The 57,671-nt window shown below is 70.9% G+C and carries 49 protein-coding genes (1 of these 49 running past the window's edge); 18 read left to right on the plus strand and 31 right to left on the minus strand.

Features of this window, described 5'->3' with window-relative positions; translation table 11 throughout:
* Both ACZ5ON_RS28530 and ACZ5ON_RS28535 read right to left on the minus strand, forming a co-directional pair.
* Positions 1-706 (minus strand): NlpC/P60 family protein (locus ACZ5ON_RS28530; protein WP_465598709.1); only part of this gene is annotated, 706 nt, incomplete at its 3' end.
* 71 nt (positions 707-777) lie between these two features.
* Positions 778-1,623 carry a hypothetical protein gene (locus tag ACZ5ON_RS28535; RefSeq protein ID WP_465598711.1) on the minus strand — a complete coding sequence of 282 codons (846 nt, stop codon included), beginning with the start codon at positions 1,621-1,623 and terminating at the stop codon, positions 778-780.
* A gap of 442 nt (positions 1,624-2,065) precedes the next feature.
* Here ACZ5ON_RS28535 and ACZ5ON_RS28540 point away from each other — a divergent pair, with 442 nt between their 5' ends.
* From ACZ5ON_RS28540 to ACZ5ON_RS28550, 3 genes are all read left to right on the plus strand, one after another.
* Entirely contained in the window at positions 2,066-3,997 is a 1,932-nt protein-coding gene (locus ACZ5ON_RS28540; RefSeq protein WP_465598713.1) for an AfsR/SARP family transcriptional regulator, read from the plus strand.
* Positions 3,998-4,365: 368 nt separating this feature from the next.
* On the plus strand, positions 4,366-5,175 hold the full coding sequence (locus ACZ5ON_RS28545) for a helix-turn-helix domain-containing protein (protein WP_465598715.1): 810 nt from the start codon (positions 4,366-4,368) through the stop codon (positions 5,173-5,175).
* The gene (locus tag ACZ5ON_RS28550) at positions 5,172-5,363 is read left to right on the plus strand and encodes a DUF397 domain-containing protein (protein WP_465598717.1); all 192 of its coding nucleotides are present in this window, start codon (positions 5,172-5,174) and stop codon (positions 5,361-5,363) included. The genes ACZ5ON_RS28545 and ACZ5ON_RS28550 overlap by 4 nt, the downstream gene beginning before the upstream one ends.
* 104 nt (positions 5,364-5,467) lie before the next feature.
* Here ACZ5ON_RS28550 and ACZ5ON_RS28555 read toward each other — a convergent pair whose 3' ends face one another.
* Together ACZ5ON_RS28555 and ACZ5ON_RS28560 are read right to left on the minus strand one after the other, a co-directional pair.
* Positions 5,468-7,828 (minus strand): GH92 family glycosyl hydrolase, encoded by a 2,361-nt coding sequence (locus ACZ5ON_RS28555; RefSeq protein ID WP_465598719.1) that lies wholly within the window; start codon positions 7,826-7,828, stop codon positions 5,468-5,470.
* Between the two features lie 272 nt (positions 7,829-8,100).
* A complete protein-coding gene (locus ACZ5ON_RS28560; RefSeq protein WP_465598721.1) occupies positions 8,101-9,042 on the minus strand; it encodes an RNA polymerase sigma-70 factor in 942 nt (313 codons plus the stop codon).
* A gap of 192 nt (positions 9,043-9,234) precedes the next feature.
* On the opposite strand from ACZ5ON_RS28560, the gene ACZ5ON_RS28565 reads away from it, so the two are divergent.
* Positions 9,235-9,720, plus strand: a complete 486-nt coding sequence (locus tag ACZ5ON_RS28565; protein ID WP_465598723.1) for a carboxymuconolactone decarboxylase family protein — start codon at positions 9,235-9,237, stop codon at positions 9,718-9,720.
* A gap of 146 nt (positions 9,721-9,866) precedes the next feature.
* Here ACZ5ON_RS28565 and ACZ5ON_RS28570 read toward each other — a convergent pair whose 3' ends face one another.
* Complete coding sequence (locus tag ACZ5ON_RS28570) at positions 9,867-11,204, minus strand: cytochrome P450 (RefSeq protein ID WP_465598726.1); 1,338 nt, start codon at positions 11,202-11,204, stop codon at positions 9,867-9,869.
* 543 nt (positions 11,205-11,747) lie between these two features.
* Between ACZ5ON_RS28570 and ACZ5ON_RS28575 the strand changes: the two genes are divergently transcribed.
* Positions 11,748-12,302 carry a Uma2 family endonuclease gene (locus tag ACZ5ON_RS28575; protein ID WP_465598728.1) on the plus strand — a complete coding sequence of 185 codons (555 nt, stop codon included), beginning with the start codon at positions 11,748-11,750 and terminating at the stop codon, positions 12,300-12,302.
* Positions 12,303-12,394: 92 nt separating this feature from the next.
* On the opposite strand, the gene ACZ5ON_RS28580 is transcribed toward ACZ5ON_RS28575, so the two are convergent.
* Positions 12,395-13,324, minus strand: coding sequence for a proline dehydrogenase family protein (locus ACZ5ON_RS28580; protein WP_465598731.1), 930 nt, complete (start codon positions 13,322-13,324; stop codon positions 12,395-12,397).
* 171 nt (positions 13,325-13,495) lie between these two features.
* Positions 13,496-15,124 (minus strand): L-glutamate gamma-semialdehyde dehydrogenase, encoded by a 1,629-nt coding sequence (pruA, locus tag ACZ5ON_RS28585; protein WP_465598733.1) that lies wholly within the window; start codon positions 15,122-15,124, stop codon positions 13,496-13,498.
* Positions 15,125-15,276: 152 nt separating this feature from the next.
* Here pruA and ACZ5ON_RS28590 point away from each other — a divergent pair, with 152 nt between their 5' ends.
* Positions 15,277-16,929 (plus strand): PucR family transcriptional regulator, encoded by a 1,653-nt coding sequence (locus ACZ5ON_RS28590; protein WP_465598735.1) that lies wholly within the window; start codon positions 15,277-15,279, stop codon positions 16,927-16,929.
* A gap of 295 nt (positions 16,930-17,224) precedes the next feature.
* Here the strand turns inward: ACZ5ON_RS28590 and ACZ5ON_RS28595 are convergent, their stop codons facing one another.
* Positions 17,225-18,502, minus strand: a complete 1,278-nt coding sequence (locus tag ACZ5ON_RS28595; protein ID WP_465598737.1) for a hypothetical protein — start codon at positions 18,500-18,502, stop codon at positions 17,225-17,227.
* A gap of 203 nt (positions 18,503-18,705) precedes the next feature.
* On the opposite strand from ACZ5ON_RS28595, the gene ACZ5ON_RS28600 reads away from it, so the two are divergent.
* The gene (locus ACZ5ON_RS28600; RefSeq protein ID WP_465598739.1) at positions 18,706-19,149 is read left to right on the plus strand and encodes a VOC family protein; all 444 of its coding nucleotides are present in this window, start codon (positions 18,706-18,708) and stop codon (positions 19,147-19,149) included.
* Positions 19,150-19,173: 24 nt separating this feature from the next.
* On the plus strand, positions 19,174-19,620 hold the full coding sequence (locus tag ACZ5ON_RS28605) for an SRPBCC family protein (protein WP_465598741.1): 447 nt from the start codon (positions 19,174-19,176) through the stop codon (positions 19,618-19,620).
* Between the two features lie 163 nt (positions 19,621-19,783).
* Here ACZ5ON_RS28605 and ACZ5ON_RS28610 read toward each other — a convergent pair whose 3' ends face one another.
* A complete protein-coding gene (locus ACZ5ON_RS28610) occupies positions 19,784-21,445 on the minus strand; it encodes a hypothetical protein (RefSeq protein ID WP_465598743.1) in 1,662 nt (553 codons plus the stop codon).
* Between the two features lie 416 nt (positions 21,446-21,861).
* On the opposite strand from ACZ5ON_RS28610, the gene ACZ5ON_RS28615 reads away from it, so the two are divergent.
* Positions 21,862-23,184, plus strand: coding sequence for an MFS transporter (locus ACZ5ON_RS28615; RefSeq protein ID WP_465598745.1), 1,323 nt, complete (start codon positions 21,862-21,864; stop codon positions 23,182-23,184).
* Between the two features lie 270 nt (positions 23,185-23,454).
* Here ACZ5ON_RS28615 and ACZ5ON_RS28620 read toward each other — a convergent pair whose 3' ends face one another.
* Genes ACZ5ON_RS28620 through ACZ5ON_RS28655 form a run of 8 tightly spaced genes read right to left on the minus strand, consistent with a single transcriptional unit; the run spans position 23,455 to position 30,230 of the window.
* Complete coding sequence (locus ACZ5ON_RS28620) at positions 23,455-23,829, minus strand: metal-sulfur cluster assembly factor (RefSeq protein ID WP_465598747.1); 375 nt, start codon at positions 23,827-23,829, stop codon at positions 23,455-23,457.
* Positions 23,830-23,840: 11 nt separating this feature from the next.
* Positions 23,841-24,293 carry a Fe-S cluster assembly sulfur transfer protein SufU gene (gene sufU, locus ACZ5ON_RS28625; RefSeq protein ID WP_465598750.1) on the minus strand — a complete coding sequence of 151 codons (453 nt, stop codon included), beginning with the start codon at positions 24,291-24,293 and terminating at the stop codon, positions 23,841-23,843.
* Between the two features lie 17 nt (positions 24,294-24,310).
* Positions 24,311-25,558, minus strand: coding sequence for a cysteine desulfurase (locus ACZ5ON_RS28630; protein WP_465598855.1), 1,248 nt, complete (start codon positions 25,556-25,558; stop codon positions 24,311-24,313).
* A gap of 20 nt (positions 25,559-25,578) precedes the next feature.
* Positions 25,579-26,355, minus strand: a complete 777-nt coding sequence (sufC, locus tag ACZ5ON_RS28635) for a Fe-S cluster assembly ATPase SufC (RefSeq protein ID WP_465598752.1) — start codon at positions 26,353-26,355, stop codon at positions 25,579-25,581.
* 6 nt (positions 26,356-26,361) lie between these two features.
* Positions 26,362-26,679, minus strand: a complete 318-nt coding sequence (locus ACZ5ON_RS28640) for a bifunctional 3-phenylpropionate/cinnamic acid dioxygenase ferredoxin subunit (protein WP_465598754.1) — start codon at positions 26,677-26,679, stop codon at positions 26,362-26,364.
* Complete coding sequence (gene sufD, locus ACZ5ON_RS28645) at positions 26,676-27,911, minus strand: Fe-S cluster assembly protein SufD (RefSeq protein ID WP_465598756.1); 1,236 nt, start codon at positions 27,909-27,911, stop codon at positions 26,676-26,678. The genes ACZ5ON_RS28640 and sufD overlap by 4 nt, the downstream gene beginning before the upstream one ends.
* A gap of 58 nt (positions 27,912-27,969) precedes the next feature.
* Positions 27,970-29,385, minus strand: a complete 1,416-nt coding sequence (gene sufB / locus ACZ5ON_RS28650; protein ID WP_465598758.1) for a Fe-S cluster assembly protein SufB — start codon at positions 29,383-29,385, stop codon at positions 27,970-27,972.
* The gene (locus tag ACZ5ON_RS28655) at positions 29,382-30,230 is read right to left on the minus strand and encodes a helix-turn-helix transcriptional regulator (RefSeq protein ID WP_465598857.1); all 849 of its coding nucleotides are present in this window, start codon (positions 30,228-30,230) and stop codon (positions 29,382-29,384) included. Before ACZ5ON_RS28655 ends, sufB begins: the two co-directional genes overlap by 4 nt.
* A 347-nt stretch (positions 30,231-30,577) precedes the next feature.
* Here ACZ5ON_RS28655 and ACZ5ON_RS28660 point away from each other — a divergent pair, with 347 nt between their 5' ends.
* The 3 genes from ACZ5ON_RS28660 (at position 30,578) to ACZ5ON_RS28670 (ending at position 33,038) form a co-directional block, all read left to right on the plus strand.
* The gene (locus ACZ5ON_RS28660; protein WP_465598760.1) at positions 30,578-31,504 is read left to right on the plus strand and encodes an ABC transporter ATP-binding protein; all 927 of its coding nucleotides are present in this window, start codon (positions 30,578-30,580) and stop codon (positions 31,502-31,504) included.
* 44 nt (positions 31,505-31,548) lie between these two features.
* The gene (locus tag ACZ5ON_RS28665; protein WP_465598859.1) at positions 31,549-32,283 is read left to right on the plus strand and encodes an ABC transporter permease; all 735 of its coding nucleotides are present in this window, start codon (positions 31,549-31,551) and stop codon (positions 32,281-32,283) included.
* A 113-nt stretch (positions 32,284-32,396) separates the two neighbouring features.
* The gene (locus ACZ5ON_RS28670) at positions 32,397-33,038 is read left to right on the plus strand and encodes a DUF2461 domain-containing protein (RefSeq protein ID WP_465598762.1); all 642 of its coding nucleotides are present in this window, start codon (positions 32,397-32,399) and stop codon (positions 33,036-33,038) included.
* 8 nt (positions 33,039-33,046) lie between these two features.
* Here the strand turns inward: ACZ5ON_RS28670 and ACZ5ON_RS28675 are convergent, their stop codons facing one another.
* Positions 33,047-33,682, minus strand: a complete 636-nt coding sequence (locus ACZ5ON_RS28675; protein ID WP_465598764.1) for an LAETG motif-containing sortase-dependent surface protein — start codon at positions 33,680-33,682, stop codon at positions 33,047-33,049.
* Between the two features lie 691 nt (positions 33,683-34,373).
* On the opposite strand from ACZ5ON_RS28675, the gene ACZ5ON_RS28680 reads away from it, so the two are divergent.
* Complete coding sequence (locus tag ACZ5ON_RS28680; RefSeq protein ID WP_465598766.1) at positions 34,374-35,348, plus strand: COX15/CtaA family protein; 975 nt, start codon at positions 34,374-34,376, stop codon at positions 35,346-35,348.
* 63 nt (positions 35,349-35,411) lie between these two features.
* On the opposite strand, the gene ACZ5ON_RS28685 is transcribed toward ACZ5ON_RS28680, so the two are convergent.
* Together ACZ5ON_RS28685 and ACZ5ON_RS28690 are read right to left on the minus strand one after the other, a co-directional pair.
* Positions 35,412-35,750, minus strand: coding sequence for a hypothetical protein (locus ACZ5ON_RS28685; protein WP_465598768.1), 339 nt, complete (start codon positions 35,748-35,750; stop codon positions 35,412-35,414).
* Between the two features lie 125 nt (positions 35,751-35,875).
* Complete coding sequence (locus tag ACZ5ON_RS28690) at positions 35,876-36,820, minus strand: heme o synthase (protein ID WP_465598770.1); 945 nt, start codon at positions 36,818-36,820, stop codon at positions 35,876-35,878.
* Between the two features lie 457 nt (positions 36,821-37,277).
* Between ACZ5ON_RS28690 and tkt the strand changes: the two genes are divergently transcribed.
* The 5 genes from tkt (at position 37,278) to pgl (ending at position 44,201) form a co-directional block, all read left to right on the plus strand.
* Positions 37,278-39,377: a transketolase gene (gene tkt / locus ACZ5ON_RS28695; RefSeq protein WP_465598772.1), complete on the plus strand. Its 2,100-nt coding sequence runs from the start codon at positions 37,278-37,280 to the stop codon at positions 39,375-39,377.
* 197 nt (positions 39,378-39,574) lie between these two features.
* Positions 39,575-40,690, plus strand: coding sequence for a transaldolase (tal, locus tag ACZ5ON_RS28700; protein WP_465598774.1), 1,116 nt, complete (start codon positions 39,575-39,577; stop codon positions 40,688-40,690).
* A 39-nt stretch (positions 40,691-40,729) separates the two neighbouring features.
* Positions 40,730-42,295 (plus strand): glucose-6-phosphate dehydrogenase, encoded by a 1,566-nt coding sequence (gene zwf / locus ACZ5ON_RS28705; RefSeq protein WP_465598779.1) that lies wholly within the window; start codon positions 40,730-40,732, stop codon positions 42,293-42,295.
* The gene (opcA, locus tag ACZ5ON_RS28710) at positions 42,292-43,419 is read left to right on the plus strand and encodes a glucose-6-phosphate dehydrogenase assembly protein OpcA (RefSeq protein WP_465598791.1); all 1,128 of its coding nucleotides are present in this window, start codon (positions 42,292-42,294) and stop codon (positions 43,417-43,419) included. The genes zwf and opcA overlap by 4 nt, the downstream gene beginning before the upstream one ends.
* Before the next feature lie 47 nt (positions 43,420-43,466).
* Entirely contained in the window at positions 43,467-44,201 is a 735-nt protein-coding gene (gene pgl, locus ACZ5ON_RS28715) for a 6-phosphogluconolactonase (protein WP_465598861.1), read from the plus strand.
* A gap of 293 nt (positions 44,202-44,494) precedes the next feature.
* Here the strand turns inward: pgl and ACZ5ON_RS28720 are convergent, their stop codons facing one another.
* From ACZ5ON_RS28720 to uvrA, 11 genes are all read right to left on the minus strand, one after another.
* Positions 44,495-44,830 (minus strand): RNA polymerase-binding protein RbpA, encoded by a 336-nt coding sequence (locus tag ACZ5ON_RS28720; RefSeq protein WP_344635217.1) that lies wholly within the window; start codon positions 44,828-44,830, stop codon positions 44,495-44,497.
* Positions 44,831-45,001: 171 nt separating this feature from the next.
* Complete coding sequence (gene secG, locus ACZ5ON_RS28725) at positions 45,002-45,238, minus strand: preprotein translocase subunit SecG (RefSeq protein WP_465598793.1); 237 nt, start codon at positions 45,236-45,238, stop codon at positions 45,002-45,004.
* Positions 45,239-45,327: 89 nt separating this feature from the next.
* Positions 45,328-46,113, minus strand: a complete 786-nt coding sequence (gene tpiA, locus ACZ5ON_RS28730; RefSeq protein ID WP_465598795.1) for a triose-phosphate isomerase — start codon at positions 46,111-46,113, stop codon at positions 45,328-45,330.
* Positions 46,114-46,117: 4 nt separating this feature from the next.
* The gene (locus tag ACZ5ON_RS28735; protein WP_465598797.1) at positions 46,118-47,320 is read right to left on the minus strand and encodes a phosphoglycerate kinase; all 1,203 of its coding nucleotides are present in this window, start codon (positions 47,318-47,320) and stop codon (positions 46,118-46,120) included.
* A gap of 187 nt (positions 47,321-47,507) precedes the next feature.
* A complete protein-coding gene (gap, locus tag ACZ5ON_RS28740; protein ID WP_344635214.1) occupies positions 47,508-48,512 on the minus strand; it encodes a type I glyceraldehyde-3-phosphate dehydrogenase in 1,005 nt (334 codons plus the stop codon).
* A gap of 281 nt (positions 48,513-48,793) precedes the next feature.
* Positions 48,794-49,774, minus strand: a complete 981-nt coding sequence (gene whiA, locus ACZ5ON_RS28745) for a DNA-binding protein WhiA (protein ID WP_344635213.1) — start codon at positions 49,772-49,774, stop codon at positions 48,794-48,796.
* Positions 49,765-50,829 (minus strand): gluconeogenesis factor YvcK family protein, encoded by a 1,065-nt coding sequence (locus ACZ5ON_RS28750; RefSeq protein WP_465598799.1) that lies wholly within the window; start codon positions 50,827-50,829, stop codon positions 49,765-49,767. The genes whiA and ACZ5ON_RS28750 overlap by 10 nt, the downstream gene beginning before the upstream one ends.
* A gap of 70 nt (positions 50,830-50,899) precedes the next feature.
* The gene (gene rapZ, locus ACZ5ON_RS28755) at positions 50,900-51,835 is read right to left on the minus strand and encodes an RNase adapter RapZ (RefSeq protein WP_465598801.1); all 936 of its coding nucleotides are present in this window, start codon (positions 51,833-51,835) and stop codon (positions 50,900-50,902) included.
* Between the two features lie 124 nt (positions 51,836-51,959).
* On the minus strand, positions 51,960-53,990 hold the full coding sequence (gene uvrC, locus ACZ5ON_RS28760) for an excinuclease ABC subunit UvrC (RefSeq protein WP_465598803.1): 2,031 nt from the start codon (positions 53,988-53,990) through the stop codon (positions 51,960-51,962).
* An 86-nt stretch (positions 53,991-54,076) separates the two neighbouring features.
* Positions 54,077-54,571, minus strand: a complete 495-nt coding sequence (locus ACZ5ON_RS28765) for a Rieske (2Fe-2S) protein (protein ID WP_465598805.1) — start codon at positions 54,569-54,571, stop codon at positions 54,077-54,079.
* A gap of 237 nt (positions 54,572-54,808) precedes the next feature.
* Positions 54,809-57,671 carry the 3' portion of an excinuclease ABC subunit UvrA gene (gene uvrA / locus ACZ5ON_RS28770; RefSeq protein ID WP_465598807.1) on the minus strand. The gene runs 41 nt beyond the window's last position, so the window shows 2,863 of its 2,904 coding nt (coding positions 42-2,904); the start codon falls outside the window, past its right edge; it ends in the stop codon at positions 54,809-54,811.

The raw sequence follows: 57,671 nt of genomic DNA on the forward strand, positions 1-57,671 counted from the left end.
GGTGACCGTTGCTCTGGTTGATGCGGAAGACGTGAACGGTGCCGGCCTTGTCGGTGACAGCAGAACTGGTGAACAACGAGTAGTTCTCGGTGACCACGTCGTCGGCGATGTTCTGGTACCGGAGCCCGACGTAGTTGCCGGTCGGGTGGCCGGCGAGGATGCTGGAGTTGAAGTTGCCGGTCTCTTCCGTGGTCACCGTGCCCGTGTGGTGCTCGGCGTAGTAGTTGAACGTCCCGGCGGACTGGTCGATCCAATTCGCGAAGAGGATCACGTGTCCGTCGGTCCGGTTGTTCAACGCGTCACCGGGCTTCAGGTCGGAGATGCTGACCTGGCTGGCGACGCTGGGCAGCGAGTCCGTGTTGAGGCTTTCGGTGAGCTGCCAGGCCATGGATATCAGACCCGAGCAATCCTCGCGGTACCGTCCGCCGGTCGCCGAGTCGCTCCACCAGCCGTACGGCGCGTCGATTCCGTGGGGGCTGTACGGCACCTCGTTGTCCGCCCAGTCCTTGGCTCGGTTGACTGCTTGGCTGCGGGTCACCGTCCCACCGGGCGCGGCGTCTTGGCCGAGTGAACCGGTGCTCGTGACGGCCTGCCAGTTGGACACGACCGTGTCGGCGTGTGCCGGAGTGATGGCGACGACCGTCGAGGCCAGGCCGGCGGCGAGCAGGGCGGCAGAGCTGCGGGCCAGGGTCTTCTTGCTGATCAAGATGGCCTTCCTTGAAAAGAGGCACGGCAAAGCCGTACGGAGTGCGGTGTGCGATGTGTTCTGCGGGAGGTTCAGGTCCGCGCCGCGCGACCGGCCAGTTCGGCCAGCACCGCGGCGTCGTTACGGGTGTCGTACGGCTTGGCCCGGGACTCCCAGCTCAGTTCGTCGATGCGCATGAGGACGAGGTCGGATCCGTGCCGGAGCGCGTAGAGGTGATTGGTCTGGACGCCCTCGCTGGACATGCCTTCGACCGCGTTCCACTGCCGTGACCACGCGGTGCCGTCGGCGGTAGTGGCGGTGGTGTTGACCACCGCGTCCGGTGTCGTGTGTGACTTGCCCTGCAGCGAACGGGAGTTGTCCTGGCAGTGGCTCATCGCGGCGAGCAGGTCCTGGTACGCGGCCACGGCGGCCTCGGGCGTGTTGAAGACGAAGGTCTCCTGGATGCCCCGGGTCTGGTCCGACCCGATGAGGCCCTGCTGCTGCCAGGTGGTGGCGTGCTGCACGGTGGCGCACTCGTTGACGGCGATGCCGTGCCCGCTCGGTGAGCGGGTGGTCAGGGGACCGGCCGGCTGCCATGACCGTGCCGCCCAGCCGGGCATCGCAGCCGACGGCGGCTGGACGATCGCGGCCTGCTGTGCGTGCGCGGCCGACGTCTCGCTCGCCTTGGCCGCCGCGGACGCCGGCGAAGGCGCGGCGGGTACGGAGGGCTCGGCCGACGCGGTGGACGGCGCGGCCGTCGGGTTGGTCGAGGAGGAAGGTACGGCTGCGGAGGTGGACGGACGGGCGGCGGCGGTCTGCTGGTGAGCCTGTGTTGGGGCGCCACAGGCGGCAAGGCCGATGGCCGTCCCGAGGGCCAGCAGGCCGGTGACCGTGCCGCGAAGGCCACGAAGGCCGTGGGCAGAGGGACTACTGGGCATGGCATGGCTCCGTCCACATCAGGACGCGCACGATCGGCGCGAGGAGGCGAGGGTGAAGGGTGAAGGGTGTGAAAGGGGCCGGCCACCACCGGCTCGGCGCCGCCGGACCAAGGCCACAGCGATCCTGCCGATCACTGCGCACATTTCGGCAACACACCCTCAACGACCGCCGACACGACTGCCGGGCACCGGTCCGGGCGAGAATCGCAGCTGGTCAGAGCGGCTGTGCGAGCTTGGCCCCGGCCCGCCGCGTAAAGCGCGAAACCGACTTCACCGGAACCGTTCGTGAGCAGTAACATCCGATTAACTGATCGATAACGTGTGTCGGCGCTGAGATGGCCGACGGCTGGGGGGCCACGTGATGAGGTTCGGTCTGCTTGGGACCATAACGGTGCACGATGGTGAACGGGCACTAGAAATCCGCGGCGCCAAGAGCCGGGCGATGCTGGCCGCGCTGCTCTTCCAGGCCAACCGGCCGGTCTCACAGAGCAGTCTGAGGGACGCCCTGTGGGGTGAGGAGCAGCCGACCAGTGCGACCGCGTCGTTGCACAATCACGCGAGGCGACTCCGTCTGTCGTTGGGCGCGATGGGAGGAGAGCGGCTTCGCTCGGTGTCGAACGGGTTTGTGCTGCGGGTCAATGACGGTGAGTCCGATGTCCAGGACTTCACAGCGTTGCTGGCTCGTGCCCGGGTCGCCCGTGAGGAGGGGGATTGGCGGGCTGTAAGTCGGCATACGGCGGCTGCGGGAGAGCTGTGGCGTGGCAGGCCGCTGTCTGATCTGCCCGCGGCTTTCGGCCTGGAGCCGGAGGTGCGGCACCTTCTGCACACTCGTGTTCAGGCGTTGGAGTGGTGGTTCGAGGCTGAGCTGCGGCAGGGGCGGCACTCGGAGCTGGTGCCCGAACTCGCTCGCCGGGTCACTGAGTATCCGCTGCACGAGGCCTTCCACGTCCAGTTGATCACGGCACTCTACCAAAGCGGGCGTCAAGCTGATGCTCTGTCAGCCTTCGAACAGGTCCGAGTCCGGCTGGCCGATGAACTCGGCACCGACCCGGGACCAGCCCTGCGAACCGTCCACCATCAGGTACTGGTCTGCGACCCCGCACTGCTCTGGCAACCCGAACCCGTCTCCGCTGGTGTCGCCGAGACGGCGAACGGCACCGCCGCCGACGGCGCCCAGCCACCGATCCCGTCGACACCACCGGCTACGGCGGGATCCGCTCCCGCGCAGCTTCCTGCCGACACGAGCGACTTCACCGGCCGCGCACGCGAGTTGAAACACGTGATCGACCGACTGACGGCAGCCACGGCCTGCGGCCGTCCCTCCGTCGTGGCCGTCTCGGGCATGGGCGGCATCGGCAAGACCGCCCTCGCTGTCCACGCGGCCCATCAGGTGCGTCACCTGTTCCCCGACGGGCAACTGTACGTGGACCTGCGCGGCTTCGGCGCCGGCGAACCCCGAGACCCGCACGACGTACTGGCCACCTTCCTCACCGACCTCAACCAGACCGCCGACTCCGACGACCAGCGTCGACCGATTCCCGAACACGCCGACGAACGCGCCGCCCTGCTGCGTACCACCCTCGCCAGCCGCCGCGTGCTACTCGTTCTCGACAACGTTCGTGACGCCGCGCAGGCCATGCCGCTGCTGCCCGGCAGTGGACAGTGCGCGGTGGTCGTCACCAGCCGCACCGCACTCACCGACTTGCCCGGCGCCCTCCAGCTCCGCCTGGACCCCCTGAACGTCGAGGAGCAGCGGTCACTGCTCTCCGCCCTCTGCGGATCGGACCGAGTCCAGCAGGACCCGGACGGTGCCCTGCGGCTTCTGGCCACCTGTGCGGGTCTGCCCTTGGCGCTGCGAATCACCGGCGCGCGTCTTGCGGCCCGCCCGGCGTGGTCCCTGACCACGCTGGCACAGCGACTCGACTCCGGCGGCGGACGCCTGCAGGCGCTCTCGACCGGACACCTGGCCGTGCGCGCGACCTTCGCCTCCAGCTACCTCGCCATGCGTGACAGCGGCCGGCCATCGGATCGCGAGGCCGCGCGGGCATTCCGATTGCTGGGCCTGTGGCCTGCGCACCCTCTCTCGTTGCAAGCCGCGGCCGCGTTGCTCGGCGAGGGCGTCGAGGACACCGCCGACGTGTTGGACATCCTGGTCGACGCCCACCTGTTGCAGAACCCGAGCGCCGGCTCGTACCGCTTCCATGCCCTCCTGGGCGAGTTCGCAGCCCAGCAAGCCGTACGGGAGGTGGCCGAGGACGAGCGCAATCGGGCTTTGCTGCGACTGCTCACCTGGTGCTACGCCGCTGCTCACAAAACCAACGTTTCAGATGGACCGCAGTCGGAACTGACATCGCCCCATAGCGCAAGGCCGTGAAGTCAGGGGAGGCTGTACAAGGAACGGCCGACCGCCTTCGGCGTGACCCTGGCTTCAGGGCCAGTTGGTCAGGTGTAGAGCCCGGCCCGGTGCGTCAACACCCGGCCGGCTCGTCCCTTTCCGGCGGGGCGACCCGTTACGGCGGTCACGGTACACCCGGATGGACACGCTCAGCACTCGACTGACTACTCTTGGCGACATGTGCTATTGAGGGGTGGGTGGCACTCGATGCGCCATCAAGTGTCACTCGAACGAGTCGAATTCACCGATTCCCCCTCCTCGGCGCCCGCCGGACCCTAGCCTCGGGAAGCATGAGACGGGGATGGCTGCACCTGCGTCATGCCCGAACAGGCACCGGGGGTGCGGAGTTGACGAACGAGACGTCCCAGCCGCCGACGGCGTGGCGGTACTGCGGCAACCAGATCAAGCTCTGGCGCGAGCGCGCGGGCGTGACCCGCGAGGAACTGGGCAAGGAGTCCAACTACGAATACGAGACGATCAAGTCGATGGAGCAGGGGCGGCGGCGTCCCACGCTGCGACTGCTCGAAGTGGCCGACGAGTTGTGCGGTGCCCGCGGGTTGCTGATCGCTGCGACGGACTATCTGAAACCGGAGAAGTTCGTGCCCTTCGCCGTCGACTTCATGCAGTACGAGGCGGTGGCTACCATGATCAGTTCGTACGAGGGCCAGCTCATCCCGGGCCTGCTCCAGACAGAGGCGACGGCCAGGGCCCTCTTCAACGCCAACTGGCCGCCGCCGGACGACGAGACTCTCGAAGAGCGGGTCGCGACCAGACTGGCACGTCAGTCACTGCTGGAGACGCAGACGAAGTCGTTCTACTTCGTGATCAGCGAAGCCGCCCTGCGCCATCGGGTCAGCGACACGGAGACGCACGTCCAACAGCTCCGCCACCTGCTCGCGGTCGGGGAGCCTCGCCACATCACCATCCAGGTCACACCGGCCACCGGCACGCACCCGGGACTCAACGGTGCGTTCGTCCTCCTGCAGACCCCCGAACACGAGCTGTTCGCCTACGAGGAGGGCCAGGCGATGGGCAGGCTCTACACCGACGCAAAAAAGGTGAGCATGCTGGCTCAGCGCTATGCAATGATCCTGCGACGGGCCCTGAACCCCGAGGATTCCGCACAATTCATCAGCAAGTTGGCGGAGGAGCTATGAGCACCGAGCCGGTGTGGTTCAAGTCCAGCTACAGCGGTACCCAGAGCAGCAACTGCATCGAGGTAGCCGCCTGCCCCGGCACCGTCCACGTCCGCGACTCCAAGGACAAGGACGGCCCCCAACTGGCCTTCACCCCGGCCGCCTGGGCCGAGTTCGTCGCGTACGCCGCCCGGCAGAGCATCGAGTAGCCCCGACGTCCCGCCCGGGCGGGCCGAGTCGGCGGCCGACCACACCGCCGTCCAACTGTTCAACCAGGGAGCCCCGTTGGTACCCCTGTCCGCCGATGAGGCGGTCACCGCCTACCGGCGGACGTACCCGCCGACGGGCGGGGCGGCGGGGTCGTCGTGGCGGTCCAGGCCTGTGGCGCGGTGTTCATGACGAAGTCGAGTTCACCGCCGCCCGTCAGGTCCGTGTGGCTCAGGAAGGGCCTGGCGATGGTCCTGCCGTTCAGGCTGAGCGCCTGGACGTACGGGCTGGACGGCGCGTTCGGGGACGAGATGACCAGCGGGCGGCTGGTGCCGGGGAGGTCGAGGGTCACCTTGTCGAAGAAGGGGCTGCCCACCACGTACTGGCCGGAGGCCGGGTTCACCGGGTAGAAGCCCATCGCGGAGAACAGGTACCAGGCCGACATCTGGCCGCAGTCCTCGTTGCCGGAGAGGCCGTCGGGGGTGTTCTGGTAGTTGCTGTCGGCGATCTGCCGGACCAACTGCTGGGTCCGCCAAGGTCGGCCGGCGTAGTCGTACAGGTAGGGGACGTGGTGGCTGGGCTCGTTCGTCTGGTTGTTGTGTCCGCCGGCGAAGTAGCCGTCGAGCCAGTCGCTGTAGGAGGCGTCACCGCCCTTGAGGGCGATCAGGCCGGGGACGTCGTGCAGCACGTCGTTGGTGTAGACCCACTGGTCGCCCTCGGTCCAGGCGCCGTCGGCCCAGGAGCCGTCGAGGTTGCGGGCCTGCATGAAACCGGTCGCGGCGTTGTACTGCTTCCGGTAGTTCGCGCTGCGGTTCAAGAAGTACGTGGCGTCGGCGGTGTTTCCGGTGGCCTTGGCGACCTGTGCGACGGCCCAGTCCTCGTAGGAGTAGTCCATGGTGCGGGTGCCCGCCTCGGCGGTGTGGTCGGCGGCGACCCAGCCGTTCTTCAGGTAGGTCGTCAGGCCCGCCCGGGCCTCGACGGGGGTGCCCGGCTGCCGGTCGCCGTACCACAGGGTGGTGTCGTCGTCCGGGGGTGTCATCGCGTCCTTGCGGACGGCCTGGTAGGCGAGGTCGAGGTCGAAGCCGTGGAAACCCTTGGCGATGTCCTCGGCGATGATCGAGTCGGCGTTGGTGCCCTCCATGATGTTGGTCTCGGTGATGTTCTTCCACAACGGCAGCCAGCCGCCCTGCTGGTAGTCCTGCAGCATGGAGGTGGCCATGTCGTTGACGCGCTCGGGGGCGAACAGGGTCAGGAACGCGTTCTCGGCGCGGAAGGTGTCCCACAGCGAGTAGCCGGTGTAGCTGACGCCGTTGTGCACCTCGTCGTCGTAGGCGCTGTAGTAGCGGCCTTGCTCGGACATCTCGGACGGGTACTGCAGGGCGTGGAACATCGCGGTGTAGAAGATGGCGAGCTGGTCGGCCGTCGCCCCCTGGATGTGGACCCGGTCGAGCTTGTCCGCCCATGCCGCCCTGGTCCTGGCGGCGGTGGCGTCGAAGCCCCGCCCGTTCGGCACCTCGTCGTCGAGGTTGGCGCGCGCCTGGTCCACGGAGATGAACGAGGTCGCGATCCGCACGGTGACGGTCACCGTGCCGGCCGGGAAGCGCACGTAGCCGACGACGTCCTGGTCGGTGCGGTCGGCCTGGCCGTCGTACTGGGTGGCGCCGGCGGCGGTGCCGTAGCCGGCGAAGGCGGTGTCGAAGCGCGCGACGAAGTACCCCTTGAACCCGGGCGCCTTGAACGGTCCGAGGTTGCTGTCCTGACGGTCGGGGTTGTAGCCGCTGATCTCCTGCTCGGCGGGGTCGATGTGCACGTTCCCGGTGGTCCCGGAACGCGTCGCCTGGATCAGGAAGTTGGTCTCCGTCCTCTGCGGGTAGGTCAGCCGCAGAACACCGACCCGGGAGGTCGCCGTGAGCTCGGCGCGCACGGTCTGGCCCGGCGCGGGGTGCATGTCCACCGTGTACTTGTCGGGCGCGGCCCTCTCATCGCTGTGGCTGTACGGCAGGCCGCGGTCCGCCTCGGCCGTCTTGACGGGGCCGACCCCCGGCATGCCCACCACGTAGCCGGAGTCGCCCATCCAGATCGCGGGCTGATGGGTGCCGATGAAGCCCGTGATCTTCGGATCACCGAAGTGGTACGGCAGCCTGCCGACGTGGTTGTCCCGCGTCATCGGCGACCACCGCGTCATCGCGAAGGGCGGAGCCGTGCTCGGCAGCATGCCGCCGTACTCGGTGTCGCTGCTGCCCGTGGTGCCGATGAACGGGTTGACCAGGTCCACGTCGGACGCGGCGGAGGCGGCGGAGGAGGCCCGCGCGGCCGCGACCGACGGGCTCCCGGCGGCGAGCGGGGGGATGAGCACCGCGAGCAACGCGAGAAGGGCCAAGGTCACCCGGCCGCGCGGAGCGGACTGCAGCCCGCTCGGTCGCGGACCCGGTGCTCCGGACGCGCCGGGGCTCACGATGACGGGCATGGAGCTCTCCAGGGGGTGGCGGGAGAAGAGCGGCTCTGTGAAGGCTAATTGAACAGCGGTCAGCACGTGCTGACGGAAACCAGCGTCCAACCATTCGGTCTAACTCCGGCCTGTCACAGGCTTGATGATCCGGGTACGGATGTTCTCGGCGTTTTGAGATCGCACAGCGCCGACGAGCCCATCCCCCGACCACGTCGGAGGATTCCCGAAATCGGACGGCCAACCCGGCACGCCTGTTCCCCGCCCTCGCCCGTACTCCGAGGGCCCCGGACTCAGCGGCGCAGGGCGGTCTCCCGCTGCATGTGCGACAGCTTCTCGGGGTTGCGCACGGCGTAGAGCCCGGTGATGAGGCCGTCGTCGATGCGCAGCGCCACGACGCTGTCGATCGCGCCGTCGAGCCGGAAGACCAGCGCCGGGTAGCCGTTGACCTGGGCGGGCCGCAGCGACCATGCGGCGGTGATCCTGCCCAGCCCGGCGGCTAGCAGGCGGGCCACCTTGTCGGCCCCCACGATGGGCCGCGGGACGGCCTGCTTCACTCCGCCGCCGTCGCCCAGGAGGACGACGTCCGGCGCGAGGATGTCGAGCAGGCTCTGCAGGTCGCCTGTTTCGGTCGCCCGCTGGAACGCATCGATCACGCCTCGGGTCTCGGCCGGGGAAACGACCCCGCGCGGCCGGCGCGCCGCGACGTGCGCCCGTGCCCGGTGCGCGATCTGGCGGACCGCGGCCGGGCTCTTGTCGACGGCTTCGGCGATCTCGTCGTACCCGAGGTCGAACACCTCGCGCAGCACGAACACCGCCCGCTCGGTCGGCGTGAGCGTCTCCAGCACCAGCAGCATCGCCATCGAGACGCTTTCGGCCAGCTCGACGTCCTCGGCCACGTCGGGCGCGGTGAGCAGCGGCTCGGGCAACCAGGGGCCGACGTAGGACTCCCTGCGGCGGCCGAGCGTACGCAGCCGGATCAGTGCCTGGCGCGTGGTGATCCGGACCAGGTACGCACGCTGCTCCCGCACCGTGCCGAGATCGACGCCCGCCCACCGCAGCCAGGTCTCCTGCAGGACGTCCTCCGCGTCGGCGGCCGAGCCGAGCATCTCGTAGGCGACGGTGAACAGCAGGTTGCGGTGGGCGAGGAACGCCTCGGTGGCGCCTTCCGTGCGTTCGCCGCCGGCGAGCTGCCCGGTCGTGCCCTCTGTGCGCTCGCTGTGTTCGGTCTCCACCGGCTGCTCCTGCCTGTTCGCTCTCGACGGTGCCACGCGCACAGGACACCGGTCACCGCAGATCTGTGACACCCGTGAGCGATGGCGTACGTCACACGAACGCCGCGTCACAGGGGGCGGGTCGCCGGCATCTCGTGTTCGTCCAGTGCGACACCGCAAGTCCAGTGCAACACCACGAGTGAGGACGAAGTCATGGACGCCCGATTCAACATGTTCGAGAACGAGACCGCAGCCAAGTTCTTCAAGCGGTTCGCCAACGCCGCCATGGTGCTCCACCAGTCTCCGCTGCCGCGGTCCACCCAGGAGCTGGTGTCGCTGCGCGCCAGCCAGATCAACGGCTGCGGTTGGTGCGTCGACATGCACACCAAGGACGCCGCGGCCGCCGGTGAGAGCGCGGTCCGGCTCAACCTGGTCGCCGCCTGGCGCGAGTCCACGGTGTTCACCGAGGCCGAGCAGGCCGCGCTGGCACTCGCCGAGGAGGGCACCCGGCTCGCCGACGCCCACCACGGTGTGTCCGACGAGACCTGGGCCGAGGTGCGCAAGCACTACGACGACGACCAGATCGCCGCGCTGGTCTGCCTGGTCTCCGCGATCAACGCGGCCAACCGGCTCGCCGTGATCGTGCACCAGCGGGGAGGCTCCTACGAGCCCGGCATGTTCGCCGCCGCGTTCGGCTGACCGGCAGCCAGATCCGGCCCGGCCCGGGATCATCCGGTCCGGGCCGGGCCCGCGCACGGCCGGGCGGCCGCCTCCTCGTGGGACGGTGTTCTCGAAGCGCCTCGGAGCAGCGGCCCACGGTGGCGATGCCATGGGCTCCCGGGCACTCACCCGCGGCCGTCGGCGTCCCGCCGTGCGACGGTCATGCGCAGCGAGGAGGGTGCCAGCACGGTGCGCAGCACGGGGCGGACGGGGCGGGTGTCCGCGGGTCTGAGGTGCCAGCGGGCGGTGATCGTGGCCACCGCGATGGTGGCCTCGACCAGGCCGAACGTGTCACCGATGCACTTGCGCCGTCCGGCACCGAACGGGAGGAGGCCCTTGCGCTGGGCGGTGGTGACCCGCTCCGGCAGCCAGCGGTCCGGATCGAAGGCCTCCGGCTCGGCGAAGACCTCCGGGTCCCGGTGGAGCGAGTAGCTGCAGAAGAACACGTCACTGCCGGCCGGGATCGCCCTCCCGGCCAGCTCCACGTCCGTGGTGGTGACCCGCGACAGCAGTGCGCCCGGCGGGTAGAGGCGCATGCTCTCGGTCAACACGCGTCTGCAGTACGGGAGTTCGGCTAGATCCCGGTGGGTCGCGGTCCGGCCGTCCAGAACCTCCCGGACCTCGGCCACCAGCTTCTTCCGCACGTCGGGATGCCGGGAGAGCAGGTGGAAGGTCCAGGAGAGCAGGCTGGCGGTGGTCTCTATGCCCGCGAGCAGCACCGACATGATCTGGTCGTGGACCTCGGCGTCGCTCAGCCCGGACCCGTCCTCCTCGCTGCGGGCCGCCATCATCAGCGACAGCAGGTCCCCCTCCTGGTCCGCGCCGCTGCGCCGGTACTGGGCGATCACCTGGTCGACGGATTCGCGCAGGCCGGTCCGGAGCCGTTCGAAGCGCCGGTTCCCGGGCGTCGGCAGCCGGTGCACCCAGGTCACCGGTATCAGGACCCGCCGGTGTAGCGCGGGTAACAGCAGCGGCAGCGCGCGGGCCACCTCCGCCGCGGCCTGGGCGCCCTCCTCGGAAGTCACCAGGGTGCGGGTCGCCACCAGGGAGCTGATCCGCCGCATCTCCTCGTCGAGCGCCAGGGTGCCGCCCGCGCGCCACTGGCCGGTGACCTCCTCCACGCAGGCGCTCATCATCTCGGTGTAGCGCGGCAGCACGGACGGGTGGAACGCCGGCTGCATCAGGGGGCGTTGGCGTACGTGGTCCCGGGCCGGGCAGTTCGCCAGCCCGTTGCCGGTCAGGGACTGGACCGCGTCGAAGTACGAGCCGCCCTTGTCGAACTCCCGGTATCTGCCCACCAGCATGTCGCGGACCAGTTCCGGGGCGGTGACCAGGTACGCGGTACGGGGGCCGAGCCGGACCCCGACCACCGGTCCCAAGTCCCGCGCGGCGGTGAAGAACTCCATGGGGTCGCGCAGGATCCGCCCCAGATGACCGATCAGCGGCAGTGCTCCGCGGGCCATGACAGGTGGTGTGGACGGCACTCTGCCTCCTGAGCCGAGTCGGGAGTTGAGGGCCGCTCCGCAGCAGACCGGCCCACGGGATCAACCAATCTCAACCAGACGGGTCCTGGCCCACCGCGGCTGGACGAAGGGCCGCCCCAGCCCGGAGCCCGGGGCGCGGCAGCCGGCGCGCCGCTCCTCACCGGTGCCGCGCGTCCGGTCCCGCTCAACGTCAACGTAGCGCCAGAGCGCGCGCCTGTCCGGGCCTTCGAGGAGATCGCACAACTCTGTCACCTCCCCCTTCGCCCTCGGAAGCGGTCCTTCCCTTCCCGCGGACGCGCCCGTTCCCCGGCGGACTCCCCATCGCAGCACGCGTCCGGAACGATCGGTACCGCGCCTTCAGGGCGCGCGGAGGCATGCGAGCGCGGCCGCCGGCACACTCCCGTGATCCCCGCCGCCCGCTCCCGACCGCGCGGGAAAGGCTGCCCCGGTAACCTGCGAACCGGTAGCGTTGGAGCCCCGGGAAGCCATCGGGCCAGGTCAGGCGAAGGGATGGTCGGCACAGTGAGCGCGCAGCCCATCGCGTACGGCGACGTGGACCACGAAGCGGCTCTGAAGTACGCCGTACAGCTCATCGACCACCGGTGGGCCCAGGTCATCGAGGGGCGGATCGTCCTGGTGTCTCCGATGTGGGATCACGAGCGGATCGCGGCCAGGATCCGCCGCCAGCTGGATGCCCGGGTGGACGAGCTGGGCTGCATCACCGGCTCGGGCAACCTCGACCTGCCGGGTTCCCAGAACTGGTACCTGCCCGACCTCGCCGTCATCCCCGAGGAGCTGGCCGCCGGCGCCGGCGCCCTGGTACCCGATCAGACGCTCCTCGTGGTCGAGGTGACCTCCGAGTCCAACGGCGACACCGACCGTGTGATCAAGCGCAGGCGCTACGCCCAGTACGGCGCCCCGCTCTACCTCCTGGCCGACCGTCAGAACCGCGAGTGCACCCTGTTCTCCGAGCCGCACGACCTCGGCTACGCGTGCGTGGACGGCCCGCACCCGTTCGGCACGCCGGTCCGCCTGCCGGAGCCGTTCGGCCTCGCGCTGGACACCACGGGCTTCTGACGGCCGGACAGTGAGAAAACACCGAGGGCGGCCCCCTGCCATCGGGAGTGCCGCCCTCGGTCGTCCGGTGGTCCGGTGGTCCGGACCGTCCGTCAGCCGCGCGTGGCCATCGCGCGGAGGAAGAACGTCAGGTTGGCCGGGCGCTCGGCGAGACGCCGCATGAAGTACCCGTACCACTCCTGCCCGTACGGCAGGTAGACGCGCATGGTGTTGCCCGCCTCGGCGAGACGCAGCTGCTCCTCCGGGCGGATGCCGAAGAGCATCTGGTACTCGTAGCTGTCCCGGCTGCGGCCGTTCCACTCGGCCAGCTGGCCGGCGATCTTGATCATGTTGGGGTCGTGCGAGGCGATCATCGGGTAACCCTCGCCCGCCATCAGGACCTTGAGCGCGCGGACGTAGGCCAGGTCCACCTCGTGCTTGCCCTGGAAGGCGACCGACTCGGGCTCCTTGTAGGCGCCCTTGCAGATCCGCACCCGCGAGAGGGGGCCGGAGAAGTCGCGGCAGTCGGCCTCGGTGCGGCGCAGGTAGGCCTGCAGCACGATGCCCAGCCACGGGAAGTCCTCGCGCAGCTCGCGGGCGATCGACAGGGTCGAGTCGGTGGTGGTGTGGTCCTCCATGTCCAGGGTGACGGTGGTGCCCGCCTCCTTGGCCGCCTCGCAGATCCGCCGGGCGTTCTCCAGCGCGATCTTCTCGCCGTCCACCGGCAGGAACTGGCCGACCGCCGAGAGCTTGACCGAGACCTCGGCGTTGGCGGCGAGGCCGGTCTCCTTGAGGGCGGTGAGCAGGTGCTCGTACGCCTCCGCCGTGTCGGCCGCCTGGCTCGCGTCCTTGGTGTCCTCACCGAGGTGGTCGAGGGTGACCTTGCGGCCGGTGGCGACCAGCTCGTCGGTCGCGGCGACGGCCTGGTCCAACAGCTCACCGGCGACGAAGCGCTCGACTATCGCGTGGGTGGGCGGGAACTTCTCGACGACGGTGCGCACCTGCGGGGAGCGGGAGGCGGCGAGGAGGGCGGAGCGGAGCATCGGTACTCCTGGAGATGGTTCAGCAGGCAGGGGAGAGTTGCCGGGGACGGCGGCCACCAGAGGTGCCGCGCGCAGCGCGCCCCGAGAAGGGTGGCGGTGGGCGACGGGCGGGCGCCGTCCCCGGGGGCGGGCTCACCGGCTGATGGCCGGTGAGCCCGGGATCGGGCCGGATCAGCCCATGTGCGGGTAGCGGTAGTCCGTCGGCGGGACGAACGTCTCCTTGATGGAGCGGGTGGACGTCCAGCGGGCCAGGTTCTGCTTGGCGCCCGCCTTGTCGTTGGTGCCGGAGGCCCGGCCGCCGCCGAAGGGCTGCTGGCCGACCACGGCGCCGGTCGGCTTGTCGTTGATGTAGAAGTTGCCGGCCGCGTTGCGCAGCTTCAGCATGGTGCGCTGGACCGCCTCGCGGTCCTGGGCGATGACGGCGCCGGTCAGACCGTACGCGGAGACCGACTCCATCTGGGTCAGCATCTCGTCGTACTTGTCGTCCTCGTAGACGTGGATCGCGAGGATCGGGCCGAAGTACTCGTCCCGGAAGTACTCGCTCGCCGGGTCCTCGCAGACCAGGACGGTCGGGCGGACGAAGTAGCCGACCGAGTCGTCGTAGCTGCCGCCGGCCAGGACCTCGACCTTGGCGTCGGCCCGGGCACGGTCGATCGCGGCCTTGTTCTTTGCGAAGGAGCGGTCGTCGATGACGGCGCTCATGAAGTTCGACAGGTCGGTGACGTCGCCCATGGTCAGGCCCTCGACCTCGTCGCGGAACTCGTCCTTGAGCTCGGCCCAGATCGAGGCCGGGACGTAGGCGCGGGAGAGCGCCGAGCACTTCTGGCCCTGGAACTCGAAGGCGCCGCGGGTCATCGCGGTCTTCAGCACTGCCTTGTCGGCGGACGGGTGGGCGACCAGGAAGTCCTTGCCGCCGGTCTCGCCGACGATCCGCGGGTAGCTGCGGTAGCCGGCGATGTTGTTGCCGACCTCGCGCCACAGGTGCTGGAAGGTCGCGGTGGAGCCGGTGAAGTGGATGCCCGCGAGGGCCGGGTGCTTCAGTGCGACCTCGGAGACGGCCAGGCCGTCACCGGTCACCATGTTGATGACGCCCTTGGGCAGGCCGGCCTCCTCGAAGACCTGCATCAGCAGGTGCGCCGAGAACTGCTGGGTCGGGGACGGCTTCCACACCACCACGTTGCCCATCAGGGCCGGGGCGGTGGGCAGGTTGCCCGCGATGGCGGTGAAGTTGAAGGGCGTGATCGCGTAGACGAAGCCCTCCAGCGCGCGGTGGTCGCTGCGGTTCCACACGCCGGGCGAGGAGACCGGCTGCTCGGCCATGATCTGCCGGGCGAAGTGCACGTTGAAGCGCAGGAAGTCGACCAGCTCGCAGGGGGTGTCGATCTCGGCCTGCTGCGCGGTCTTGGACTGGCCCAGCATGGTCGCGGCGGCCAGCGTCTCGCGCCACGGACCGGCGATCAGGTCGGCGGCCCGCAGGAAGATCGCGGCGCGCGAGTCGAAGGAGAGCGCCTGCCAGGCCGGGGCAGCGGCCAGAGCAGCGTCGACGGCGTCCCGCGCGTCGTCCTGGGTGGCGTTGCGCAGGGTGCCGAGCCGAGCCGCGTGATTGTGCGGCTGGACGACGTGGATCTCGGCGCCGCCGCCCATCCGGCGCTCACCGTTGATCGTCATGGTCAGCTGGATCGGCTCCTGGCCGCCCAGCTCCTTCAGCTTGGCCTCCAGGCGAGCCCGTTCCGGGCTGCCGGGGGCGTAGCTGTGGACCGGCTCGTTCACCGGCGCGGGGACCTGGGTCACAGCATCCATGGCGCTCGCTCTCCTTCTCGTCATGGGTGCCGGCGAGGGTCGCACGCCGGCCATGGACGAACGGTATTCCCCGAGGCAGGAGCACATGATTGGCCGGGCGGCTAAAGTCATTCAGACAGGGTTGTCCGACCGGACGAAGGAGGGTCGAGCCGATGTCGACTTCGACGCCTCCGGCCCCGGGCACCTCCCCGGCCGCGGTGCACGGGCTGCCGCTGCGGCAGCTGCTGATGTCGCTCGGCGAGCCGCTGGTGGAGCTTCAGGCCGCCCCGGCGGGTCTGGACGTACCCGTACGGGACGTGGCCATCCTCGACCCGGAGGACCCGGCCACCGCCTCCCCCGGCGAGCTGGTGCTGGCGATCGGCGCCCGGGGCCGGGCCGCACTGCCCGCACTGCGCGCGGCCGGCCGGGCCGGCGCGGCGGCCGTCGCGGTCAAGCTGGACGCCCCCGGCCAGGCGGACGCGCTGCGCGAGGCGGCCACCGAGGCGGGCGTGGCCCTGCTCTCGGTCCGCCGGGAGACCCGCTGGGAGCACCTGGACTCCCTCGCCCGGGCGATCATCGCCGGCCCGGACGCCCCCGAGACCCCCGAGCACAACGCCGGTGACCTGTTCTCGCTCGCCCAGACCATCGCCGTACTGACCGGCGGCATCGTCTCCATCGAGGACACCTCCAGCCGGGTGCTGGCCTACTCGCGCTCCTCCGACTCCGACGAGGTCGACGACCTGCGCAGGCTCTCCATCCTCGGCTGGCAGGGCCCGGAGCCGTACCTGTCCAAGCTCCGCGAGTGGGGCATCTTCCAGCACCTGCGCAGCTCGGACAGCGTGATCGCGGTCGATCCGCACCCGGAGCTGGGCCTGCGCCGCCGGCTGGCGATCGGCATCCGCGCGGGCGCGCAGCCGCTCGGCACCATCTGGGTCCAGGAGGGCGCCCAGCCGCTCGCCCCGCTGGCCGAGCAGGCACTGGTCGGCGCGGCCCGGGTCGCGGCGGCCCAGCTGGTCCGCCGCCGGCGTGAACTGTCGGCGGACGTACGGCTGACCCAGACCCTGCTCATCGGGCTGCTGGAGGGCTCCACCGGGCCGCAGTCACTGGCCACCCACCTCGGGCTCGACCTGCGCCGCCCGGCCACCGTGCTGGCGTACGCCGCGGACTCCCCGGGCGAGGGCCGCGCCCTGGAACTCGCGATGGGCGAGGTCACCGGCCTGATCTCGGTGCACACCGCCGCCCGGCACCGCAGCGCGCTGCTCGCCCCGATCGACTCCCGGGTGTACGTCCTACTGCCGGAACTGCCCGCCGCGCTGCCGATGACCACCGTGCGCAGCTGGGCGCAGGAGGTGGTCGCGGCGGCCGGGGAGCACCTGGGCATCCGGTTGCGGGCGGCGATCGGCTCCACGGTGGACGGCCTGGCGGCGGTGCCCGAGTCGCGGGCGCAGGCCGACCGGATCCTGGACGCGATGGGCCGCGGCGGGGTCGACCTGGCCGTCGCCGCGCTGATCGACGTCCAGGCGGAGGTACTGGTCAGCGAGGTGCTCGCGCTGCTCCAGGACCGTCCGGGGCTGCGCGATCCCAGGCTGTCCGCACTGATGGAGTACGACCGCCGCCACGGCACCCGGCTCGCCGAGTCGGTGCTCGCCTGGCTGGACGCCCTCGGCGAGGTCCGGGTCGCGGCCGACTCGCTCCACATCCACCCCAACACCCTGCGCTACCGGGTCCGCCGGGCCGAGCAGTTGACCGGCATCGACCTCGCCCAACCGCAGCAGCGCCTGCTCGCGATGCTGCAGCTCCGCCTGCCCGCGGAGGGACCGGCGTAGCCGCGGGCCGCCCAGCTCCGGGGCCGCCCCCCGCCCCCGGGCGAGGCGACCTCCCCTGCATCCGGCGGACTCCGCGTCACCGGTGAACCCGGCACGGGTCCAACCACACCCCAGGGCGGGACTTTACCCACCGATTCCCCGCACATGACTATTGCTTTGCGAACTCCCCCCGGCGCATCATGAAACCGCCCCGGGCGCCCATCCGGACCGCCCTGAGCGCGGTGCTCCCGCACGCCCGCGCCGGCCGGCGTCCGCGCGCGCCCCGGGGTCCAACTCCACTACCCCACCGGCCCGTTCAGTGCCGGCCACGTTCCACCCGCCACCGCTCCCACGCCGTCAGCCACGCCTCCTCCGCACCGGAGGCGTTGCGCACCAGCCCCGACCACAGCTGCTCCCAGGCCCGCTGCGCCGGCAGGCTGGGCACCTCGCTCGCGAACACCGTGTACCGGATCACCTCCTCCACCGCGGCCCGGCCCTCGGGCGTGCCGACGGCCCAGTCCGCCTGCTGGGCCAGCCTGGTTAGGTGGTTGACCATGGTGGTGACCGCCTCGGCGGCCTCCTCCCTGGTCTCCGAGGCCAGCCTCATCTGCTGCCGCAGGGCGGCCTCCCAACGGACCGCCGCCGCCTCGCCGCGCGAACGCCTCGGCACCCGGGGCGGCCGGTCCTCACGGATCCGCGCGGCGATCGCCAGTGACTCGCGCACCGCGTGCTCCACCACCGCCCGGTGCGCCTCCATTCCTGCCACGGGCGGGAGTTCACGCTCCTCGAGGGCGGCTGGGTCGGCCTGTCGGGCGGCCAGCTTCCGCATCAGCTCGGTCCGGCCGAGGACGTAGCGCTCGAAGTCGTCGATCCGCTTCAGCTCGACGCCGCCCGGCGGCACCCCCCGCCCGGTCACCGTCACGGTGACGCCGCCCACCCGCAACCGCCCGGCCCAGACGGGCCCGCGCCGGCCCTCCTCCTCGCCCCGGGACGCCGCGCCCGCGCCGGACTCCACGCCGAGCACCGCCTCCGAGACCGCGTCGGCGAGCCGGCACTCCGGACTGCGGTGCCGATCCTCCTGCCTGGCCCGGTCCTCGTGGATCTGGACGGCCCTCGGCTCGCCCTCCACGGTGATCCACTCACGCACCGCCCGTACGCTGCCGGGCCCGTCACCCTCGTCGATGCCCAACTGCTCGAAGAGCCGGTCGCGTTCGTCCTCGACCACGTCCTCCAGCTCGGGCAGCTGCGCGACATCGACCCCGGGCCGGTAGGTGCGGACGGTGACGTACGGCCCCTCGACCGAACTCCAGTCGCCGGACCGCACCTCGACCCAGCGCAGCCGGCCGCCGCAGAACCCGTACTCGGCCAGGGCGTCACTGTCCTGGCAACTCTCCGCCGCCTCGGCACCGCGACCCGACGGCGTGTTCTCGCCGCCGCGAGCCGGGTCCGCGCGATGCACTCCCCCGCCCCTGGAGGCACGATCCACCCCGTAGACCGGGAAGTCCGCGTGCGCGAGCACCTGGCGGCTGTACCCCTCCTGGTCGGCGTGGAGGTCCTCGGGTTCCTGGGGCCTGCTCGCGCTCTGCCTCTTCATCTGCCGCACCCCCGCGTGTTTCACCCGACCGTCGAACCCGGCCGCCACCGCGCCGGGCCCGGCCCGGCACACCGGCGCCGCGTCTCCCCCACGATACGTGGGAAGGACCTGCCGAAGCATCAGCTTCCCTCGTACGGTGGGCAGATGACCGACCCGGCCGCACCGGGGCCGGATTGTCAGTAGCCTTGCCTACCCTGAGCGGCATGACAGCAGCCAAGAACATCCCGGCCAGAATCAGCATCATCACCCTCGGCGTCGCCGACCTGCGGCGCAGCACCGAGTTCTACGAGACCCTGGGCTGGCAGCGGTCCAGCGCCTCCAGCCCCGAGATCGTCTGGTTCCGCACCGCGGACTCCGCCCTCGGCCTCTTCCCCGCCGAGGCTCTCGCGGCCGACGCCGGTGTGCCGGTCTCGGACGAACCGTCCTTCCGCGGCGTCACCCTCGCGGTGAACCTCGAATCGCCCGAGCTGGTCGACGCCGCCCTCGCGACGGCCGTCGCGGCGGGCGCCACGGTGGTCAAGCCCCCGGCCGGCACCGAGTGGGGCGGCTACTCCGGCTACTTCGAGGACTTGGACGGCCACCTCTGGGAGCTCTGCCACAACCCCTTCTTCCCGTTCACCGAGAGCGGCAGTCTGGACTTGCCGTAGCAACCCGTCATCCCGGGGGCCACCTTGGATCCCAACCACTACCGCTTCAGCTCCGTCTGGCAGCTGCCCGCCGAGCCGGACCGGGTCTACCGGGCCCTGGAGGACGTCGCCTGCTACCCGCAGTGGTGGCCGCAGATCCGCTCGGTCCGGCAACTGGACGCGCACAGCGGCGAGTTGGCCATCCGCTCGATCCTGCCGTACGGGCTCCGCGTCACCGTGCGCGAGCAGTACCGGGACGCGGCGGCCGGCCTGCTCCAGGCCGAACTCGGCGGCGACCTCCGGGGCTGGTCCCGCTGGCGGGTCTGCCCGGCCGCCCGGGGCCCGGGCGCCCTGGTGCTCTTCGAAGAGGACGTCCGCCCCACCAAACCCCTGATGCGCCGCCTCGCCCCGATCGCCCGCCCGCTCTTCCTCGCCAACCACGCCGCCATGATGCGGGCCGGCCGGCGGGGCCTGGGCGCCCATCTGGCGTGATCCGTCCCGCGCAGGGCGGAGGGCCTCCGCACCGGACCCGATGGCCCAGGGCCCCGGGGTGCGTGGGGCAGTACGGACACCCCGGCCGGGAGTCAGGGCGCGGAGCACCGCCCGCACGGCACCGCCGCCGGACCGCACGGCACCCGCGCCCCTGCCCTCGCCGCTACCTGCCGCGCTGGGAGCGGGCCTTGAAGGCCGCCTTGCGGGCCTCCTTGGCGACCTTCCGGTCCTCGTGCAGTTCGCCGACCGCCTCCAGCACCTCCGCCGTGTACGGGTGCTCGACCCGCCACAGCTCGGCGAAGAACTCCACCACGTGCTCACCCACCGGAAGCCCGGCCACCAGCTCCCGCAGCGCCTCGTTCTCCCCCTCGCTCGTCAGCAGCTGCGCGGCGAAGGTGTCCACCAGGCTCCAGAGCACCACCCGGCGCTCGGGCGCCCCGATCTCCACGCCCTGTTCGAGCAGCCAGGCCCGGACCCCGCCGCCCAGCTGCGGGTCGTCCACCACCTCCTGCGCGGCGGCCTGTGCCCCGGCCCCGATCACCTCCAGCGCCGACAGGCAGAGCAGCCGCCGCACCGGGCCGTACGGGTCGTTCCCCCTGGCCGCCGCCAGCAGCTCGCGGGCCGCCTGCACCGGCTCGCGGCCGGCGAGCCAGACGGCCAGCTCCCGGTCGGGCAGCACATTGTCGTTCTCGGAGATGCCGCGCAGCAGCTCCTCCGCCGTGCCCTGGGCCAGCTCACCGACCAGCGGGGCCTCGAAGCCGTCCTCCAGCAGCCACTGCCGCACGCCGTACTGACCGAGCGGGGTGAGCCGGACCGTCCCGAACCGGGCGACCTCGGCATCGTCCAGCAGGCCCTCGTCCGCCGCCGACGCCTCCTCGTCCGACTCCTCCTCGAACAGCGCGGGATCGATCGGCTGGTGCTCCAGCATCCCGAGCTCGGCCAGGTCGGCGAGCATCGGGTCCAGCGTCACCATCACATCGGTGATGTCGCCGAGCATCTCCTCGTCCGGCTCCTCGCCCTCGGGGACCACCAGCAGCGCGGCCAGCACACCGAGCGGCACCGTCTCCTGCCCGGGCTCGGCGAAGGCCGTGGTCTCGTAGAGCACCTGGAGCGCCTCGTCCAACAGCTCGGCCGCCGCCTGCCGGGACTCCTCCAGCTCCGCCAGCTCGGCCTCGTCGGTCTCCTCGGCGGCCTCCGCCGACTCTTCCGCGCCCTCCGCGGCCCCGGCGCGCTCGCGCTTCTCCTCCGCCAGGGCCAGCGAGTCGGCCTCGGCGGCCAGCTCACGCACGATCCCGGCCGCGGTCAGCCACAGTTCGAGGACCGTCTCCGGGTCGCCCTGCTCGGCGTCCGCCAGGTCGGGCCCGGGGACCGCCACGTGCTCGCCCTCGGCGGTGGTGCCGATCTCCACCAGCTCCAGGTCGCAGGCGAGCGACCAGGCCCGCATCGCCTCGATCACGGCCTCCTCCGGCGCGCTCCCCTGCTCGGGTGCCAGGCCGAGCAGCCGCGCGGCGGGCGCCCGGTCCGGGCCGATGAGGTCGCCGAACTCGTCCACCGCGCGGTGCGGCTCGGCCCAGCGGGCGAGCTTCAGCGCGTGGTCGATCAGGGGTACCGCCAGCGCGGCTGCGGCCAGCTCCTCCTCCGGCGGCAACAGGACCGGCGGTACGAGCACCACGGCATCGTCCATGTCGTCCTCCTCGCGGCCGTGCGCCGCGAACGCCCCGTACAGATCGGCCAGCTCGTAGTCGGCGGGCAGCAGGCCCTCGTCCTTCGCTCCGGGCCCGTTCTCCGCCGGGTTCTCGGGCTTGGTGCGACGTCGTCCGGCCATCGTGCGCGTTCTCCCGTACTGACAATTGTCGTAGTGGTGGTGCTCACAGTGCTCACGCCCCGCCCGCCTCGACGAGCCGTCACTGCGCCACAGGACCGGGTGTGGGTACCGGTCCATCTACTCAGCGTAGCCGTCGGCGCGGCCGCGTGCCCGACCGACCGGTCCTCGCGCCGCTGACACCCGAACCGAACACGTATCCTTCGCTTGGCGCAGTGCACACCCCGCACGGCCACCGGGCAACGACGCCCACCCCACCCTCCACACCGGCGCCCTCCCCTGCCCGCCCACGGGACATCGGGAACCGCCCCGGCAGGAGGGCAGTACCACTCACCCGCGCCGCCGGCGACTCCGACTCAAGGCCACCACCCCAGGCCCTGCCCGGGCCCGGTTGCGCCTGGCCACAGGAGACCCCTGCCATGGCGGACCTCTCCACCGCCGGCCCCGGACTGCCCACGGCGCAGAACCCGGTACGCCGGCTCTCGGAGGCCCTGCTCCCCCTGGAGCTCGCACCACGTACGCAACTCCAGCTCTCCGCGATCAGCCGTTGGAACGCGGTGCGCGGCATACGCGTCGGCCTGGTCGCCGCCGCCCTGCTGTTCCTGCTGATCGGTGCCAACCTGGCGACGCCGATCTACCCGGTGCTCCAGCAGCGCCTCGGGCTCACCGCGCTCGACACCACCATCCTCTTCACCATCTACGTCTTCGCCCTGGTCCCGGTGCTGGCAGCGGTCGGCCACTGGTCCGACCACCTCGGCCGGCGGGCGATGATCCTGCCCGCCGTCGCGCTGGCCGCCGGCGGTGACGCGCTCTTCGCCACCGCGGGCAGCTTCGGTCAGCTCGCCGCCGGACGGGCCGTCCAGGGCATCGCGGTGGGCCTGTCCACCGGGGCCGCCGGCGCCGCCCTCGGCGACCTGCTGCCGGAGCACCAGACCCTGGCCGCCAAACTCACCCTGGCCTGCTCGGCCGGCGGTGTCGCACTCGGCCCGGTCGTCGGAGCGCTGCTGGCTGGCGGCAACAACCCGCTGCTGACGCCGTTCCTGGTGCACGCCCTGGCCCTGCTGGCGCTCTGCGTCCCGCTCGCGCTGGTCCACCCCCGGATGCCCGGTGGGCTGCGCCCCGAGTCCTCCCCGCCGCGCATCACCACCCCGGCCCATCTGCGGCCCAAGCGGCTCGCCCTGCCCGCACGGGGCCGCCGCGAGTTCCTGCTCGCCGCCGGGGCCGGCTTCGTCTCCTACGCGGTCTTCGGTGTCTACCTCAGCCTGGCACCCGCCTTCTCCGCCAAGGTGCTGCACACCTCCTCGCACCTGACCGGCGCGGTGGTCGCCGCCCTGCTGCTCGGCTCCTCGGCCGCCGCCCAGCTGCTCGTCCCGCCGACCGCCGACCGCCTGGTGATCGCCCTCGGCATGACAGGCCTGGCCGCCGGACTCGGCATGGTGGTCGCCGCCGGCTACACCGGCACCGCTGCACTGCTCTTCATCGGCAGCGTGCTCGGCGGCGCCTGCCAGGGCGTGGCCTTCCGCTCCCTGTTCACCACCGCGGTCGCCGCCATGGACCCCGAGCGCCGCGGCAGCGAACTCTCCACCCTCTGGGTGATCATCTACCTGGGCAGCTCCCTGCCGATCGTCGGCGTGGGCGCCCTGGTCCGCTCCTACGGCCTGCTGCCGTCCGTCAGCGGCTTCGTCGGCCTCGCGGCCGCGGCCTGCCTGGGCCTGGCGGGGGCGGTGGTCAGGCGGCGCTAGTCCGACCAGGGACGCCAGGATTCGGTGCGGATCTCGACACCGAACGGCTCGGGCGACCGGACGAGATCGCCGAAATTCCAGGTCTCGGCGGTCTCGTACCTCCCGGACGCGGAGTCCGGCTCACTGAACAGGGGTGACGCCGGACTGCCGCGGATCCAATCGCGGCCACCACGCGCCCAGCATGGCCGTCCGCACGCAGATACACCACCGCCCCGTGGACCGTTACCTCGAAAGGGGGATCCACGGGGCGGTGGCGGAAAGCTCGGGCGATCAGACGTTGAAGCCGAGGGCGCGGAGCTGATCGCGGCCGTCGTCGGTGATCTTGTCGGGGCCCCACGGCGGCATCCAGACCCAGTTGATCCGCAGGTCCTTCACCAGACCGTCGGTGGCGGTCTTGGCCTGGTCCTCGATGACGTCGGTCAGCGGGCAGGCCGCCGAGGTGAGCGTCATGTCGATGGTGGCCACGTCGTCCTCGTCGATGTGGACGCCGTAGATCAGGCCCAGGTTGACGACGTCGATGCCCAGCTCGGGGTCGACGACGTCCATCAGGGCCTCGGTCAGGTCCTCGACGGACACGGTTCCGGCGCTGGTGCCCACCGGCCCGTCGGGGCTGCTCTCGGCAACCGTGCTCTCGGTCTCGCTCATTGATACGTCCTTCAGTCGTTGATGGCGGGCTGCTCGGCGAGGGCCTTCGCGGTGGCGTCCTTCCAGGCCATCCAGCTCAGCAGCGCGCACTTGACCCGGGCGGGGTACTTGGAGACACCGGCGAACGCGACCGCGTCCTCCAGCACCTCCTCGTCGCCCTCGGCCTGGCCCTTGCTCTGCATCAGCTCCAGGAAGGCCTCCTGGATGGCCCGGCCCTCGCCGACGGTCTTGCCGACCACCAGGTCGTTCAGCACCGAGGCGCTGGCCTGGCTGATCGAGCAGCCCTGCGACTCGTAGGAGATGTCCGCCACCACCGAGCCGTCGAGCTTGACCCGCAGGGTGATCTCGTCCCCGCAGGTCGGGTTGACGTGGTGCACCTCGGCGTCGCCGTCCCGCAGCCCCTTGCCGTGGGGGTTGCGGTAGTGGTCCAGGATGATCTCCTGGTACATCGAGTCGAGCTTCATGTCGGTGAACCCAGCCCTCAGCCGAAGAAGTTGCGGACGTGGTGCAGACCGGCGATCAGTGCGTCGACCTCGGCCGGCGTGGAGTACAGGTAGAACGACGCCCTGGTGGTCGCCGGAATTCCGTACCGCAGGCAGACCGGCCGCGCGCAGTGGTGGCCGACCCGCACGGCGATGCCCTGCTCGTCCAGCACCTGGCCCACGTCGTGCGGGTGGATGTCACCGAGGGTGAAGGAGATCGCGGCACCGCGGTCGACGGCCGTGCGGGGGCCGATGATCCGCAGCTCCGGGACCTCCAGCAGGCGCTCGACCGCGTACTCGGTGATCGCGTGCTCGTGAGCGGCGATCTTCTCCATGCCGATGTTCGACAGGTAGTCGATGGCCGCGCCGAGGCCGACCGCCTGGGCGATCGGCGGAGTGCCCGCCTCGAACTTGTGCGGCGCCGGGGCGTAGGTGGACGAGCCCATGGTGACGGTCTCGATCATCTCGCCGCCACCGAGGAACGGAGGCAGGTCCTCCAGCAGCTCCTGGCGGCCCCAGAGCACGCCGATGCCGGTCGGGGCCAGCATCTTGTGGCCGGTGAAGGCGACGAAGTCGGCCTCCAGCGCCTGGACGTCCAGCACCATGTGCGGCGCGGCCTGCGAGGCGTCGATCACCACCAGGGCACCGACCGACTGGGCCTTGCGGACGATGGTCTCGACCGGGTTGATGGTGCCCAGCAGGTTGGAGACCAGGGTGAAGGAGACCACCTTGGTCTTCTCGGTGATCAGCTCGTCGATGTCGGAGAGGTCCAGCCGGCCCTCGTCGGTCAGCCCGAACCACTTCAGCTTCGCGCCGGTGCGCTGCGAGAGCAGCTGCCACGGAACGATGTTGGAGTGGTGCTCCATCTCCGTGATGACGATCTCGGAGTCCGCGTCCACCCGGTACGGCTCGTCGGCCCAACCCAGCATGTTGGCAACCAGGTTGAGGGACTCGGAGGCGTTCTTGGTGAAGATCACCTCGTCCCGACTCGGCGCGTTGATGAAGGCCGCGACCTTGTCGCGGGCGCCCTCGTACAGCGCCGTGGCCTCCTCGGCCAGCACGTGCACACCGCGGTGCACGTTGGCGTTGTGCCGCTCGTAGTACGCGTTGAGGGCCTCCAGCACCTGCCGGGGCTTCTGCGAGGTCGCCGCGTTGTCCAGGTAGACCAGGGGCTTGCCGTCGTGCAGCAGACGCTGCAGGACCGGGAAGTCCTTGCGGATCGCCTCGGTGTCGAGCAGCCCGGTCAGCGCCGAGCCAGGATGGGTTGTCACTCGGAAGCGCCGCCCTTCACGTAGGCCTCGTAGCCCTCTTCCTCCAGCTTGTCGGCGAGCTCGGCACCGCCGGACTCGACGATGCGGCCGCCCGCGAAGACGTGGACGTAGTCGGGCTGGATGTACCGCAGGATGCGGGTGTAGTGGGTGACCAGCAGGGTGCCGACCTCGCCGGTGGCGCGGACCCGGTTGATGCCCTCGGAGACGACACGCAGCGCGTCGACGTCCAGGCCGGAGTCGGTCTCGTCCAGGATCGCGATCTTCGGCTTGAGCAGCTCCAGCTGCAGGATCTCGTGGCGCTTCTTCTCACCACCGGAGAAGCCCTCGTTGACGTTGCGCTCGGCGAAGGCCGGGTCCATCTGGAGGGCGGCCATCGTCTCCTTGACCTCCTTCACCCAGGTGCGCAGCTTCGGGGCCTCGCCGCGCACGGCGGTGGCGGCGGTGCGCAGGAAGTTGGAGACCGAGACGCCGGGGACCTCGACCGGGTACTGCATGGCCAGGAAGACACCGGCGCGGGCACGCTCGTCGACCGACATCGCCAGCACGTCCTCGCCGTCCAGCAGCACCGAGCCGCTGGTGACGGTGTACTTGGGGTGGCCGGCCAGCGAGTAGGCCAGGGTGGACTTGCCGGAGCCGTTGGGGCCCATGATCGCGTGGGTCTCGCCCTGCTTCACGGTCAGGTCGACGCCGCGCAGGATCTCCTTGCGCGGGCCATCCGACGAGTCACCAGTCTCGACGGAGACGTGCAGGTCACGGATTTCAAGCGTTGCCATGTGTACTCAGGACTCCTGGTTGACGGAGACGAGCACATCGTCCCCTTCGATCTTTACGGGGTAGACAGTGACCGGCTTGGTGGCGGGAAGCCCGGACGGCTTGCCGGAACGCAGGTCGAAGCTGGAGCCGTGCAGCCAGCACTCGATCCTGCAGTCCTCGACCTCGCCCTCGGAGAGGGAGACGTTCGCGTGCGAGCAGATGTCGTTGATCGCGAACACCTCGCCCTCGGTGCGGACCAGGGCGACCGGGACGCCGTTCAGCTCGACGCGCTTGGGCACGTCCTCGTGGAGCTCGCTCAGCGAGCAGGCGCGCAGGAAACTCATCCGACCGTCGCTTCCAGCTCGGCCTCGATCTTCTCCATCAGGTGGTCCTGGATCTCGGCGACGCCGATCTGCTGGACCAGCTCGGCGAAGAAGCCGCGGACCACCAGGCGGCGGGCCTCGTCGGCCGGGATGCCGCGGGCCTGCAGGTAGAAGAGCTGCTCGTCGTCGAAGCGGCCGGTGGCCGAGGCGTGGCCGGCGCCGACGATCTCGCCGGTCTCGATCTCCAGGTTGGGGATCGAGTCGACCCGGGCGCCGTCGGTGAGCACCAGGTTGCGGTTCTGCTCGTAGGTGTCGGTGCCGACGGCGGCGGCGCGGATCAGCGCGTCGCCGACCCAGACCGCGTGCGCGTCCTGGCCCTGCAGGGCGCCCTTGTAGACCACGTTGGACCGGCAGTGCGGGGTGTCGTGGTCGATGATCAGGCGGTGCTCCAGGTGCTGGCCGGCGTCGGCGAAGTACAGGCCGTACAGCTCGGCCTCGCCGCCGGAGGCGGTGTAGCGCACCCGCGGGTGGATCCGGACCAGGTCGCCGCCGAAGGTGACGAGCACGGACTTGAGCGAAGCGTCCCGGCCGACCAGGGCGGACTGCTGGGCGGCGTACACCGCGTCGCGCTCCCAGTCCTGGACGGAGACGAAGGTGAGCTTGGCGCCGTCGCCGACCAGCAGCTCGACGTTGGCGGCGCGGGTGCCGGTGCCGGTGTGGTTCAGCACCACGACGGCCTCGGCGAACGGCTTGACGTCGATCACCACGTGCGCGAAGCGGACCCCGCCCTCGCCGTGCACGTCGATCTTCACCGGCTCGGTCAGCACCGTCTCCTTGGGGACGGTGACGACCAGCGCCTGCTCGAAGCCGCTGTACGCCTGCGCGGCGACCCGGTCCACCGGCTTGCCCGCCTTGCCGAGACGGGCGTCCTCGCGGCCGACGGTCTCGGCGGTGACGCCGGCCGGCAGGCTCAGCTCGACCTTGTCCTCGCCCTTGTCCGCGGCGGCGGCGCTCCCGTCGTGCAGCCCGCCGAGGCGGTGCAGCGGGGTGAACCGCCAGTCCTCCTCACGGCCGTGCGGGACCGGGAAGTCGTTCACGTCGTAGGACGGCTTCACCGCGACGCGGGCGTCGATCGGCTGCTGGACGGTGGCCCGGCCGGTGCCGGGCCCGGCCAGCTGGGCACCGGCTCCGGTGGTGCCGACCTCGATCGAACCGGCGGTGGTGGCGCCGGAGGTGTTCTGAACGTCAGCCATGGCTGTTCGTAGTGCTCTCTTCCTCAAAGGTGTGGATGGACGGGACCTCGGCCGGGTGTCAGCCGACGGAGCCCTCCATCTGCAGCTCGATCAGCCGGTTGAGCTCCAGCGCGTACTCCATCGGCAGCTCGCGCGCGATCGGCTCGACGAAGCCGCGGACGATCATCGCCATCGCCTCGAACTCGGTCATGCCGCGGCTCATCAGGTAGAAGAGCTGGTCCTCGCTGACCTTGGAGACGGTGGCCTCGTGGCCCATGGACACGTCGTCCTCGCGGACGTCCACGTACGGGTAGGTGTCCGAGCGGGAGATGGTGTCGACCAGCAGCGCGTCGCAGAGCACGTTGGACTTGGCGCCGTGCGAACCCTCGCCGATCTCGATCAGACCGCGGTAGGAGGTCCGGCCGCCGCCCCGGGCCACCGACTTGGAGACGATGTTGGAGGAGGTGTTCGGTGCCATGTGGACCATCTTGGCGCCGGCGTCCTGGTGCTGGCCCTCGCCCGCGAAGGCGATCGACAGGGTCTCGCCCTTGGCGTGCTCGCCCATCAGGTAGACGGCCGGGTACTTCATGGTGACCTTGGAACCGATGTTGCCGTCGACCCACTCCATGGTCGCGCCCTCGTACGCCACGGCGCGCTTGGTGACCAGGTTGTAGACGTTGTTCGACCAGTTCTGGATGGTCGTGTAGCGGCAGCGGCCGCCCTTCTTGACGATGATCTCGACCACGGCGCTGTGCAGCGAGTCCGAGGAGTAGATCGGCGCGGTACAGCCCTCGACGTAGTGGACGTAGGCGTCCTCGTCGACGATGATCAGCGTCCGCTCGAACTGGCCCATGTTCTCGGTGTTGATCCGGAAGTAGGCCTGCAGCGGGATGTCGACGTGCACGCCCTTCGGCACGTAGATGAACGAACCGCCGGACCACACGGCCGTGTTGAGCGCGGCGAACTTGTTGTCACCGGCCGGGATGACGGTGCCGAAGTACTCCTTGAACAGCTCCGGGTGCTCGCGCAGCGCGGTGTCGGTGTCCAGGAAGATGACGCCCTGCGCCTCCAGGTCCTCGCGGATCTGGTGGTACACGACCTCGGACTCGTACTGCGCGGCGACACCGGCGACCAGGCGCTGCTTCTCCGCCTCCGGGATGCCCAGCTTGTCGTAGGTCGCCTTGATGTCCGCGGGCAGGTCCTCCCAGGACTCGGCCTGCTTCTCGGTGGAGCGGACGAAGTACTTGATGTTGTCGAAGTCGATGCCGGAGAGGTCCGAACCCCAGGTCGGCATGGGCTTCTTCTCGAACAGCTTCAGGCCCTTGAGACGCAGGTTGAGCATCCACTCGGACTCGTTCTTCTTCGCCGAGATGTCGCGGACGACGTCTTCGCTCAGGCCCCGCTTGGCGGCGGCACCGGCGACGTCCGGGTCCGCCCAGCCGTACTCGTAGGTGCCCAGGCCCTCGAGCTCCGGGTGCGAAACGGTGTCAGTCATGCGAGGTTCCTCCGCGCGGACGCTGAATTCTGATCGGTAGACGTACCGGCAGTCGGCACGGCATCGGGAGCCCGGCGCGGGCCGGGCGACGATGCGGCACCGGGTGCCGGCACATAGGTGGTGCAGACCCCGTCACCGTGGGCGATGGTGGCCAGCCGTTGCACATGGGTGCCCAGGAGCCGGGAGAAGACCTCGGTCTCCGCCTCGCAGAGCTGCGGGAACTGCTCGGCGATGTGCGCGACCGGGCAGTGGTGCTGGCAGAGCTGGGCGCCCGCCGGGGCCTTCGCGGCGGTCGACGGCACCCGCCGCACCGTGGCAGCGTACCCGTCGGCGCTCAGCGCCTGGGCGAGAGCCTCGGTGCGCTGCTCCGGTGCGGCCTGGCCGAGCATGGCGAGGTACTTCTGGCCCTGCTTGCCGAACCGGGCCCGGGCGAAGGCGGCGACCGCCTCCTCGCCCGCCTCGCCGCCGCCCACCGACTCGGAGATCCAGCGCAGGGCGTCGGCGGCGAGCTGGTCGTAGGCCTGGTAGAAGGCGTCCCGGCCGGACTCGGTGAGGACGAAGACCTTGGCGGGACGGCCCCGGCCCCGGCTGCCGTAGACCCGCTGCTCGCGGGATTCGACCAGACCGGCGGCGAGCAGTCCGTCCAGGTGACGGCGGACGGCCGCGGCGGTCAGCCCGAGGCGGCTGGCCAGGTCGGCGGCGGAGGAAGGGCCGTGGTCGAGGATCGAACGGGCCACCCGGTCCCGGGTGGCCCGGTGGCCCTCCAGCAGTACCTCGGCCGCCGTCGCGGGCACGGCACAGCCGGGGGCCGACTCGGCCTCCTGCTGATCCACCTGCTCGCGCATGTTTTTCACAACACGATTGTTGCGTAATTCCTTCCCGTGAAACAAGCCGTGATCCACGCCTCACCCATGTCATCCGTCACGCAGGCAAGCCTTACCTGGCCCGCGGAAACGATCACGGCACGCGGTGTGAACCCGTCCCGAGCCGAGGGGGTACCCCCGGCCGGAGGCTGGGGGGCGGCGCGCCGACGTCGAAAGGGACGAGTGACAAGCGAGTGAAGCGAGCGGCGGAGCAGGGCCCCTCCTGCTCGATGGCGGGCAAGGAGGGCGAGCGTCGGCGCCGAGTACGAGCGCCTGGCGGCGAGTGGGCAAGTGAAGGCCACGTGTCAGGTCCTCTTACACTCGCCGGTATGCAGACTTCACCCGCCGTCGAGGTGACCGGACTGGTCAAGCGCTACGGCGAGAAGACGGCCGTGGACGGCCTCGACCTCACCGTCGAACGCGGCGCCGTCACCGCCGTACTCGGCCCCAACGGCGCCGGCAAGACCACCACCATCGAGACCTGCGAGGGCTATCGCCGCCCGGACGCCGGCACCGTCCGCGTCCTCGGCCTCGACCCGATCGCCGACGCCCGCGAGCTGCGCCCCAGGGTCGGCGTGATGCTCCAGTCCGGCGGCGTGTACGCGGGCGCCCGCGCGGTGGAGATGCTGCGCCACACCGCCAGGCTGCACGCCGACCCGCTGGACGTGGACGCCCTGGTCGAGCGCCTGGGGCTGGGATCCTGCGGCCGCACCACCTACCGCCGCCTCTCCGGCGGCCAGCAGCAGCGCCTGGCCCTGGCCATGGCCGTGGTCGGCCGCCCCGAGCTGGTCTTCCTGGACGAGCCCACCGCCGGCCTCGACCCGCAGGCCCGCCGAGCCACCTGGGACCTCGTCCGCGACCTCAAGCGCGACGGCGTCACCGTGATCGTCACCACCCACTACATGGACGAGGCCGAGGAACTGGCCGACCGGGTCGCCATCATCGACCGCGGCAGGGTCATCGCCGCCGGCAGCCCGGCGGAACTCCGCGGCAGCGGCGGCGAGTCCAGCGTGCACTTCGAGGCCCCCGCCGGACTCGACCTCGCCACGCTGCGCAAGCTCCTGCCGGACGGCGTCGCCGCCGCCGAGACCGCCCCCGGCCACTACCGCGTCGAGGCCAGGCTCGAACCCGAGGTGCTCTCGGCGATCAACGAATGGTGCGCGCTGGCCGGCGCCGCCCCCGAGCGGCTCACCGCGCGGCTGCGCAGCCTCGAAGACGTCTTCCTCGATCTGACCGGACGGGACCTGCGATCGTGACCACCTCCTACTCCCCCGCACCTGGCGCGGCACCCGTCGGCCGGATGCTGCTGGCGCAGACCGCCTTCGAGACGAAGATGCTGCTGCGCAACGGCGAGCAGCTGCTGCTCACCGTGGTGATCCCGACCGTGCTGCTGGTGCTGTTCAGCGCCGTGGACGTGGTCTCGGTGGACGGCCCCGGCAAGCGGGTGGACTTCCTGGCCCCCGGCCTGCTGGCGCTCGCCGTGATGTCCACCGCCTTCACCGGTCAGGCCATCGGCGTCGGATTCGAACGCCGCTACGGCGTGCTCAAGCGGCTCGGCGCCTCTCCGCTGCCGCGCTGGGCGCTGCTGACCGCCAAGACCGGCTGCGTCCTGGTCACCGAGGTGCTGCAGGTCCTGCTGCTCTCGGTGATCGCCCTCGCCCTCGGCTGGGCCCCGCACGGGCTGGCAACACCAGGAGGGGCGCTCGCCCTGGCCGGCCTGCTGGTGTTGGGCACCGCCGCCTTCTCCGGCCTCGGCCTGCTGATGGCCGGAACCCTTCGGGCGGAGGCCACCCTGGCCGCCGCCAACCTGGTGTTCATCCTGCTGCTGCTGGCCGGCGGCGTGGTGGTCCCGCTCGCCAAGTTCCCCGCCGCGATCCGCTCGGCCCTGGAACTGCTGCCGATCAGCGCGCTCTCCGACGGCCTGCGCTCGGTCCTCCAGTACGGCTCCGGCGTCCCCTGGTCCGACCTCGGCATCCTCGCGGTCTGGGCCGCCCTGGGGCTGGCGGCGGCGGCCCGCTTCTTCCGCTGGGAGTAGACCGCCCGGGGCGCCGGGGGCAGACGGGCGGCTCCCGCGCCCCGGCGCCCGGGCCGTCCGGATCCTTCCGGCCCGGCGAGGTCCGCCGGGCAGGCCCTGGCTAGGCTGGTTCCGTGACCTTTCACGGCTGGCCGGCCGAGGCGCTCGAGTTCTACGAGCACCTGGAGGCCGACAACTCCAGGACCTTCTGGAACGCCCACCGCGCCACCTACGAGGAGTCGGTCCGGGCCCCGATGGCCGACCTGCTGGACGAGCTGGAGGACGAGTTCGGCCCGGGCAAGATCTTCCGGCCCAACCGCGACATCCGGTTCAGCGCCGACAAGTCCCCGTACAAGACCCACATCGGCGCCCACCTCAGCACCGGCGGCTACATCCAGCTCTCCGCCGACGGCCTGGCCTGCGGCAACGGCATGTACCGGCTCGCCACCGACCAGCTGGCCCGCTACCGCACCGCCGTCGCCGAGGACATCACCGGCGCCGAACTCGAACGCGTGATCGCCGAGGTCGAGCGGGCCGGCCCCACCGTGCACGGCCGCGACGAGCTCAAGAGCGCCCCGCGCGGCTACCCCAAGGACCACCCCAGGATCGGCCTGCTCCGCTGCAAGGGCCTGGTCGCCTGGCAGGAGTGGGAACCCGCCGCCTGGCTCGGCACCCGGACCGCCGCCGGGCGGATCACCGCCTTCCTGCGCGCCTCCCTGCCCCTGAAGGCCTGGCTCGACCACCACGTCGGCCCGAGCGAACTCCCCGAGCGGTAGCCGCCCGATCAGTGCCGGCGCGCGGAGCGACGGCGGGTGGCGAACAGCAGTCCACCGCCGATCGCGATCACGACCGCACCGGCCACGGCGATCACCGGGGTCCCGCTGCCGCCGCCGGTGGAGGCCAGCTCGGGGGCCGAGGAACTCGGCGAGGGGGTGGGCCTCTTGCTGCTGTGCGAGGGGCTGGGGGTCGGGCTGGGGGTCGGGCTGGCGCTCTGCGGCGGGCTAGGCGAGGGCGAGGGGCTGTGGCTCGGGCTCTGGCTGGGGCTGGGCGAGGGCGAGGTCCGGCAGGGGGCGATGCTCTCGGTCCGGTCGATGTTCCAGTCGGTGTTGCCCGGGTCCTCCGTGGTGCGGACGATCAGCTCGGCCTTGACGTCCGCGCTGTGCGACGGAACGGCGAAGCTCTGGCTGTAGGCATCGCCGAAGGTCTTCTCGTCGACCAGCTCCTCACCGTCCAGAACGAGGGTGACGGTGTTCTTGAACTGCGGGTTGTAGTCGGTCAGTTTGACGCTGATCTTGTCGCAGGTCACCGTCCAGACGGGGATGTGGGCCGAAGCGCTGCCGGCTAGCGCCAGGGGTGCCACCGTGCCGAGCGCGGCCGCTGCCGCCAGTGCGCCGATCCGAGTCCGTCGTTGTCCCGCCACGCCGAAGCCCCTTCCCGAACGACCTTGCCATGGACGGGCGTTGACAGTTCCGATCGCCCGGAGCCTGGCCTGCGGTGCGGCACTCTACCGGTCCGGACCCGTTGTGCCACCCCGCCGGATGGCCGGATGCATGTGGCCCAACAGCCCATCACAACAAGGGACTCCGGCACAGGCGATAACGGAAAATGCACACCGCCTGACCGATTCCGATCGAACAGTGCGCACTTACGCCTGGCGCGACCTCAGGACTCCCGGCCGACCGACGGGCCGGCGGGCTCCTCGGCGCCCTGCGATTGCCCGGCAGCCACCGCGAAGCCGCTCGGCTTCGCGGTGCCACCGGTGAACGCGGTTCGACTACCGTCTCCGCTGCCTTCGGCCTTGGCCGTGGCACTGGCGGAGGGGCGGCCGACGCCTGCGCGATCGAGACGGCACGCGACCCGGCGGGCAGACCGCCGAGCCGGTCGGGGACGGGCCCTGGGGCCGTCCCGGCGCGTCTCAGGACCACCAGAGCCTACCTGCTCCCCGGAGTGCCCTCCGCTGCCGTGCGCCGCCTCACCGGCGCCCACGCTTACCCGCACGCCGCCGGATAGGAACATCGACCGGTCTGTGGAGAATTGTCCGATCCGCTCGGCCCGCTGCTCCGGCACGCCCCCGGGCCAAGATCCGGTATAAGCCAACCTAGGATGAACGGGTGCGTACCCCCTCCTCCCTCCTCGCCGACCGCTGGCAGCCGTCCGTCGAGACCGTTCGCCGGGCCGCCTTCGCCGCACTGGTGATGAGCGTAGTGATCGTGCTCACCGGCGGCGCCGTCCGGCTGACCGCCTCCGGCCTGGGCTGCACCACCTGGCCCCGCTGCACCGGTGAGAGCCTGACGCCGACGCCCCAGATGGGCATCCACGGCGTCATCGAGTTCACCAACCGGATGCTCACCTACGTGCTGTGCGCGGCGATCGCCTGGGCCACCCTGGCGGCCCGCTGCCACCAGCGGTGGCGCCGCAGCCTCACCAAGCTCGGCTGGGCCCAGTTCTGGCTGGTGATGAGCAACGCCGTGATCGGCGGCATCACCGTGCTGACCGGCCTCAACCCGTACGTCGTCGCGGTCCACATGGTGGCCGCCATGGGCCTGGTCTGGGTCGCCCTGCTGATGTGGGAGCGCGCCAAGGAGGGCGACGGCGCCCCGGAGCAGCTGGTCTCCCAGCCGCTGGTACGGCTCTCGCAGCTGATGGTGGCGGTGATCGGACTGCTGGTGCTGGTCGGCACGGTGGTGACCGGCGCCGGCCACCACCCGGGCTCCTCCAGCGACGGCGGCAAGCCGGTGTACCGGATCCCGATCGACTACGACCGGCTCGTCCAGGCCCACGCCGACCTGGTCTTCCTGTCGATCGGCCTGGTGGTCGCACTGGTCTTCGCCTTCGCCGCCGTGAAGGCGCCGGCGGCAGCCCGGGCCCGGGTCCGCGAGCTCCTGTTCGTCCTGCTCGCCCAGGGCCTGCTCGGCCTCGTGCAGTACTTCACCGACGCCCCCGAGGTCATGGTCGGCCTGCACATGCTCGGCGCCGCCCTGGTCTGGGCCGCCGCCCTGCGCGTCCCGCTGGCCCTGCGCACCCGCGCCGACGAGCCCGTCCCGGCCGGCGCCGAGGCGGCCTCCAGGACCCTCCAGGCCGCCTGAGAGCACGACGAGAGGCCCTGATCCCGCAATCGGCGGGATCAGGGCCTCTCGTCGTCCCCGCGGTCAGCCGCCGAGTTGGATGCCGGCCATCCGCTTCCACTCGTACGCACCGGTCTTCACCTTGAGCCCCAGCTCGCCCTCGAAGCTGTCGTGCAGGGTCACCCCGGACAGCTCGGCGGCCCGGCGCCCGACGGCGTAGGTCGGGGCGACCTGGTCGCCCCACGTGCCGTCCGCGCCCACCAGGACGATCCGGGTGGCGGTACGGCCGACGTACTCGACCACGCCGTCGGCGCTGCCGCCGTGCTGCCGGGTGAAGCTCTCGATGTGCTTGGCGATGCGCTTCGCGCGGCGCTCGGCGCGGGCGTCCTGCGGGACGTTGGTGGCGGTCTCTGCGCTGGTCATGCCCGCATGCTACCCAGCAGTAGACACTCCTGCGACGCCGCTGCCGTGTGCGGCCCGACACACCTGCCGCCACATGCGGAAAGGCCCGACCTGGACCAGGTCGGGCCTTTCGTACAGCCGGTCGATCAGAGGAAGGGGTCCACCGCCACGACCACGAAGAGCAGCGACAGATAGGTGATCGACCAGTGGAACAGCCGCATCTCCTTCAGCTGCGCGCCCACGATCCCGGCCTTGGCGCGGTTGTACAGGCCGTGCGCCTCCTTGAGCCAGAACGCGCCGAGCACGGCCGCCGCCACCGGGTACAGCAGGGAGGTGTGCCCCAGCGGCCACAGGGCCAGCGAGACGGCCACCATCACCCAGGAGTAGACGACGATCTGCTTGGCCACCGCCAGGTTGCCCTTGAGCACCGGGAGCATCGGCACCCCGGCCTTCTGGTAGTCCTCCCGGACCTTCATGGAGAGCGGCCAGTAGTGCGGCGGCGTCCAGAAGAAGATCACCAGGAAGAGCACCAGCGCCGACCAGGACAGCGAGTTGCGCACCGCCGCCCAGCCGACGAAGACCGGCATGCAGCCCGCGATCCCGCCCCAGACGATGTTCTGGGTGGTGCGCCGCTTCAGGCCGAGCGTGTAGACGAAGACGTAGAACAGCAGCGCGGACAGCGCGAGGCCTGCGGACAGCCAGTTCACCAGCAGCCCGAGGAAGAGCGTGGAGCCGACCGCCAGCGCGATGCCGAACAGCAGCGCCTCGCGCGGCGACACCATGCCCGTGACGATCGGGCGGCGCTCGGTACGGGACATCACCGCGTCGATGTCACGGTCGATGTACATGTTCAGCGCGTTGGCACCGCCGGCCGACAGGTAACCGCCGAGCACCACCTTCAGGACCAGCAGCAGGTTGGGCACCCCATGCTGCGCCAGGAACATCACCGGGACGGTGCTCATCAGCAGCAGCTCGATGATCCGAGGCTTGGTCAGTGCAACGAATGCCCCTACGCGGGCCCCGAACGGCCGGTGCGCAGGGCTCGCCCCGACCGTCCCGGCAGGGCGGCTCTCGACGGCGGTCACGAACACCCCAACTCAAGATGAATCTTCACAGGCGTCCCCGGGACCGCTTGGTTGCCGTCACGACCGCGCTGCGCGTACCACGCCACCTTAGACGCTCCATATCTCCGGCCCGGCCTCGGGGTCCCCCGGCGGGGCGCAACCGCACACCGCCGGGTGAACCCCTGAACAGCGGCCCTCCGGTCCTTCCGGAGCGGGCCCGGGCCGTCTTGGCCCTTGGACGCGCAAAGCTGATCGAGATGGGACAGGGTAGGACAAGGTGCGTCCCGCCCTGCCGGGAATCGGGGCCACGCGGCCCTGGTTGTCCCGCCACGCAGGTCGGGGCCCGCTCTGGCGGTAGGCTCGCACAGAGAAGCGGGATCAACCCTCCGTGACCGGCACCATTCAGACGTCAGGTCCACAATGACGTGGCCGACCGGTCCCTCACGGGGTCACTCTTCATTTATGGAAGGAGCCCTGACTCAGGGTGAGCACCACGCCGACGAACGCATTCGAGTGGACCGAGCTGGACCAGCGCACGGTCGACACCGCCCGTGTCCTGGCCATGGACGCCGTCCAGAAGGTGGGCAACGGCCACCCGGGGACGGCCATGTCGCTGGCCCCCGCGGCGTACCTGATCTTCCAGCGTTTCCTGCGCCACGACCCCACCGACCCTGCCTGGGCCGGCCGTGACCGCTTCGTGCTCTCGCCCGGGCACACCTCGCTGACGCTGTACACCCAGCTGTACCTGTCGGGCTACGGGCTGTCGCTCGACGACCTCAAGGCCTTCCGCGTCGCGGGCAGCCGCACCCCGGGCCACCCGGAGCACGGCCACACCGCCGGTGTGGAGACGACCACCGGCCCGCTCGGCCAGGGCATCGCCAACGCGGTGGGCATGGCGATGGCCGCCCGCTACGAGCGCGGTCTGTTCGACCCGAAGGCCCCGGCGGGCCAGTCCCCGTTCGACCACACCATCTGGGCGATCGTCTCCGACGGCGACCTGGAGGAGGGCATCTCCGCCGAGGCGTCCTCGCTGGCCGGCCACCAGAAGCTGGGCAACCTGGTCGCGCTGTACGACGACAACCACATCTCGATCGAGGGCGACACCGCGACCGCCTTCTCCGAGGACGTCCTGGCCCGCTACGAGGCGTACGGCTGGCACGTCCAGCGGGTGGCGCCGAAGACCGACGGCGACATCGACGTGCACGCCCTCGCGGCGGCCCTGGAGGCGGCCCGCGCCGAGACCTCCCGGCCGTCGATCATCGGGATGCGCACCATCATCGCCTGGCCGGCCCCGAACGCCCAGGACACCGCCAAGGCGCACGGCTCGGCGCTCGGCGAGGCCGAGATCGCCGCCACCAAGAAGGTGCTGGGCTTCGACCCGCAGAAGACCTTCGAGGTCACCGACGAGGTCGTCAACCACGCCCGCGAGGTCGTCCAGCGCGGCAAGGCCGCCCGGGCCGAGTGGGAGAAGGGCTTCCACGCCTGGCGCGAGGCCGAACCGGAGCGCGCCGCCGAGTTCGACCGGATCACCGCCGGCGAGCTCCCCGACGGCTGGGAGAAGGCCGTCCCGGTCTTCCCGGCCGGCAAGGACGTCGCCACCCGCAAGGCCTCCGGCGACACCCTCAAGGCGCTCGGCGCGGTGATCCCGGAGCTGTGGGGCGGCTCGGCCGACCTCGCGGAGTCCAACCTCACCACCATCGACGAGGACAGCTCCTTCCTGCCCGAGGGCAACCCGCTGAAGTCGGCCGACCCGTACGGCCGGACCATCCACTTCGGCATCCGCGAGCACGCCATGGGCTCGACCATGAACGGCATCGCGCTGCACGGCAACACCCGGGTCTTCGGCGGCACCTTCCTGGTGTTCTCCGACTACATGCGCCCCGCGGTCCGCCTCGCCGCGCTGATGAAGCTGCCGGTCACCTACGTCTGGACGCACGACTCGATCGGCCTCGGCGAGGACGGCCCGACCCACCAGCCGGTCGAGCACCTGGCCGCGCTGCGCGCCATCCCGGGCCTGTCCGTCGTCCGCCCGGCCGACGCCAACGAGACCGCCGTCGCCTGGCGCGCCATCGCCGAGCGGCACTCCAGCCACCCCGGCCCGGTCGGCCTGGCGCTCACCCGCCAGGGCGTGCCGACCTTCGACCGCGAGGTCTTCAACCCGGCCGACGGCGTCGCCAAGGGCGGTTACGTGCTGGCCGAGGCGTCCAACTTCGCGCCGAAGGTGATCCTGATCGCCACCGGCTCCGAGGTGCAGCTCGCCGTCAAGGCCCGCGAGGAGCTGGAGGCCGACGGCATCCCGACCCGCGTGGTCTCCATGCCGTCCATCGAGTGGTTCAACGAGCAGGACCAGGCGTACCGCGACAGCGTGCTGCCGCCGAACGTCCGGGCCCGCGTCTCGGTCGAGGCCGGTATCGCCCAGGGCTGGCGCGAGCTGGTCGGCGACGCCGGCCGGATCATCAGCCTGGAGCACTACGGCGCCTCCGCCGACTACAAGGTGCTCTTCCGTGAGTTCGGCCTGACCGCGGACGCCGTGGCCAACGCCGCCCGCGCCTCGCTCCGCACGGTCGAGGCCATCTCCCGCTAGCCCCCGCTCCCCGGCCGAAGGGCGTGCCGATGCCGAAAGCGAAGACCGACGCACCAGCGACGATCGTCCGCACCGGCCCCGGACGCCCTTCGGCCGGCGAACCGCAACGGGCCGGGTGTCCGACCGCACATCGGATACCCGGCTCGGCAGACCACCCCACTGCAGACGTACGAAGACGAAGAAGAGGATGAAGCACCATGACTGACGCACTGAAGCGCCTCAGCGACGAAGGCGTGGCGATCTGGCTGGACGACCTCAGCCGTGACCGGCTGAACAGCGGGAACCTGGCCGAACTGGTGCAGAGCAAGCACGTGGTGGGTGTCACCACCAACCCGACCATCTTCCAGAAGGCCATCGGCGGCGGCAGCGCGGCCTACCAGGGCCAGCTGAAGGACCTGGCGGTCCGCAAGGTCACCACCGACGAGGCCGTCCGCATGATCACCACCTCGGACGTGCGCGACGCGGCCGACGTGCTGCGCCCGGTCTACGACGCCTCCAACGGCCGTGACGGCCGGGTCTCCATCGAGGTCGACCCGCGCCTGGCCCACCAGACCGAGGCCACCGTGGCCGAGGCCAAGCAGCTGTGGTGGCTGGTGGACCGCCCGAACGTGTTCATCAAGATCCCCGCCACCAAGGCCGGTCTGCCCGCCATCTCGGCCGTGCTCGCCAAGGGCATCAGCGTCAACGTCACGCTGATCTTCTCCCTGGAGCGCTACCGCGCGGTGATGGACGCCTACCTGACCGGTCTGGAGCGGGCCAAGGCCGCCGGTCTGGACCTCTCGCAGATCGAGTCGGTCGCCTCGTTCTTCGTCTCCCGCGTGGACACCGAGATCGACAAGCGCCTGGACAAGGTCGGCGGCGAGGCCAAGCAGCTCCGCTCCAAGGCGGCCCTGGCCAACGCCCGCCTCGCCTACCAGGCCTTCGAGGAGGTCTTCTCGTCCGACCGCTGGAAGGCCCTGGAGGCCGCCGGTGCCAACGCGCAGCGTCCGCTGTGGGCCTCCACCGGTGTCAAGGACCCCTCCCTGCCGGACACCCTGTACGTCACCGAGCTGGTCGCCCCCGGCACCGTGAACACCATGCCCGAGGCCACCCTGGACGCCACCGACGACCACGGTGTGGTCACCGGTGACACCATCACCACCAACTACGACGACGCCAAGGCCGTGATGGAGGCCATCGCCGCCGCCGGTGTCGACTACGACGATGTCGTCCAGGTGCTGGAGGACGAGGGCGTCGAGAAGTTCGAGCAGTCCTGGAACGAGCTGCTCGACACCGTCACCGCCTCCCTGGCCGCCCTCGCCGCCGAGAAGTGATCTCACCCGCTCACATTCACCGAAAGCGGAGCCACTCCCGTGAGCACTGACTATCCCGAGGTCGAGCAGGGCGAACCCCCGCTCCCGTCCTCGAACCCCCTGCGGGACCCCGCAGACCGACGGCTCCCGCGCATCGCGGGGCCGTCGGGCCTGGTCATCTTCGGTGTCACCGGCGACCTGTCGCGCAAGAAGCTGATGCCGGCCATCTACGACCTCGCCAACCGCGGTCTGCTGCCGCCGGGCTTCTCACTCGTCGGCTTCGCCCGCCGCGAGTGGGAGGACGAGGACTTCGCCAAGGAGGTCCACGACGCCGTCAAGCAGCACTCCCGGACCCCGTTCCGGGAGGAGGTCTGGCAGCAGCTCGCCAAGGGCATGCGCTTCATCCAGGGCTCCTTCGACGACGACGAGGCCTTCGAGCACCTGCGCAAGACGATCCAGGACCTCGACGCGGCCCAGGGCACCGGCGGCAACTTCGCCTTCTACCTGTCGGTTCCGCCGAGCGCCTTCCCGATCGTGGTCCAGCAGCTGAAGAAGCACGGGCTGGCCGACCCGCCGAACGGCTCCTGGCGCCGTGCGGTGATCGAGAAGCCGTTCGGCCACGACCTGGCGAGCGCCCAGGAGTTGAACCGGATCGTCCACGAGGTCTTCCCGCGGGACGAGGTCTTCCGGATCGACCACTACCTGGGCAAGGAGACCGTCCAGAACATCCTGGCGCTGCGCTTCGCCAACACGATGTTCGAACCGATCTGGAACCGGTCCTACGTGGACCACGTACAGATCACCATGGCCGAGGACATCGGCATCGGCGGGCGCGCCGGCTACTACGACGGCATCGGGGCGGCCCGTGACGTCATCCAGAACCACCTGCTCCAGCTGATGGCGCTCACCGCCATCGAGGAGCCCGCGTCCTTCCACCCGAAGGCGCTGGTCGCCGAGAAGCTCAAGGTGCTGAGCGCGGTCAAGCTCCCGGCCGACCTGGGCAGCCACACCGTGCGCGGCCAGTACACGACCGGCTGGCAGGGCGGCGAGGAGGTGGCCGGCTACCTGGACGAGGACGGCATCAACCCCGAGTCCACCACCGACACCTACGCGGCGATCAAGCTGGAGATCAACAACCGGCGCTGGGCGGGCGTCCCGTTCTACCTGCGCACCGGCAAGCGGCTCGGCCGCCGGGTCACCGAGATCGCGGTGGTCTTCAAGCGCGCCCCGTACCTGCCCTTCGACGCCTACGCCACCGAGGAGCTGGGGCAGAACGCCCTGGTCATCAGGGTGCAGCCGGACGAGGGCGTGACGGTGCGGTTCGGCTCAAAGGTGCCGGGCACCTCGTTCGAGGTGCGGGACGTCACCATGGACTTCCAGTACGGCGAGTCCTTCACCGAGTCCAGCCCGGAGGCGTACGAGCGGCTCATCCTGGACGTCCTGCTCGGTGACGCCAACCTGTTCCCGCGTCACCAGGAGGTCGAGCTCTCCTGGCAGATCCTCGACCCGATCGAGAAGTACTGGGACAGCCACGGCAAGCCCGCCCAGTACCCGGCCGGGACCTGGGGACCGGCCGAGGCGGACGAGATGCTCGCACGAGACGGCAGGAGCTGGCGTCGGCCATGAAGATCGACCTGACCAACACCACTTCCAGCAAGATCAACGCGGCGCTGATGAACGCCCGCCGGGCGGGCGGGAACGCCGCCGGCGGGATGGTGCTCACCCTCGTCATCGTCACCGACGAGGGCAGCGCCTACGACGCGCTCAAGGCGGCCAACGACGCCTCGCGCGAGCACCCCAGCCGCACCCTCGCGGTGATCAAGCGCGAGGGGCGCTCGCCCCGGGCCCGTGCCGAGACCCGGCTGGACGCCGAGATCCTGGTCGGCTCGGACGCGGGTTCGGGTGAGACCGTCATCCTGCGGATGCACGGCGAACTCGCCTCGCACGCCCAGTCGGTGGTGCTGCCGCTGCTGCTGCCCGACGCCCCCGTGGTGGTCTGGTGGCCGGACAACGCGCCGCTGCACCCCGCGCAGGACCCGCTGGGCGCGCTCGCCCAGCGCCGGATCACCGACGCGGTCACCGCCGAGTCGCCGGTCGGCCAGCTCGCCCAGCGGGCCGAGAGCTACGCCCCCGGCGACACCGACCTGGCGTGGACCCGGATCACCGGCTGGCGCTCCATGCTGGCCGCCGCCCTGGACCAGCGTCCGGCCCAGATCACCTCCGCCGTGGTCGAGGGCGAGTCCTACAACCCGAGCGTCGAGTTGCTCGGGCTGTGGCTGATGAACCGGCTGCGCGTCCCGGTCGAGCGGGTGGTCACCGCTGGTCCCGGGATCACCTCGGTCACCCTGCGCACCAAGGACGGCTCGGTCGTCCTGGACCGCCCGGACGGCCTGATGGGCACCCTCTCCATGCCCGGATCGCCGGACCGCCAGGTCGCCCTCAAGCGCCGGGAGACCTCGGAGCTGATCGCCGAGGAGCTGCGCCGCCTCGACCCGGACGACATCTACGCGAGCGCCGTCCGCACCCCCGTGGAGCGGCTGAACGAGCCCGCCGCCACCGAGTCCGCCACGAACGTCTCCCCGGACGCCGAGTCCGCCACGGACGCCTCCCCGGACGCCGAGTCCGCCGCGGACGCCTCCCCGGACGCCGCTGCCGACCCGCAGCCGGCCGCGGACGGTGAGCCGGCCGGTGAGCAGGCCGAGAAGGCCGCCGCGAAGAAGACCGCCTCCCGGAAGCGGACCTCGTCGTGACGGCTGCCAGCACCCCGCAGCTGGTCGTTCACCGCGACAAGGAGCTGATGGCCCAGGCGACCGCCGCCCGGCTGATCACCCGGATCGTGGACGCCCAGGCCGCCCGTGGCACCGCCTCGGTGGTGCTCACGGGCGGGCGCAACGGCAACGCCCTGCTCGCCGCGATCGCCGCCTCGCCGGCGCGCGACGCGGTGGACTGGGCCCGGCTGGACCTCTGGTGGGGCGACGAGCGCTTCCTCGCGTCCGACGACCCGGAGCGCAACGCCGTCCAGGCGCGGGCGGAGCTGCTCGGCTCCGTCCCGCTCGACCCGGCGCGGGTGCACGAGATGCCCGCCTCGGACGGGGAGTTCGGCTCCGACGTGGAGGCCGCCGCCGCCCGCTACGCCCAGGAGCTGGCCCGGGCGGCCGGCCCCGGCGAGCACGCCGGCGTCCCGGCCTTCGACGTGCTGCTGCTCGGCGTCGGCCCGGACACCCATGTCGCCTCGCTCTTCCCCGAGCACCCGGGCGTCAGGGAGACCGAACTGACCGTGGTCGCCGTGCACGGCTCCCCCAAGCCCCCGCCCACCCGGATCTCGCTCACCCTCCCGGCCATCCGGGCGGCCCGCGAGGTCTGGCTGCTCGCGGCGGGCGAGGACAAGGCCGATGCCGTCGCCATGGCCCTCACCGGCCCCGGTGAGATCCAGGCCCCGGCCTCGGGCGCCCGCGGCCTCAGCCGCACCCTGTGGCTCCTCGACCGCGCGGCGGCCTCGAAGATCCCTTCCGGGCTCTACCCGCCCTCCTAGCCCGCCATCGGCGGGGGGTCCCCCGGCCGGAGGCTGGGGGCGAGGGGCCCTCTCCTAGCCCGCCATCGGACGGGGGGCGAGGGGCCCTGACCTGAGGGCAGGCCGCATCCGGCCGGGGCCAACTGCGTCCCGGCTCCGATCCGTTCGGGGCCGGGTCGCGGTGTTCCGCCGCAACCCTCGACCGGGAAGCGGGATTTCCGCCACGTCCCGGCAACACCGAAGGGCGGCACCGGAGTTCTTCCGGTGCCGCCCTTTCAGGTGGGTCTGCTCAGATCTCACCGCGCAGCTTGGCGTCAGATCTCACCGCGCAGCTTGGCGAGGGCCTCGGCCAGGATGGCCTCGCCGTCCGCGTCGGTGCGGCGCTCGCGGACGTACGCGAGGTGGGTCTTGTACGGCTCGTTGCGCGAGGGCGCCGGCGGGTTGTGCTCGTCCTGTCCGGCCGGGAAGCCACAGCGCGGGCAGTCCCAGGTCTCCGGGATCGCGGCTTCGGCCGCGAAGCTGGGGCGCGTCTCGTGCTTGTTGGCGCACCAGAAGGAGATCCGGTTACGGGGGGCGGACTCGCCGCGCTCCGCCTCGCCCATCGGGCCGGCGCCTACTCTGCTGCCACGAATGGCGTTGCCACTTGCCACGGTCTGACTCCCTGGGTATCCACTGCCGCCCGCCGCTATCTGCGGACGGTGGCGAAGTCGTCCCAGTGTAAGCGGGAGTTAAGGATCTGCCACCACCGCCTCCGGGCGCACTTCAGGATAAGCGCCCAGGAGACGTGTCGTCAGATCCCCGGCGTACTGGGGGCGGCGGAATCAGCCCTTGTACTTGAGCAGCAGGCTGAGCACCACGATGCAGGCGAACCAGGAGATGCCCACGATGATGGTGATGCGGTCGAGGTTGCGCTCGGCCACGGCGGAACCGCCGCCGGCCGACATCGCGCCACCACCGAACATGTCGGACAGACCGCCGCCCTTCCCCTTGTGCAGCAGCACCAGGAGGATCATCAGCACACTGAAGACGATCAGGGCAATCGAGAACCCGAGAACCACGGCGGGGACCAACTCTCTCGTATCTTCGGCGAAGGGGCCGGGCCGCCCGAAAGCGGTCCGACCCCAAAGCCTACGTTGCTGCGGCGGCGTTAGCCTACTGCCAGCTCCCGGTAGCGCACGATCTTGACGAACTCGTCGGCGTCCAGCGAGGCGCCGCCGATCAGACCGCCGTCGATGTCCGGCTTGGCCATCAGACCGGCCACGTTGCCCGCCTTCATCGAACCGCCGTACAGGATGCGGACCTTGCCGGCCAGCTCGGCGTCGTACAGCTCGGCCAGGCGGGCGCGGATCGCCGCGCAGACCTCCTGGGCGTCCTCGGGGGTCGCCACCTCGCCGGTGCCGATCGCCCAGACCGGCTCGTACGCCACGACGATCTGCTCGGCCTCGAACGCCGGGATGTCCTTCAGCGCGCCGTCCAACTGCGCCAGGGTGTACTCGACGTGGGTGCCGGCCTTGCGGATCTCCAGCGGCTCGCCGATGCACAGGATCGGGGTGATCCCGGCCCGGTAGGCGGCCTTGACCTTGGCGTTGACGATCTCCTCGTTCTCGCCGTGGTACTCGCGGCGCTCCGAGTGACCGATCACCGCGTAGGTGCACTTGAGCTTGGCCAGCATCGGGCCGGAGACCTCACCGGTGTAGGCACCGGAGTCGTACCGCGAGATGTCCTGCGAGCCGTACTTGATCTTCAGCTTGTCGCCGTCGACCAGGGTCTGCACCGACCGCAGGTCGGTGAACGGCACCAGGACGGCGACCTCGACGGCGTCGTAGTCCTTGTCGGCCAGCGCGAAGGCCAGCTTCTGGGTGTGCTGGATGGCCTCGAGGTGGTTGAGGTTCATCTTCCAGTTGCCCGCCATCAGCGGGAGACGCTCAGTCATGCTTTCAGCCTTCCAGGGCGGCGAGACCGGGAAGGGTCTTGCCCTCCAGGTACTCGAGGCTCGCGCCACCGCCGGTCGAGATGTGCCCGAACTTCGTCTCGTCGAAGCCCAGGATGCGGACGGCCGCGGCGGAGTCGCCGCCACCGACCACGGTGAACGCCTTGCTGTCGGTCAGGGCCTGCGCGACGGCCTTGGTGCCGTTCGCGTAGTCCGGGTGCTCGAAAACGCCCATTGGGCCGTTCCAGAACACCGTCCCGGCGTCGGCCAGCTTCGCCGCGTACAGCTCGCGGGTCTTCGGGCCGATGTCCAGGCCCTCCTTGTCGGCCGGGATCGCGTCCGAGGCGACGACCTCGTAGGTCGCCGGGGCCTTGGTCTTGAGGTCCGGGAAGTCCGCGGAGACCAGGACGTCGACCGGCAGGACGAACTCGACGCCCCGCTTCTCGGCCTCGGCCAGGTACTCCAGGCACTTGCCCTTCTGGTCCTCCTGCAGCAGGGAGATGCCGACCTCATGGCCCTTGGCCGCGAGGAAGGTGTACGCCATGCCGCCGCCGATCAGGATTCGGTCCGCCTTCTTCAGCAGGTTGTCGATCACGCCGAGCTTGTCGGACACCTTGGCACCGCCGAGCACGACGACGTACGGGCGCGCGACGTCCTCGGTGAGCTTCTCGAGCACGCCGACCTCGGTGGCGATCAGATCGCCGGCGGCGTGCGGCAGGAGCTTCGGCAGGTCGTAGACCGAGGCGTGCTTGCGGTGCACCGCGCCGAAACCGTCGCCGACGTACAGGTCGGCCAGGGCGGCCAGCTGCTCGGCGAAGGCAGCACGCTCGGCGTCGTCCTTGCTGGTCTCACCGGCGTTGAAGCGCAGGTTCTCCAGCAGCGCGACCTCGCCACCGGCCAGCGCGGCGACGGCGGCCTCGGCGCTCTCGCCCACGGTGTCGGTGGCGAAGACGACCGGCTTGCCGAGGATCTCGCCGAGGCGCTTGGCCGCCGGCGCGAGGGAGAACTGCGGGTCCGGGGCGCCCTTGGGGCGGCCGAGGTGGGAGGCGACGACGACCCTCGCACCAGCTGCGGCCAGCTTGGCGATGGTCGGCGCGACGGCGCGGATCCGACCGTCGTCGGTGATCGTGCTGCCGTCCAGCGGGACGTTCAGGTCGGCGCGGACGAAGACGCGCTTGCCGGCGACGTCGAGGTCTTCGATGGTCTTCAACTTCGGTCTCCCGGGGAGAAGGTGGCGCCTGGCGGCGGCACGGCACCGTGCCGCCGCGAGGGAGTGAGGTGCCCGCGAGCGCGGGGCAGGAGCGCTCGCGACAGGCGTTCAACGAGGCAGGGGAAGGGCCCGGGAGGCGCAACCGCCTTCCGGGCCCTGCCCCTTACGTCACGTCAGCTCCCGCAGGTCAGAGCTGGCCGCCGACGAGGGTGGTCAGGTTGACGAGGCGGTTGGAGTAACCCCACTCGTTGTCGTACCAACCGAGCACCTTGACCTGGTTGCCCTGGACCATGGTGAGCTGGGCGTCGAAGATGCAGGAGGCCGGGTTGTTGACGATGTCCGAGGAGACGATCGGGTCCTCGGTGTAGGCCAGGACACCCTTGAGGGCACCCTCGGCGGCCTTCTGGAAGGCGGCGTTGACCTCGTCCTTGGTGACGTCGCGCTCGAGGGTGACGACCAGGTCGGTGATCGAGCCGGTCGGGACCGGGACGCGCAGCGAGGTGCCGTCCAGCTTGCCCTTGAGCTCCGGCAGGACCAGGGCGGTGGCCTTGGCGGCACCGGTCGAGGTCGGGATGATGTTCTGCGAGGCGGCACGGGCGCGACGCAGGTCCTTGTGCGGGAAGTCCAGGGTGACCTGGTCGTTGGTGAACGCGTGGACCGTGGTCATCAGGCCCTTGACGATGCCGAAGCTCTCGTTCAGCACCTTCGCCATCGGCGCCACGCAGTTGGTGGTGCAGGAGGCGTTGGAGATGATCGTGTGGTTGGCGGCGTCGTACTTGTCGTCGTTGACGCCCATGACGATGGTGACGTCCTCGTCGGTGGCGGGCGCCGAGATGATGACCTTCTTGGCGCCGGCGGCGACGTGCTTCTTGGCCGCCTCGGCCTTGGTGAAGATACCGGTGGACTCGACGACGATGTCGGCACCCAGCTCGCCCCAGGGCAGGTTGGCCGGGTCGCGCTCGGCGGTGACCTTGAAGGTCTTGCCGTCGACGGTGATGCTGTCCGCGGTGTGCGAGACCTCGCCCGGGAAGGTGCCGAGGGTGGTGTCGTACTTGAGGAGGTGCGCCAGGGTCTTCGTGTCGGTCAGGTCGTTGACACCGACGATCTCGATGTCCGCGCCCTGGGCCTTGACCGCACGGAAGAAGTTGCGGCCGATGCGGCCGAATCCGTTGATGCCTACCCGGATCGTCACGAACCGATCTCCTTATTAGGTACGCCGGCCCGATTGCCGACGGGGTACGCCGGCCCTATTGCCGACGGGGTGGAATTTGGGATGTCCCCGACCACCCACGACCCTACCTCTCCCGGGGTCGCCTGGGCACATCGCCTCTCCGCCGCGGGGGCGAAGCACGGTCGCAGGGGCGCGGGGAACAGCGCGAGATCCGAGACCCCCACCGGGTGCCCCTGGTCTCGCACTATTCCCCGCGCCCCGGTCTGTCAACCCGTTCCGTGGTAATGGCCCACGGGGCGGCCCTAGTTGAGCGCCATTTCGTCGGTGAGATTGGCCTCGGTGCTCGGCAGTCCCAGCTCGGCGGCGCGCTTGTCGGCCATCGCCAGCAGCCGGCGGATCCGGCCGGCCACCGCGTCCTTGGTCAGCGGCGGATCGGCCAGCGCGCCCAGCTCCTCCAGCGAGGCCTGCTTGTGCTGCATCCGCAGCTGGCCGGCGGCGGCCAGGTGCTCGGGCACCTCGTCGCCGAGGATCTCCAGCGCACGGGCCACCCGGGCGCCGGCCGCGACGGCCGCGCGGGCCGAGCGGCGCAGGTTGGCGTCGTCGAAGTTGGCCAGCCGGTTGGCGGTGGCCCGCACCTCGCGGCGCATCCGGCGCTCCTCCCAGGCCAGCACCGACTCGTGCGCGCCCAGCCTGGTCAGCAGCGCGCCGATCGCGTCGCCGTCCCGGATCACCACCCGGTCCACCCCGCGCACCTCGCGGGCCTTGGCCGGGATGCCGAGCCGCCGGGCCGCGCCGACCAGCGCCAGCGCCGCCTCGGACCCCGGGCAGGTGATCTCCAACGAGGAGGACCTGCCCGGCTCGGTCAGCGAACCGTGGGCCAGGAAGGCCCCGCGCCAGGCCGCCTCCGCGTCGCAGGTCGCCCCGGAGACCACCGCCGGGGGCAGCCCCCGGATCGGCCGTCCGCGCCCGTCCACCAGCCCGGTCTGCCGGGCCAGCAGCTCACCGTCCTTCACTACCCTCACCACGAACCGGCTGCCGCGTCGCAGGCCGCCGGGGGCCATCACCACCAGGTCCGAGGAGTGTCCGAAGATCTCCAGCAGGTCCTTGCGCAGTCGCCGCGCCGCCATGCCGGTGTCCAGCTCCGCCTCGATCACGATCCGGCCGCTCACAATGTGCAGACCGCCCGCGAATCGCAGGATCGCCGAGACCTCCGCCTTGCGGCAGCAGGCCCGGGTGACGGGGAGCCGGCTGATTTCGTCCTTCACCGCTGCCGTCATCGCCATGGGCCGATCCTTCCATGTGTCCGGAAAATCCGGTCGTACGCAGCCGCCAAGAGCTCCGGGTCGTGTCGCGGCGTCCCGTCGGTCCTGGCCACCCGGTCGAGCACCAGGGCGGCGCCCATCCGCTCGGCGGCCTTCTGCAGGCCGTCCAGGTCGGCCACGCCGAAGGCGCCACCGGTGACCGCCTGCTCGTCCACCAGGATCGCATCCACGGCGAGGTCCGGAGCGTGGTCCGCGATGACCTCCAGATGGCGCTGCGGGGTGAAGCCCTCGGTCTCACCGGGCTGCGGGGCCAGGTTGAGGGTCAGCAGGCGGCGGGCCCGGGTCTCGGTGAGCGCCTTGGCCAGCTCGGGGACCAGCAGATGCGGCAGCACGCTGGTGAACCAGGACCCGGGGCCCAGCACCACCCAGTCCGCCTCCAGCACGGCCGTGACCGCCTCGGGTACCGCCGGCGGCCCCTCGGGCAGCAGTCGGATCGACTGGACCGTGCCCGGGGTGGCCGCCACGTCGGCCTGGCCGCGTACCGGGCCGACCTCGTCCGGGCGGGCCGGGTCGTGGCCGCGCACCTCGGCCTCGATGTCCAGCGGGACGGCCGACATCGGCAGCACCCGGCCCTGCACGTTGAGCAGCCGGCCGACCCAGTTGAGCGCCTCCACCGGGTCGCCGAGCTTCTCCCAGAGCGCGACGATCAGCAGGTTGCCGACCGCGTGCCCGCCGAGCTCGCCGTCGCCGGTGAAGCGCTGCTGGATCACCTCGGACCAGGTACGACCCCAGTCGTCGTCGCCGCAGAGCGCGGCCAGCGCCTTGCGCAGGTCGCCGGGCGGCAGCACCCCCAGCTCGCTGCGCAGCCGTCCGCTGGAGCCGCCGTCGTCGGCGACCGTGACCACGGCGGTCAGCTCGGTGGTCAGCCGGCGCAGTGCCGAGAGCGAGGCGGACAGGCCCTGGCCGCCGCCCAGCGCGGTGATTCTGGGCGCACCGGGCCGGGGCCTGGCTGCCGCCTGTTCTCGCCGGTCGGCAGATTTGTGCTGGAGCTGCCGTACTGGCGAGTATCCCGTCACACCGACCCCACGTTCCTGTTTCATACCCCGGTGAGCGGCCGGCGGGGCGGTGTCGTCACTCCCGCAGGCTCTACTCCCTACCCATGTCGCGGTGGACCAGCACCGTTTCGACGCCGTCCGCGATCAGACGCTTCGTCAACCGCTCGGACATGGCGACACTGCGATGCTTGCCACCGGTGCAGCCTACGGCAAGGGTCATGTAGCGCTTGCCCTCCCTGCGGTACCCCTCGGTCACGATCTTGAGCAACTCGGCGTAGCCGTTCAGGAACTCGTCGGCGCCGGGCTGCTGGAAGACGTAGTCCGCGACGTCGCTGTCGGTGCCGGTACGGGCTCTCAGCTCCGGCACCCAGTGCGGGTTGGGCAGGAAGCGGCAGTCCACCACCAGGTCGGCGTCGACCGGCAGGCCGTACTTGAAGCCGAACGACATCACGGTGGCCCGCAGCTCGGGCTCGTCGTGGTCGCTGAACTGCGCGTCCATCTTGGCGCGCAGCTGGTGGACGTTGAGGTTGGAGGTGTCGATCACCAGATCGGCCTCGCCGCGCAGGTCGCGCAGCAGCTCGCGCTCCTGGCTGATGCCGTCCACGATCCGGCCGTCGCCCTGCAGCGGGTGCGGACGGCGGACCGACTCGAAGCGGCGCACCAGGGCGTCGTCGGACGACTCCAGGAAGACCACCCGGAGCCGGACGCCGCGCTTCTCCAGCTCGTCCAGGGAGGTCAACAGGTCGTCGAAGAACTTCCGGCCCCGGACGTCCACCACGACGCCGATCCGGGGTACCGCGCCCTGGGACCGGGCGCCGAGGTCGACCATGGTCGGGATGAGCGCCGGGGGGAGGTTGTCCACGACGAACCAGCCCAAGTCCTCCAGGCACTTGGCGGCCGTGCTGCGGCCGGCTCCGGACATGCCGGAGATGATCACCAGTTCCGGGGCGCTCTCTCCCCCAGCCTCCGGCCGGGTGGGGGTCCCCCCGGCCGCCGGGCTGGGGAATGTGCCCCCGTGGTCGGACATCGTCACTTCGGTTCCCCGCTTTCGGTGGTTCTGCTGGGGAGAACGCTTCTGGCGTCGCCCGGGCATTCCCGTATCACCCTGGAAGGTGAACCGGGGCCTGGGGACTGACGGGCGGCGTCGGCCGTCAAGGCGTCTCCTGCGATGCGTCGTCTTCAATGATCTCGCCGGTCGCGGTGTTCACCGCAGGTGCGGCCGGTGTACGGGAGGCCAACGCTGCGGCAACAGTTTCCGCCGTCCGCCTGCCGATACCGGGGACCTCGCAGAGTTCGTCCACGGTGGCCGTGCGCAGTTTCCTCAACGAGCCGAAGTGCTTGAGCAACGCCTTGCGGCGAGTCTCGCCGAGACCGGCCACGGAGTCCAGTTCCCCCGCCGTGAACCGCTTGGCACGCTTGCTGCGCTGATAGGTGATGGCGAAGCGGTGTGCCTCGTCGCGGACCCGCTGCAGCAGGTACAGGCCCTCGCTGCTGCGCGGCAGCACCACCGGGTCGTCCTCGCCGGGCAGCCAGACCTCCTCAAGGCGCTTGGCCAGCCCGCAGAGTGCGACGTCGTCGATGCCCAGCTCGTCCAACGCCCGCTTGGCGGCGGCGACCTGGGGCTGCCCGCCGTCGACCACGACGAGCTGCGGCGGGTACGCGAACCGCCTGGGGCGACCGCCCTCGTCCAATCGGGCCGTCGGGTCGATCGCGCCGGAGGCGGCCGGCTCGTCGTCCGCCTCCGGGACGGCCCACTCGCCGGTCTGCTCGCGCTCCTGGAGGTAGCGGCGGAAGCGGCGGCCGATCACCTCGTGCATGGAGCGGACGTCGTCCTGACCCGCGAACCCCCTGATCTGGAACCGCCGGTACTCGCTCTTGCGGGCCAGGCCGTCCTCGAAGACCACCATCGAGGCGACCACGTCGTCACCCTGCAGGTGCGAGATGTCGAAGCACTCGATGCGCAGCGGGACGGAGTCCAACTCCAGTGCGTCGGCGATCTCCTGGAGGGCCCGGCTGCGGGTGGTCAGGTCCGAGGCGCGCTTGGTCTTGTGCAGGGCCAACGCCTGCTGGGCGTTGCGCTGGACCGTGGTCATCAGGTCCCTCTTGTCGCCGCGTTGCGGGACCCTGAGGTCGACCTGGCCCCCCTTGGCGGCCTGGGTGGCGCGCAGGCCGCTCAGCCACTCCTGGACCGGCTCCAGCGGCCGGGGCAGCTCGGGGACCAGCACCTCGCGCGGGACTGACTCGGTGCCGCCGCCGTACAGCTGCTGCAGCGCGTGCTCGACCAGGGCGGCGGTGTCGACGTCCTCGACCTTGTCGGTGACCCAGCCGCGCTGGCCGCGCACCCGGCCTCCGCGGACGTGAAAGATCTGCACCGCGGCCTCCAACTCGTCCTCGGCGAGGGCGAACAGGTCGGCGTCGGTGCCGTCGCCGAGGACCACCGCGTTCTTCTCCATCGCGCGCCTGAGGGCGGCGATGTCGTCGCGCAGCCGGGCCGCGCGCTCGTACTCCATCGCGACGGCGGCCTCCTGCATCTGTTGCTCCAGCCGGCGCAGGTGACCGCCGGTGCGGCCGGCCATGAAATCGCAGAACTCCTCGGCGAGTTCGGCGTGGTCGGCCTGGGAGATCTTCCCCACGCAGGGGGCGGAGCACTTGCCGATGTACCCGAGCAGGCAGGGCCGGCCGACCTGCTGGGCGCGCTTGAACACACCGTTGGAACAGGTACGGACCGGGAAGACCCGCAGCATCAGGTCGACCGTCTCGCGGATCGCCCAGGCGTGCCCGTACGGACCGAAGTAGCGCACGCCCTTCTTGTGCGCGCCGCGCATCACCTGGACCCGGGGGAACTCCTCGCCCACGGTGACCGCGAGCTCCGGGTAGCTCTTGTCGTCGCGGTACTTGACGTTGAACCGGGGGTCGAACTCCTTGATCCAGGAGTACTCCAGCTGAAGGGCCTCGACCTCGGTGGCGACCACCGTCCACTCCACCGAGGCGGCGGTGGTGACCATGGTCGCCGTCCGCGGATGCAGGCCGGCGAGATCCTGGAAGTACGAGGAGAGGCGCTGCCGAAGGCTCTTGGCCTTGCCGACGTAGATGACCCGCCCGTGCGCGTCGCGGAACCTGTAGACACCGGGCGAGGTCGGGATCGCGCCCGGCGCCGGGCGGTACGTGGAGGGGTCGGCCATGGCTCTACCGTACCGACCCCCACCGACACTCCGGGGGCCGTCCCGAACACCGGTCGGTGCGACCGCTGTTGTGCGGGACCTGCCGCTCAGGCCGGCGTGACCTCCAGGTTGCCGCCCTGCACCGCCACCTTGTACCCGGGCAGCGGCCTCGGCGCCGGACCGTCCTGGACGGCACCGTCCGCGATGGCGAAGCGGCTGCCGTGGCACGGGCACTGGATCTGGCCGTCGGCGACCTTGTCCACGACGCAGCCCGCGTGGGTGCAGACGGCGCTGAACGCCTTGTACTGGCCGGCGGTCGGCTGCGTCACCACGATCTTCTTCTCGCGGTAGACCGTGCCGCCGCCGACCGGCACGCCCGAAGCCGGGCCGACGTCCACCGGCCCGGCCGGCTGGGAGGCACTCTTGGTGGAGGAGCCGCCCGCCTCGGAGGAGCTGCCGGTCCCGCCCGTGGAGGGCGACGAGGCGCATCCGCTGACCGCGACGGCACCGCCGACGGCCAGGACGGCGCTCGCGCCGCACAGCAGCGTCCGGCGGGAGGTCTCGGGCAGGGCGGTGGTGGGGCTCTCGGAGGCCTCGGACATCGGTGACGTCTCCCTCGGGTGCGCGGGCTACAGGCAGGACCGGCCGCAGTCTATGCCCGCGGTCTTCGAACCCCGGACCGGCCGGGGCCGGGCCGCGTGGCCGGCCGCGCGCCCGCGCGCTGCTCCCGGCTGCCCTGGGTGTGCACACCCGGGGTGGCCGGGAGCATCCGACCGCGCGGAGGCCCCTGTGGGGCGCGCTGGCCTACGCACGCGCCCCCGGGTAACCGCCCCCGGCGCCTACTTCTTCGCGACGGCCCGCTTGCGGGCGGCCTTCCTGGCCGGCGCCGGGGCGTCGACCTGGCCGTTGCCGAGGATGTCGCGGAGGAACTTCCCGGTGTGGCTGGCGGTGACCGCGGCGATCTCCTCGGGCGTGCCCTCGGCGACCACGGTGCCGCCGCCGCTGCCGCCCTCGGGACCCATGTCCACGATCCAGTCGGCCGTCTTGATCACATCGAGGTTGTGCTCGATGACGATCACCGTGTTGCCCTTCGCCACCAGGCCGTCGAGAACCTTGATCAGCTTGCTGATGTCCTCGAAGTGCAGACCGGTGGTGGGCTCGTCCAGCACGTAGACCGTCCGCCCGGTGGAACGCTTCTGCAGTTCGGAGGCGAGCTTCACGCGCTGCGCCTCGCCGCCCGACAGCGTCGGCGCGGGCTGCCCGAGCCGGACGTAGCCGAGGCCCACGTCGTTGAGCGTCCTCAGGTGGCGGGCGATCGCCGGGACGGCCTCGAAGAAGTGCAGCGCCTCCTCGATCGGCATGTCCAGCACCTCGGCGATGGACTTGCCCTTGTAGTGGACCTCCAGCGTCTCCCGGTTGTAGCGGGCGCCGTGGCAGACCTCGCAGGGGACGTAGACGTCCGGCAGGAAGTTCATCTCGATCTTGATGGTGCCGTCACCGGAGCAGTTCTCGCAGCGGCCGCCCTTGACGTTGAAGGAGAAGCGACCGGGCAGGTAGCCCCGGACCTTCGCCTCCTGGGTCTCCGCGAAGAGCTTGCGGACGTGGTCGAAGACACCCGTGTACGTCGCCGGGTTGGAGCGCGGGGTGCGGCCGATCGGCGACTGGTCGACGTGCACCACCTTGTCCACCAGGTCGGTGCCGGTGATCCGGGTGTGCCGGCCGGGGACGCTGCGCGCGCCGTTCAACTCGCGGGCGAGGTGGGTGTAGAGGATGTCGTTGACCAGCGTGGACTTGCCCGAGCCGGAGACACCGGTGATCGCGGTGAAGGTGCCGAGCGGGAAGCCGACCGTGACGTCCTGCAGGTTGTGCTCGCGCGCGCCGTGCACGGTGAGCTGGCGCTTCTTGTCCCGGGCCCGGCGCGCGGCCGGGATCGGGATGGAGCGCTTGCCCGCCAGGTACTGGCCGGTCATCGAGTCGTCGTTGACCAGCAACTCCTTCAGCGAGCCGGAGTGCACCACCTTGCCGCCGTGCTCACCGGCGCCGGGGCCGATGTCGACCACCCAGTCGGCGGTCTTGATGGTGTCCTCGTCGTGCTCGACCACGATCAGGGTGTTGCCGATGTCGCGCAGCCGGACCAGGGTCTCGATCAGCCGGTGGTTGTCCCGCTGGTGCAGGCCGATGGACGGCTCGTCCAGCACGTACAGCACGCCGACCAGGCCGGAGCCGATCTGGGTGGCGAGCCGGATGCGCTGGGCCTCACCGCCGGACAGGGTGCCCGCCGCGCGGTTGAGCGAGAGGTAGTCCAGGCCGACGTCGACCAGGAAGCGCAGGCGCTCGTTGACCTCCTTGAGCACCCGCTCGGCGATCTGCTTGTCCCGCGCGGTGAGCTTCAGCGCGCCGAGGAACTCGGCGCAGTCGCTGATCGACATCGCGGAGACGTCGGCGATCGACTTGCCCTCGACGGTGACCGAGAGGATCACCGGCTTGAGCCGGGTGCCCGCGCAGGCCGGGCAGGGCACCTCGCGCATGTACCCCTCGAAGCGCTCACGGCTGCTGTCGCTCTCCGCCTCGGAGTGGCGGCGGGTGACGAACGGGATCGCGCCCTCGAAGGAGGTGGTGTAAGAGCGGTCGCGCCCGTAGCGGTTGCGGTAGCGGACCTCGATCTGGGTCCTGTGCCCGTGCAGCAGCGCCTTGCGGGCGCGGGCGGGAAGCCCGGCCCAGGGGATGTCGGTGCGGAAGCCCAGCTCACCGGCGAGCGCGTCGACCAGACGCTGGAAGTACTCCTTGGTGTGGCCCTGGGACCAGGGGTGGATCGCGCCGTCGTCCAGCGAGCGCTCCGGGTCGGGGATGACCAGCTCGGGGTCGACCTCCATCCGGTTGCCCAGGCCCGAGCACTCCGGGCAGGCGCCGAAGGGGGAGTTGAAGGAGAAGGAGCGCGGCTCCAGCTCCTCGAAGGAGACGTCGTCGTAGGGGCAGTAGAGGTGCTCGGAGAACATCCGCTCGCGCTCCGGGTCGTCCTCGGGGAGGTCGACGAAGTCGAGCACCACCATGCCGCCGGCCAGCTTGAGCGCCGTCTCGACCGAGTCCGTCAGGCGGCGCTTGGCGCTCTCCTTGACGGTGAGGCGGTCGATGACCACCTCGATGGTGTGCTTCTCCTGCTTCTTCAACGCCGGCGGCTCGGTCAGCTGCACGGTGGTGCCGTCCACCCGGGCGCGGGCGTAGCCCTTGGACTGGAGGTCGGCGAAGAGGTCGACGAACTCGCCCTTGCGCTCGCGCACCACCGGGCTGAGCACCTGGAACCGGGTTCCCTCGGCGAGTTCGAGCACCCGGTCGACGATGGCCTGCGGGGACTGCTTGGCGATCGGGCGGGCGCAGTGCGGGCAGTGCGGCTTGCCGATCCGGGCGAACAGCAGGCGCAGGTAGTCGTAGACCTCGGTGATGGTGCCGACCGTCGAGCGCGGGTTGCGGTTGGTGGACTTCTGGTCGATCGAGACCGCCGGGGAGAGGCCCTCGATGAAGTCCACGTCGGGCTTGTCCATCTGGCCGAGGAACTGGCGGGCGTACGAGGACAGCGACTCCACGTACCGCCGCTGGCCCTCGGCGAAGATCGTGTCGAAGGCCAGCGACGACTTGCCGGACCCGGAGAGGCCGGTGAACACGATCAGGGAGTCCCGCGGCAGGTCCAGCGAGACGTTCTTGAGG

The sequence above is a fragment of the Kitasatospora sp. NPDC032150 genome, assembly GCF_055579945.1.

Coding starts and splice junctions, on each gene's coding strand:
- ACZ5ON_RS28540 (WP_465598713.1), top strand. CDS start 2,066: ATGCTGGCCGCGCTGCTCTTCCAGGCCAACCGGCCGGTCTCACAGAGC.
- ACZ5ON_RS28685 (WP_465598768.1), bottom strand. CDS start 35,750: ATGACCAGCGCAGAGACCGCCACCAACGTCCCGCAGGACGCCCGCGCC.
- sufD (WP_465598756.1), bottom strand. CDS start 27,911: ATGGCTGACGTTCAGAACACCTCCGGCGCCACCACCGCCGGTTCGATC.
- ACZ5ON_RS28655 (WP_465598857.1), bottom strand. CDS start 30,230: ATGCGCGAGCAGGTGGATCAGCAGGAGGCCGAGTCGGCCCCCGGCTGT.
- ACZ5ON_RS28640 (WP_465598754.1), bottom strand. CDS start 26,679: ATGAGTTTCCTGCGCGCCTGCTCGCTGAGCGAGCTCCACGAGGACGTG.
- uvrC (WP_465598803.1), bottom strand. CDS start 53,990: ATGGCCGACCCCTCCACGTACCGCCCGGCGCCGGGCGCGATCCCGACC.
- ACZ5ON_RS28535 (WP_465598711.1), bottom strand. CDS start 1,623: ATGCCCAGTAGTCCCTCTGCCCACGGCCTTCGTGGCCTTCGCGGCACG.
- ACZ5ON_RS28665 (WP_465598859.1), top strand. CDS start 31,549: ATGCTGCTGGCGCAGACCGCCTTCGAGACGAAGATGCTGCTGCGCAAC.
- ACZ5ON_RS28600 (WP_465598739.1), top strand. CDS start 18,706: ATGACAGCAGCCAAGAACATCCCGGCCAGAATCAGCATCATCACCCTC.
- ACZ5ON_RS28595 (WP_465598737.1), bottom strand. CDS start 18,502: ATGAAGAGGCAGAGCGCGAGCAGGCCCCAGGAACCCGAGGACCTCCAC.
- rapZ (WP_465598801.1), bottom strand. CDS start 51,835: ATGTCCGACCACGGGGGCACATTCCCCAGCCCGGCGGCCGGGGGGACC.
- sufC (WP_465598752.1), bottom strand. CDS start 26,355: ATGGCAACGCTTGAAATCCGTGACCTGCACGTCTCCGTCGAGACTGGT.
- ACZ5ON_RS28610 (WP_465598743.1), bottom strand. CDS start 21,445: ATGGCCGGACGACGTCGCACCAAGCCCGAGAACCCGGCGGAGAACGGG.
- ACZ5ON_RS28565 (WP_465598723.1), top strand. CDS start 9,235: ATGGACGCCCGATTCAACATGTTCGAGAACGAGACCGCAGCCAAGTTC.
- ACZ5ON_RS28555 (WP_465598719.1), bottom strand. CDS start 7,828: ATGCCCGTCATCGTGAGCCCCGGCGCGTCCGGAGCACCGGGTCCGCGA.
- pruA (WP_465598733.1), bottom strand. CDS start 15,124: ATGGATGCTGTGACCCAGGTCCCCGCGCCGGTGAACGAGCCGGTCCAC.
- tpiA (WP_465598795.1), bottom strand. CDS start 46,113: ATGACTGAGCGTCTCCCGCTGATGGCGGGCAACTGGAAGATGAACCTC.
- ACZ5ON_RS28570 (WP_465598726.1), bottom strand. CDS start 11,204: ATGGCCCGCGGAGCACTGCCGCTGATCGGTCATCTGGGGCGGATCCTG.
- ACZ5ON_RS28550 (WP_465598717.1), top strand. CDS start 5,172: ATGAGCACCGAGCCGGTGTGGTTCAAGTCCAGCTACAGCGGTACCCAG.
- ACZ5ON_RS28580 (WP_465598731.1), bottom strand. CDS start 13,324: ATGCTCCGCTCCGCCCTCCTCGCCGCCTCCCGCTCCCCGCAGGTGCGC.
- ACZ5ON_RS28615 (WP_465598745.1), top strand. CDS start 21,862: ATGGCGGACCTCTCCACCGCCGGCCCCGGACTGCCCACGGCGCAGAAC.
- ACZ5ON_RS28765 (WP_465598805.1), bottom strand. CDS start 54,571: ATGTCCGAGGCCTCCGAGAGCCCCACCACCGCCCTGCCCGAGACCTCC.
- sufB (WP_465598758.1), bottom strand. CDS start 29,385: ATGACTGACACCGTTTCGCACCCGGAGCTCGAGGGCCTGGGCACCTAC.
- ACZ5ON_RS28660 (WP_465598760.1), top strand. CDS start 30,578: ATGCAGACTTCACCCGCCGTCGAGGTGACCGGACTGGTCAAGCGCTAC.
- whiA (WP_344635213.1), bottom strand. CDS start 49,774: ATGGCGATGACGGCAGCGGTGAAGGACGAAATCAGCCGGCTCCCCGTC.
- sufU (WP_465598750.1), bottom strand. CDS start 24,293: ATGAAGCTCGACTCGATGTACCAGGAGATCATCCTGGACCACTACCGC.
- tal (WP_465598774.1), top strand. CDS start 39,575: ATGACTGACGCACTGAAGCGCCTCAGCGACGAAGGCGTGGCGATCTGG.
- pgl (WP_465598861.1), top strand. CDS start 43,467: ATGGCCCAGGCGACCGCCGCCCGGCTGATCACCCGGATCGTGGACGCC.
- ACZ5ON_RS28620 (WP_465598747.1), bottom strand. CDS start 23,829: ATGAGCGAGACCGAGAGCACGGTTGCCGAGAGCAGCCCCGACGGGCCG.
- ACZ5ON_RS28590 (WP_465598735.1), top strand. CDS start 15,277: ATGTCGACTTCGACGCCTCCGGCCCCGGGCACCTCCCCGGCCGCGGTG.
- opcA (WP_465598791.1), top strand. CDS start 42,292: ATGAAGATCGACCTGACCAACACCACTTCCAGCAAGATCAACGCGGCG.